This is a genomic window from Microbacterium sp. HJ5 (assembly GCF_054824025.1).
Map to the genome: position 1 here is coordinate 1 of NZ_JSYE01000007.1, position 56,057 is coordinate 56,057.

At 70.7% G+C, this 56,057-nt stretch carries 56 protein-coding genes and 1 tRNA gene (1 of these 57 running past the window's edge); 15 read left to right on the forward strand and 42 right to left on the reverse strand.

Translation table 11 applies throughout. The features are described 5' to 3' along the window. The 12 genes from OB08_RS02945 to OB08_RS03000 all read right to left on the reverse strand — a co-directional run. Window positions 1-583: amino acid ABC transporter ATP-binding protein (locus OB08_RS02945; RefSeq protein ID WP_461471948.1), on the reverse strand; the 583-nt coding region annotated here is incomplete at its 3' end. Further along, complete coding sequence (locus OB08_RS02950; RefSeq protein ID WP_461471950.1) at window positions 570-1,301, reverse strand: amino acid ABC transporter permease; 732 nt, start codon at window positions 1,299-1,301, stop codon at window positions 570-572. The genes OB08_RS02945 and OB08_RS02950, both read right to left, overlap by 14 nt. 71 nt (window positions 1,302-1,372) lie before the next feature. Continuing rightward, on the reverse strand, window positions 1,373-2,179 hold the full coding sequence (locus OB08_RS02955; RefSeq protein WP_461471952.1) for an amino acid ABC transporter substrate-binding protein: 807 nt from the start codon (window positions 2,177-2,179) through the stop codon (window positions 1,373-1,375). Between the two features lie 102 nt (window positions 2,180-2,281). Then, window positions 2,282-3,352, reverse strand: a complete 1,071-nt coding sequence (locus OB08_RS02960) for an NAD(P)H-dependent flavin oxidoreductase (protein WP_461471954.1) — start codon at window positions 3,350-3,352, stop codon at window positions 2,282-2,284. 10 nt (window positions 3,353-3,362) lie between these two features. Further along, window positions 3,363-3,692: a hypothetical protein gene (locus OB08_RS02965; protein ID WP_461471956.1), complete on the reverse strand. Its 330-nt coding sequence runs from the start codon at window positions 3,690-3,692 to the stop codon at window positions 3,363-3,365. 129 nt (window positions 3,693-3,821) lie between these two features. Then, on the reverse strand, window positions 3,822-5,450 hold the full coding sequence (locus OB08_RS02970) for a LuxR C-terminal-related transcriptional regulator (RefSeq protein ID WP_461471958.1): 1,629 nt from the start codon (window positions 5,448-5,450) through the stop codon (window positions 3,822-3,824). 188 nt (window positions 5,451-5,638) lie between these two features. Beyond that, a complete protein-coding gene (rplA, locus tag OB08_RS02975) occupies window positions 5,639-6,328 on the reverse strand; it encodes a 50S ribosomal protein L1 (RefSeq protein ID WP_461471960.1) in 690 nt (229 codons plus the stop codon). Between the two features lie 14 nt (window positions 6,329-6,342). After that, window positions 6,343-6,774, reverse strand: coding sequence for a 50S ribosomal protein L11 (gene rplK, locus OB08_RS02980; RefSeq protein ID WP_056121761.1), 432 nt, complete (start codon window positions 6,772-6,774; stop codon window positions 6,343-6,345). 240 nt (window positions 6,775-7,014) lie between these two features. After that, window positions 7,015-8,046, reverse strand: a complete 1,032-nt coding sequence (nusG, locus tag OB08_RS02985) for a transcription termination/antitermination protein NusG (RefSeq protein WP_461471962.1) — start codon at window positions 8,044-8,046, stop codon at window positions 7,015-7,017. Window positions 8,047-8,127: 81 nt separating this feature from the next. After that, a complete protein-coding gene (secE, locus tag OB08_RS02990; RefSeq protein ID WP_461472082.1) occupies window positions 8,128-8,397 on the reverse strand; it encodes a preprotein translocase subunit SecE in 270 nt (89 codons plus the stop codon). 93 nt (window positions 8,398-8,490) lie between these two features. Next, window positions 8,491-8,563: transfer RNA gene (locus tag OB08_RS02995), tRNA-Trp, on the reverse strand. A 145-nt stretch (window positions 8,564-8,708) separates the two neighbouring features. Further along, entirely contained in the window at window positions 8,709-9,146 is a 438-nt protein-coding gene (locus OB08_RS03000) for a pyridoxamine 5'-phosphate oxidase family protein (RefSeq protein ID WP_461471964.1), read from the reverse strand. A gap of 62 nt (window positions 9,147-9,208) precedes the next feature. On the opposite strand from OB08_RS03000, the gene OB08_RS03005 reads away from it, so the two are divergent. Further along, window positions 9,209-9,823 (forward strand): hypothetical protein, encoded by a 615-nt coding sequence (locus OB08_RS03005; protein ID WP_461471966.1) that lies wholly within the window; start codon window positions 9,209-9,211, stop codon window positions 9,821-9,823. A gap of 106 nt (window positions 9,824-9,929) precedes the next feature. Here the strand turns inward: OB08_RS03005 and OB08_RS03010 are convergent, their stop codons facing one another. The 5 genes from OB08_RS03010 to gabT all read right to left on the reverse strand — a co-directional run bounded on the left by OB08_RS03010 (window position 9,930) and on the right by gabT (window position 16,706). After that, entirely contained in the window at window positions 9,930-11,294 is a 1,365-nt protein-coding gene (locus tag OB08_RS03010; protein ID WP_461471968.1) for an NAD-dependent succinate-semialdehyde dehydrogenase, read from the reverse strand. 42 nt (window positions 11,295-11,336) lie between these two features. Next, entirely contained in the window at window positions 11,337-12,911 is a 1,575-nt protein-coding gene (locus OB08_RS03015; protein WP_461471970.1) for an APC family permease, read from the reverse strand. Then, window positions 12,908-13,786 (reverse strand): universal stress protein, encoded by an 879-nt coding sequence (locus OB08_RS03020; RefSeq protein WP_461471972.1) that lies wholly within the window; start codon window positions 13,784-13,786, stop codon window positions 12,908-12,910. Before OB08_RS03020 ends, OB08_RS03015 begins: the two co-directional genes overlap by 4 nt. Further along, window positions 13,783-15,144 carry a flavin monoamine oxidase family protein gene (locus OB08_RS03025; RefSeq protein ID WP_461471974.1) on the reverse strand — a complete coding sequence of 454 codons (1,362 nt, stop codon included), beginning with the start codon at window positions 15,142-15,144 and terminating at the stop codon, window positions 13,783-13,785. The genes OB08_RS03020 and OB08_RS03025 overlap by 4 nt, the downstream gene beginning before the upstream one ends. A gap of 203 nt (window positions 15,145-15,347) precedes the next feature. After that, window positions 15,348-16,706, reverse strand: a complete 1,359-nt coding sequence (gene gabT, locus OB08_RS03030; protein ID WP_461471976.1) for a 4-aminobutyrate--2-oxoglutarate transaminase — start codon at window positions 16,704-16,706, stop codon at window positions 15,348-15,350. 94 nt (window positions 16,707-16,800) lie between these two features. On the opposite strand from gabT, the gene OB08_RS03035 reads away from it, so the two are divergent. The 6 genes from OB08_RS03035 (at window position 16,801) to OB08_RS03060 (ending at window position 24,558) form a co-directional block, all read left to right on the forward strand. Next, window positions 16,801-18,333, forward strand: coding sequence for a PucR family transcriptional regulator (locus tag OB08_RS03035; protein ID WP_461471978.1), 1,533 nt, complete (start codon window positions 16,801-16,803; stop codon window positions 18,331-18,333). A 138-nt stretch (window positions 18,334-18,471) separates the two neighbouring features. After that, window positions 18,472-19,863 carry an NAD(P)/FAD-dependent oxidoreductase gene (locus tag OB08_RS03040; protein WP_461471980.1) on the forward strand — a complete coding sequence of 464 codons (1,392 nt, stop codon included), beginning with the start codon at window positions 18,472-18,474 and terminating at the stop codon, window positions 19,861-19,863. Window positions 19,864-20,142: 279 nt separating this feature from the next. Further along, window positions 20,143-21,444 (forward strand): sugar ABC transporter substrate-binding protein, encoded by a 1,302-nt coding sequence (locus OB08_RS03045; RefSeq protein WP_461471982.1) that lies wholly within the window; start codon window positions 20,143-20,145, stop codon window positions 21,442-21,444. Window positions 21,445-21,451: 7 nt separating this feature from the next. Next, the gene (locus OB08_RS03050; RefSeq protein WP_461471984.1) at window positions 21,452-22,387 is read left to right on the forward strand and encodes a carbohydrate ABC transporter permease; all 936 of its coding nucleotides are present in this window, start codon (window positions 21,452-21,454) and stop codon (window positions 22,385-22,387) included. Between the two features lie 172 nt (window positions 22,388-22,559). After that, window positions 22,560-23,345 (forward strand): carbohydrate ABC transporter permease, encoded by a 786-nt coding sequence (locus OB08_RS03055; protein ID WP_461472084.1) that lies wholly within the window; start codon window positions 22,560-22,562, stop codon window positions 23,343-23,345. 55 nt (window positions 23,346-23,400) lie between these two features. After that, window positions 23,401-24,558: a glycoside hydrolase family 1 protein gene (locus OB08_RS03060; protein WP_461471986.1), complete on the forward strand. Its 1,158-nt coding sequence runs from the start codon at window positions 23,401-23,403 to the stop codon at window positions 24,556-24,558. Window positions 24,559-24,721: 163 nt separating this feature from the next. Here OB08_RS03060 and OB08_RS03065 read toward each other — a convergent pair whose 3' ends face one another. From OB08_RS03065 to OB08_RS03075, 3 genes are all read right to left on the reverse strand, one after another. Continuing rightward, the gene (locus OB08_RS03065; RefSeq protein WP_461471988.1) at window positions 24,722-25,402 is read right to left on the reverse strand and encodes a TetR/AcrR family transcriptional regulator; all 681 of its coding nucleotides are present in this window, start codon (window positions 25,400-25,402) and stop codon (window positions 24,722-24,724) included. Further along, the gene (locus OB08_RS03070) at window positions 25,399-26,946 is read right to left on the reverse strand and encodes a glucoamylase family protein (protein WP_461471990.1); all 1,548 of its coding nucleotides are present in this window, start codon (window positions 26,944-26,946) and stop codon (window positions 25,399-25,401) included. The genes OB08_RS03065 and OB08_RS03070 overlap by 4 nt, the downstream gene beginning before the upstream one ends. A 129-nt stretch (window positions 26,947-27,075) precedes the next feature. Then, complete coding sequence (locus tag OB08_RS03075) at window positions 27,076-28,554, reverse strand: helix-turn-helix domain-containing protein (protein WP_461471991.1); 1,479 nt, start codon at window positions 28,552-28,554, stop codon at window positions 27,076-27,078. 201 nt (window positions 28,555-28,755) lie between these two features. Here OB08_RS03075 and aceB point away from each other — a divergent pair, with 201 nt between their 5' ends. Both aceB and OB08_RS03085 read left to right on the forward strand, forming a co-directional pair. Next, entirely contained in the window at window positions 28,756-30,420 is a 1,665-nt protein-coding gene (aceB, locus tag OB08_RS03080; RefSeq protein ID WP_461471993.1) for a malate synthase A, read from the forward strand. A 117-nt stretch (window positions 30,421-30,537) separates the two neighbouring features. After that, window positions 30,538-32,133, forward strand: coding sequence for an isocitrate lyase (locus OB08_RS03085; protein ID WP_461471995.1), 1,596 nt, complete (start codon window positions 30,538-30,540; stop codon window positions 32,131-32,133). A 64-nt stretch (window positions 32,134-32,197) separates the two neighbouring features. Here the strand turns inward: OB08_RS03085 and OB08_RS03090 are convergent, their stop codons facing one another. The 5 genes from OB08_RS03090 to OB08_RS03110 form a co-directional block, all read right to left on the reverse strand. Next, window positions 32,198-32,833: a response regulator gene (locus tag OB08_RS03090; protein ID WP_461471997.1), complete on the reverse strand. Its 636-nt coding sequence runs from the start codon at window positions 32,831-32,833 to the stop codon at window positions 32,198-32,200. After that, window positions 32,830-34,041, reverse strand: a complete 1,212-nt coding sequence (locus tag OB08_RS03095) for a sensor histidine kinase (protein ID WP_461471999.1) — start codon at window positions 34,039-34,041, stop codon at window positions 32,830-32,832. Before OB08_RS03095 ends, OB08_RS03090 begins: the two co-directional genes overlap by 4 nt. Before the next feature lie 23 nt (window positions 34,042-34,064). Beyond that, complete coding sequence (locus tag OB08_RS03100; protein WP_461472001.1) at window positions 34,065-34,898, reverse strand: ABC transporter permease; 834 nt, start codon at window positions 34,896-34,898, stop codon at window positions 34,065-34,067. After that, window positions 34,895-35,776 carry an ABC transporter ATP-binding protein gene (locus OB08_RS03105; protein WP_461472003.1) on the reverse strand — a complete coding sequence of 294 codons (882 nt, stop codon included), beginning with the start codon at window positions 35,774-35,776 and terminating at the stop codon, window positions 34,895-34,897. The genes OB08_RS03100 and OB08_RS03105 overlap by 4 nt, the downstream gene beginning before the upstream one ends. A gap of 104 nt (window positions 35,777-35,880) precedes the next feature. After that, window positions 35,881-36,198 carry a hypothetical protein gene (locus OB08_RS03110; RefSeq protein WP_461472005.1) on the reverse strand — a complete coding sequence of 106 codons (318 nt, stop codon included), beginning with the start codon at window positions 36,196-36,198 and terminating at the stop codon, window positions 35,881-35,883. A gap of 118 nt (window positions 36,199-36,316) precedes the next feature. Here OB08_RS03110 and OB08_RS03115 point away from each other — a divergent pair, with 118 nt between their 5' ends. Further along, window positions 36,317-37,519 carry a pyridoxal phosphate-dependent aminotransferase gene (locus OB08_RS03115; protein ID WP_461472007.1) on the forward strand — a complete coding sequence of 401 codons (1,203 nt, stop codon included), beginning with the start codon at window positions 36,317-36,319 and terminating at the stop codon, window positions 37,517-37,519. 9 nt (window positions 37,520-37,528) lie between these two features. On the opposite strand, the gene OB08_RS03120 is transcribed toward OB08_RS03115, so the two are convergent. The 9 genes from OB08_RS03120 to OB08_RS03160 form a co-directional block, all read right to left on the reverse strand. Continuing rightward, window positions 37,529-37,879 (reverse strand): hypothetical protein, encoded by a 351-nt coding sequence (locus tag OB08_RS03120; RefSeq protein ID WP_461472009.1) that lies wholly within the window; start codon window positions 37,877-37,879, stop codon window positions 37,529-37,531. 39 nt (window positions 37,880-37,918) lie between these two features. Beyond that, a complete protein-coding gene (locus OB08_RS03125) occupies window positions 37,919-39,055 on the reverse strand; it encodes a UDP-N-acetylmuramate dehydrogenase (protein WP_461472011.1) in 1,137 nt (378 codons plus the stop codon). Then, window positions 39,052-39,465 carry a MaoC/PaaZ C-terminal domain-containing protein gene (locus OB08_RS03130; protein ID WP_461472013.1) on the reverse strand — a complete coding sequence of 138 codons (414 nt, stop codon included), beginning with the start codon at window positions 39,463-39,465 and terminating at the stop codon, window positions 39,052-39,054. Before OB08_RS03130 ends, OB08_RS03125 begins: the two co-directional genes overlap by 4 nt. Next, on the reverse strand, window positions 39,462-39,911 hold the full coding sequence (locus OB08_RS03135) for an FAS1-like dehydratase domain-containing protein (protein ID WP_461472015.1): 450 nt from the start codon (window positions 39,909-39,911) through the stop codon (window positions 39,462-39,464). The genes OB08_RS03130 and OB08_RS03135 overlap by 4 nt, the downstream gene beginning before the upstream one ends. Before the next feature lie 67 nt (window positions 39,912-39,978). Further along, window positions 39,979-40,773 (reverse strand): sulfite exporter TauE/SafE family protein, encoded by a 795-nt coding sequence (locus OB08_RS03140; RefSeq protein ID WP_461472017.1) that lies wholly within the window; start codon window positions 40,771-40,773, stop codon window positions 39,979-39,981. Window positions 40,774-40,776: 3 nt separating this feature from the next. Continuing rightward, a complete protein-coding gene (locus tag OB08_RS03145) occupies window positions 40,777-41,646 on the reverse strand; it encodes a DUF2510 domain-containing protein (protein ID WP_461472019.1) in 870 nt (289 codons plus the stop codon). A 106-nt stretch (window positions 41,647-41,752) separates the two neighbouring features. Beyond that, complete coding sequence (locus tag OB08_RS03150) at window positions 41,753-42,754, reverse strand: sugar phosphate isomerase/epimerase family protein (RefSeq protein WP_461472021.1); 1,002 nt, start codon at window positions 42,752-42,754, stop codon at window positions 41,753-41,755. Between the two features lie 32 nt (window positions 42,755-42,786). Next, the gene (locus tag OB08_RS03155; RefSeq protein ID WP_461472086.1) at window positions 42,787-43,932 is read right to left on the reverse strand and encodes a Gfo/Idh/MocA family protein; all 1,146 of its coding nucleotides are present in this window, start codon (window positions 43,930-43,932) and stop codon (window positions 42,787-42,789) included. 103 nt (window positions 43,933-44,035) lie between these two features. Beyond that, on the reverse strand, window positions 44,036-45,082 hold the full coding sequence (locus OB08_RS03160) for a substrate-binding domain-containing protein (protein WP_461472023.1): 1,047 nt from the start codon (window positions 45,080-45,082) through the stop codon (window positions 44,036-44,038). A 315-nt stretch (window positions 45,083-45,397) separates the two neighbouring features. Here OB08_RS03160 and OB08_RS03165 point away from each other — a divergent pair, with 315 nt between their 5' ends. From OB08_RS03165 to OB08_RS03175, 3 genes are all read left to right on the forward strand, one after another. Continuing rightward, on the forward strand, window positions 45,398-46,873 hold the full coding sequence (locus tag OB08_RS03165; protein WP_461472025.1) for a sugar ABC transporter ATP-binding protein: 1,476 nt from the start codon (window positions 45,398-45,400) through the stop codon (window positions 46,871-46,873). After that, complete coding sequence (locus OB08_RS03170) at window positions 46,870-47,937, forward strand: ABC transporter permease (protein ID WP_461472027.1); 1,068 nt, start codon at window positions 46,870-46,872, stop codon at window positions 47,935-47,937. The genes OB08_RS03165 and OB08_RS03170 overlap by 4 nt, the downstream gene beginning before the upstream one ends. A 124-nt stretch (window positions 47,938-48,061) precedes the next feature. Continuing rightward, entirely contained in the window at window positions 48,062-49,240 is a 1,179-nt protein-coding gene (locus tag OB08_RS03175) for an ROK family transcriptional regulator (protein WP_461472029.1), read from the forward strand. Here OB08_RS03175 and OB08_RS03180 read toward each other — a convergent pair. Genes OB08_RS03180 through OB08_RS03190 form a run of 3 tightly spaced genes read right to left on the reverse strand, consistent with a single transcriptional unit; the run spans window position 49,218 to window position 51,660 of the window. Then, window positions 49,218-50,231: a cation diffusion facilitator family transporter gene (locus OB08_RS03180; protein ID WP_461472088.1), complete on the reverse strand. Its 1,014-nt coding sequence runs from the start codon at window positions 50,229-50,231 to the stop codon at window positions 49,218-49,220. The genes OB08_RS03175 and OB08_RS03180 overlap by 23 nt on opposite strands. Window positions 50,232-50,236: 5 nt before the next feature. Beyond that, entirely contained in the window at window positions 50,237-50,761 is a 525-nt protein-coding gene (locus OB08_RS03185) for a hypothetical protein (RefSeq protein WP_461472031.1), read from the reverse strand. Continuing rightward, window positions 50,758-51,660, reverse strand: coding sequence for an SDR family oxidoreductase (locus OB08_RS03190; protein ID WP_461472033.1), 903 nt, complete (start codon window positions 51,658-51,660; stop codon window positions 50,758-50,760). The genes OB08_RS03185 and OB08_RS03190 overlap by 4 nt, the downstream gene beginning before the upstream one ends. Window positions 51,661-51,832: 172 nt before the next feature. Here OB08_RS03190 and OB08_RS03195 point away from each other — a divergent pair, with 172 nt between their 5' ends. Then, a complete protein-coding gene (locus OB08_RS03195; protein ID WP_461472035.1) occupies window positions 51,833-51,955 on the forward strand; it encodes a hypothetical protein in 123 nt (40 codons plus the stop codon). A gap of 4 nt (window positions 51,956-51,959) precedes the next feature. Next, the gene (locus tag OB08_RS03200; protein ID WP_461472037.1) at window positions 51,960-52,634 is read left to right on the forward strand and encodes a DUF6766 family protein; all 675 of its coding nucleotides are present in this window, start codon (window positions 51,960-51,962) and stop codon (window positions 52,632-52,634) included. Between the two features lie 35 nt (window positions 52,635-52,669). Here the strand turns inward: OB08_RS03200 and OB08_RS03205 are convergent, their stop codons facing one another. From OB08_RS03205 to OB08_RS03225, 5 genes are all read right to left on the reverse strand, one after another. After that, on the reverse strand, window positions 52,670-52,885 hold the full coding sequence (locus OB08_RS03205; protein WP_461472039.1) for a CDGSH iron-sulfur domain-containing protein: 216 nt from the start codon (window positions 52,883-52,885) through the stop codon (window positions 52,670-52,672). Further along, window positions 52,882-53,856 carry a glycosyltransferase family 2 protein gene (locus OB08_RS03210; RefSeq protein ID WP_461472041.1) on the reverse strand — a complete coding sequence of 325 codons (975 nt, stop codon included), beginning with the start codon at window positions 53,854-53,856 and terminating at the stop codon, window positions 52,882-52,884. Before OB08_RS03210 ends, OB08_RS03205 begins: the two co-directional genes overlap by 4 nt. Beyond that, window positions 53,849-54,898 carry an iron-containing redox enzyme family protein gene (locus OB08_RS03215; RefSeq protein ID WP_461472043.1) on the reverse strand — a complete coding sequence of 350 codons (1,050 nt, stop codon included), beginning with the start codon at window positions 54,896-54,898 and terminating at the stop codon, window positions 53,849-53,851. Before OB08_RS03215 ends, OB08_RS03210 begins: the two co-directional genes overlap by 8 nt. Window positions 54,899-55,009: 111 nt before the next feature. After that, window positions 55,010-55,789 carry a glycosyltransferase family A protein gene (locus tag OB08_RS03220; protein ID WP_461472045.1) on the reverse strand — a complete coding sequence of 260 codons (780 nt, stop codon included), beginning with the start codon at window positions 55,787-55,789 and terminating at the stop codon, window positions 55,010-55,012. A gap of 36 nt (window positions 55,790-55,825) precedes the next feature. Then, window positions 55,826-56,057, reverse strand: partial view of an LLM class F420-dependent oxidoreductase gene (locus OB08_RS03225; RefSeq protein WP_461472090.1) — the end only. It continues 737 nt past the right edge of the window; the window shows 232 of its 969 coding nt (coding positions 738-969); its start codon lies off the right edge, out of view; it ends in the stop codon at window positions 55,826-55,828.

Sequence of the window (56,057 nt, forward strand, 5' to 3'; positions counted from 1 at the left end):
CGAGCGCGCTCGTCGGCTCGTCGAAGAGCAGCAGCGCGGGCTGGAGCGCCAGCGCACGCACGATGCCCACGCGCTGCTGCTGACCCCCGGACAGCTCGAAGGGGTAGGCGTCCCGCTTGTCGGCGAGGCCGACGCGCTCGAGAAGCGCCTCCGCGCGAGCGGTCGCCTCGGCCTTGGCGACCTTGTGCGCGTGGACCGGACCCTCGATGACGTTCTGCAGGACGGTGCGGTGCGGGAAGAGATTGTGGTGCTGGAAGACCATCGCCGAGCGATCGCGAAGGGCGATGCGGTCCGCCTTCGATACGGGGCGGGCGAAGTCGATCGACGGACCGCCCTCGAACGCCACCGTGCCGGCTTCGGGGGTCTCCAGCCCGTTGAGCGATCGCAGCACCGTGGTCTTCCCGGAACCGCTCGGCCCGATGAGGGCGACGACCTCGCCCCGTCGCACCTCGAAGTCGACGCCGTCCAGCACGCGGTTCGATCCGAAGCTCTTGGTCAGGCCCGACACCGTCAGCAGTGGGCGATCGTCGGCAGGGGACGGCGGCGCCAGCGCGTCGGCGCCGGAGACCTCATTTGGCGACATAGCGGTCCAGCCTCCTCTCGAGGGCGTTCTGCCCGGCCGACAGCACGAGACACAACATCCAGTAGATCAGAGCGGCCTCGAGATAGATGACCATGAACTCGTACGTGAACGCGGCGATCTGCTGAGCGCGGCGGAAGAGCTCGGTGACGAGGATCAGCGACGCGAGAGACGTGTCCTTGACGAGCGAGATGAAGGTGTTCGACAGGGGCGGCACCGACACGCGCGCCGCCTGGGGCAGCACGATCCGAGTGAGCGTCTGACCTTGCGAGAAGCCGACGGTGTGCCCGGCCTCCCACTGCCCCTTCGGCACCGACAGGATGGCCGCGCGGATGATCTCGGCCGCGTAGCCTCCGACGTTGAGCGAGAAGGCGATGATGGCCGCCGGCCACGGATCGATGACGAGCCCGATCGACGGGAGGCCGTAGAAGATCACGTACAGCTGCACCAGCAGTGGCGTGCCCCGGATGACGGAGATGTAGAACCGGGCGATCCCGGAGAGCACCGGATTCGACGACAGGCGCAGCAGCGCGATGCCGAGCGCGATCACGAGACCGAGCGCGAACGACGCCAGCGCGAGCGGGATCGTCGCCGTGAGTCCCGCCCACAGCAGGGGCCAGAACGAGTCGGCGACGAGCGTCCAGACGTCGTCGCCCGAGTCGGCGACCCCCGTCCCGATCGAGGACGGCAGGGCACCGATCAGCGACCAGGTGTCATGCATCGATGATCCTTCCGACAGGGCGGCGGCCTGAGCCGCCGCCCGCCCACGCTATGGCGGGCACGTCGGAAGTTCTACTCCGTGACGTCCGCCCCGAAGTACTTCTCACTGATCTCGGCGAGCACTCCCTCTTCGCGGAGCTCGGCGAGCGCCTCGTCGATCGCGGCGACGAGGGCCTCCTTGTCCTGCGTCAGCGCGAAGGCGCTGAGGCTCGGCTCGTCGGTCTCGGCGGCGATCTTCAGGCCGGTCGGGCCGTCGGTCTTCTCGTAGTCGAGGAAGGTGAGGTTGTCGTTGACGGTGGCGTCGACGCGACCCTGCTGAAGGAGGGCGACGGCCTGCGCCCAGCCCTCCACGGCCTCGACAGTCGCACCGCTCGCCTCGGCGAGCTCGTACCAGTTGCTCGTGAGCGACTGCGCGGTCGTCTTGCCGTCGAGATCCTCGAAGCTCGCGATCGCGTCGTCGTCCTCGGGGACGACGATGACGCCGGACGAGACCGTGTACGGCTCGCTGAAGAGGTACTGCTCCTCGCGCTCGGGGTTGATCGACACCTGGTTGGCGATGACGTCGAAGCGGCCCGCGTCGAGGCCGGCGAAGATCGCGTCCCACTGCGTCTCCTGGAAGACGACCTCGAGGCCGAGCTTGTCGGCGACGGCCTCGGCGATCTCGACGTCGAAGCCGACGAGCTCGCCCGTCTCGTCGTGGAAAGTGAACGGCCGGTACGTGCCCTCGGTGGCGACGGTCAGCGTGCCCTCGGTGACGAGCCCGAAGTCGTCACCCTCGGCGGAGCCGGAGGGTGCGGGCGTGCCGGCGGAGCTGCACGCCGAGAGGGCGAGTGCTGCGGTGGCGGCGAGGACGATGGCGGTGAGACTGCGGCGTGGCATGGCGGATTTCCTGGTGTGGATGAATAGGAGAGCCCAGCAGGTCGTCGTGCGTCCCGGGGCTCTTCAAGTAGAACACACCGTTATGAGAACCATTCCACAGCGTTACGCTTCGTTGCCGGTCCACGTCGACGTCGGCAAGCCGGCCGCGAGCTCGGCGAAGACCTCAGCCGCGGCATCCGCTCGGGCAAGCCCTGCGGCTTGACCCGCCCACAGCGAGGCGAGCTCACCGTCGCCCCGCTTCGCCGCCTCCGCCCGGAAGATGCCGGTCAGCCAGTTCTGCGCGGGGAACGGCAGCACGATCCCGCTCGTCTCGAGATCGCGCATCGCACGGTTCGGGATGCCACGTGCCAGCCGGCCGCTCAGGGCACGCGTGAGCACGGTGTCGTTGTCGGCCGCAGACGCGATCGCCGCGCGGTGCGCGTCGGTCGCCGCCGACTCGCGCGTCCGGAGGAACGCGGTGCCCACCTGGACGCCGGCGGCACCGAGCGCGAGTGCCGCGGCGACTCCGCGCCGATCGGCGATGCCTCCCGCGGCGATCACCGGCACGTCCACGGCGTCGGCGACCTGCGGCACGAGGGCGAAGGTGCCGACGAGCGAGTCCTCCGGGCGCCGGAGGAACGAGACGCGGTGCCCGCCCGCCTCCGCTCCCGTCGCGACGACGGCATCGACACCCGCGTCCGCGAGCGCGACCGCCTCGGCGACGCTGGTGGCCGTGCCGATGATCCGGATGCCTCGCCCCCGCGCCGCCGCCACGAGATCCGGGCCCGGCACGCCGAACACCACGCTGAGGGCCGCGGGGCGGGCATCGAGCACGGCCTCGAGCTGCGCGTCGACGTCGGGGAGGAACCGTTCGGGCGCGTCCGGCAGACGTGCCCCCGCTGCTTCGTAGAGCGGCGCCATCGCCGCGATCGCCGGGCCCAGGTCGACGTCGGCGGGCGTCACCTCGTCGCCGGCGGGGAGCCACAGGTTCAGCGCGAAGGGGCGATCCGTCGCCGCCCGCAGCTGCGCTGCGGTGTCGCGGATGCGCTCGGCGCTGTAACCGTAGAGGCCGTACGACCCCAGCCCGCCCATCGCGCTGACGGCGGCGGTGAGCTCGATCGACGACAGACCCCCGAACGGCCCGAGGACGATCGGGGTGTCGATTCCGAGAAGCTGCGGCAGTGTCGGGGCCATACGGTCGACGCTACGCGTCGGACGCCCGGCCCGCACGGACGAGCCGGCGGGCACGCCTGCGGTCCGGCACCACGGCGACCGTGGCGCCCCGCTGCCTCAGGCACAGGGCGAGCATGATCGCGCAGGAGACCACGTAGAACGTGTGAAGGCCCCAGATGGGGCCGAACGGCAGGGTGAAGACGTAGAGCGAGTAGACGGCGTTGGCGGCGTTGATCATGATCATGCTCGGGAGGCTGTAGGAGGACACGTCTCGCGTGCGCAGCGCCTTGCGCAGCATCGGCAGGTTGCTGACCGCGAAGACCACGGTCGCAATCGTGCCGGCGATGAGAGGGATGTCCACGTCTCCGAACGTACGGGCGGGCGCGCCGCGACCGCTTCGGGACTATCGCCCATCTCCCGATCACGGACGCGTGGGCAGGATTATGCAGACGTCCGGTCGTAGGGGGTATGCACGCGCGGGCGCCACCCCTCAGATGAGCCCGTGCTCGTAGGCGTACGCGGTCGCCGCCGACCGCGACGAGAGCCCGAGCTTGGCGAAGATGTTGCTCAGGTGGCGTGCCACCGTCTTCTCGCTCAGGGTGAGGCGACCGGCGATGCCGCGGTTGGTGAGCCCGGTCGAGACCAGCCGGAGGACCTCGATCTCCCGCGGGGTGAGCTCGCCGGCGGTGCGTCGGCCCATGAGCCGGTCGACCTCGGCGAGCGCCGGCCGCGCGCCGAGGTCGGCGAACACCCGGCCGGCAGCCTCGAACTCGGCGATCGCCCCGCTCTCGTCGCCGGTCGCACGCAGCGTCAGTCCGCGCAACGTCCGGCATCGGGCCGCCTCGTACGGCGCATCGAGCGACGACCATGTCGAGAGCGCCGTCGACGCCACCTCGAGCGCACCTGTCGCGTCGGCGTCAGCGAGGCGGATGCGCGCAGCGGCTGTCGCGGCGACCGCGGTGAGGAGCGGCGTCGGGAAGTCGCCTCGAAGCGTCTGGAGGTCGTGCGACGCACGCCGCGCCGCGTCCACATCGCCCGCGGCCAGCTCCACGTCGACGAGCGCGGGAAGGAGCCGCCGGCGCGTGCCCTCGTCGGCTCCCGCGAGTGCGTGTCGCAGCATCGTCTGCCCGCCCGCGGCGTCTTCCTGGGCCGCGCGCAGCAGCGCCCACCCCGGCTGCGGGTCCCAGCCCGTCGCCGCCGCACGTCGGTAGTGCTCGCCGGCGGCACGGTACTCCCCGCGCAGTCGTCGCTGCTCGGCGAGCTGGTAGTTCGCGACATAGCCGGCGGTGAAGTCGCCGGCGCGCAGTCGCTCCTCTGCCACGCCGGCGGCAACCGCCGCGGCTTCCCACTTCCCGCGCACCAGGAGCATCTGCGCGCGATACGCCGCACTCTGCCCGGCATAGGCGACGAGCTCCGGCTGGCCGGCGCACCACTGCTCGAACACCTCCGTCCACCGCTCAGCGCGCCGCAGGTCGAACGACTCGTGTGCGACGTCGAGCATGACGCGGAAGAAGACGCACGTCCACAGCGCCGACACGTCGCCGTCCTGCACCGCCGCGAGCGCGCGGTCGAGGCTCGCGAGTCCCTCTGCCGTGCGACCGATGGTGGTGAGGCACTTGCCCCTTCCGAACGCGGCGTGCGCGGCGAGTTCACGGTCACCCGTCCTCGCGGCGATGGCCGAGATCTCGTCGAACTTGCGCATCGCCTCGTCGAAGTCGCCGACGAAGAGCCCGGTGAGGGCGGCCGGGACCAGCGCGACCCTCCCGCCGACGGCATCCTCGCCTTCCAGCCGCGCCACAAGACGGAGTCCGCGCGCCATCCAGTTCCCGCTCAGCGGCAGGTCGCCGATCTCGAGCAGCTCCAGCGCGAGCCATCCCGCGGTGCGCGCAGCGCCGACGGTGTCCGCGCCCCGCAGGTGGAGGTCGTACGCCGAGGTCATCACGTCCACGGCCTCCGCCGTGCGCCCGCGCAGGAGCGCGGCGGTGGCGAGCAGTTCGAGATCGTGCGGTTCGAGGCCGCCGGGGCTTGTCGCCCGCGCCTCCTCCAGGCGGTCGCGCGCCTCGCGCCACCGCCGCTGCGCGGCGGCGGCGCGTCCGGCCTCGAGTGCCGTCGCGTCCATCGCGCTCCCCCGCGGGCGCCGAGGCCGAGGGCCAGACGGGGTGCGCCCGCATCGGGGGAACCGTAGCGCCGCGCGCGCACCGGCCGCAAGACGCGAGGTCCTCGACGAACGACGAAGGGCCCCACCCGGAGGTGGGGCCCTTCGTGCGAATCAGTCTCGCGGCTGACGCCCCGAGGCGATCACGTCGTTCAGAGGGAGTTGACGTCCAGCGGGATGCCGGGGCCGAACGTGGTCGACACGGCGCCCTTCTGGATGTAGCGGCCCTTCGAGCTCGACGGCTTGAGGCGGATGATCTCCTCGAGCGCAGCGGCGAGGTTCTCGTCGAGCTGCTCGGCCGAGAACGAGGCCTTGCCGACGACGAAGTGCACGTTGGCGTGCTTGTCGACGCGGAACTCGATCTTGCCGCCCTTGATCTCCTCGACGGCCTTGGCCGGGTTGGGGGTCACGGTGCCGGTCTTGGGGTTGGGCATGAGGCCGCGGGGGCCGAGCACCTTACCCAGACGACCGACCTGGCCCATGAGCTCGGGCGTCGAGACGGCCGCGTCGAACGCGGTCCAGCCGCCGGCGACCTTCTCGATGAGCTCGGCGCCACCGACCTCGTCGGCACCCGCGGCGATCGCGGCCTCAGCGGCCGGACCCGTCGCGAACACGATGACGCGGGCGGTCTTGCCGGTGCCGTGCGGGAGGATGACGGTGCCGCGCACCATCTGGTCCGCCTTGCGCGGGTCGACGGCGAGCTTGAGCGCGACCTCGACGGTCGAGTCGAACTTCGCCGAACCGGTCTGCTTCGCGAGGGCGACGGCCTCGGTGGGCGTGTAGAACTTGTCCGCCTCGATCTTGGCGGCAGCGGCCTGGAAGGCCTTGGACTTGGTAGCCATGTTTCCTATCCCCCTCAGTCCTCGACCGTGATGCCCATGGAACGGGCGGTGCCGGCGATGATCTTCGAGGCGGCCTCGATGTCGTTCGCGTTCAGGTCGGGCTGCTTCGTCTCTGCGATCTGGCGCACCTGCTCCTTGGTGAGCTTGCCCACCTTGGTCGTGTGCGGCGTCGGCGAGCCCTTCTGCAGGCCGGCGGCCTTCTTGATGAGCTCCGCGGCCGGCGGGGTCTTCAGAACGAACGTGAAGCTGCGGTCCTCGTAGACGGTGATCTCGACGGGGATGACGTTGCCGCGCTGCGACTCGGTCGCGGCGTTGTACGCCTTGCAGAACTCCATGATGTTGACGCCATGCTGACCGAGCGCGGGGCCGATCGGCGGCGCCGGGTTGGCTGCACCGGCGTTGATCTGAAGCTTGATCAGGCCGGTCACCTTCTTCTTCGGTGCCATTCTTTCTCTCCTTGTCGTGCGCCCGGACGGGCGCGCTTCCACAGCCGGGCTGACCCCGGAGGTGGTGGTGGATCGTCGCGAGACATGCTCGCAACCGTCCAAGTCTACCCGATGCGCTCGTCGGCTCCGCACGCGTGCGGGATCCGCAGGGAGGACGCGTACCGCGCGCGCCCCTGGCCCGCACCCACGCCCGGGAACGACGAAGCGCCCCGCCGAGGGCGGGGCGCTTCGCGGAGAATGCTAGAGCTTGGTGACCTGGTCGAACGACAGCTCGACCGGGGTCTCGCGCTCGAACAGCGAGACGAGGACCGTGAGCTTGCCGCTCTCGGGCTTGATCTCGCTGATCGTGCCGGGAAGACCCGCGAACGAGCCCTCCTTGATCGTGATGGTCTCGCCGACCTCGAAGTCGACCTCGGCCGGGATGACGCGCGTGGCAGCCGCGGCGCCCTTCTTGGCGGCGCCGGCCTTGGCGGGCGCGGTCTCCTTGACCTCGACGAGGCTCTTCAGCATGTTGAAGGCCTCTTCGAAGCGGAGCGGCGTGGGGTTGTGGGCGTTGCCGACGAAGCCGGTGACGCCGGGCGTGTGACGCACGACCGACCACGTGTCCTCGTTGAGGTCCATGCGCACGAGCACGTAGCCCGGGATGCGCACGCGCGTGACCATCTTGCGCTGGCCGTTCTTGATCTCGACGACGTCCTCCATCGGGACCTCGACCTGGAAGATGTCGTCCTCGACCTCGAGCGTCGACTTGCGCTGCTCGATGTTGGCCTTCACCTTGCGCTCGAAGCCGGCGTAGGAGTGGATGACGTACCACTTGCCCGGCAGGGTGCGCAGCTCGGCGCGGAACGCCTCGTAGGGGTCCTCGTCGTCGTCTTCGTCGTCGGAGCCGTCGTCGGACTCGTCCTCGTCGCCGTTCACGTCGGGACCGTCGTAGGGGGTGACCTCCTCGGCGGCCTCGGCCTCGAGTTCGGCGACCTCCTCGGCGATGGAGTCGTTGAGCACCTCGGCCGCAGCCTCGGTCTCAGAGGCCTGGTCGAGGTTCAGGGCGTCGTTCACGATGGCGTCTGCCTCCGGGTCGTCGATGTCGATGTCGTCCAGGTCGGCGTCGTCTTCTGCCGCAGCGTCGTCGACGATGTGGATGGCGACGTGCTCGGCCGCGGTGTTCGCGGCGTCCTCTTCGGCGAGGACGTTGCCCTCCTGGGCTTCGTCGTCCTCGGAGGACTGCTCGGCCGCCGTCGCCCAGTCGGCGTCGTCGAAGAATCTTTCAGACACTGCGTTCTCTTCCGTTTCGTCCGCGGTGGGACTCGACCCCATCCGCGTGGCCCGTTGTGTGGCTCGGGACCTTTAGGCGGCTCAGGCGGCGCCCGGAACTCCGAACACGTACGCCGCGATCCACACGAACAGCACGTCGAGGCCGTAGACGATCGCCATCATGATGACGACGAAGCCCAGCACGACCGCCGTGTACTTCAGCAGCTCCTGGCGCGTCGGCGTGACGACCTTGCGGAGCTCGGCGAAGACCTGACGGATGAACAAAGCGATCCGCGCGAAGACGTTCGGCTTCTTCTCGCGCGGTGCGCCGCCCGCGGGGACGACCTCGCCCGTCGGCTCGTCCTGAACCATCGATGCCACCTGATTACCTTCCGTGCGTCGGCGTGGGCCGACTCACTGTGTTGTCAACCGCCGACGTTGTCTTGCCGGCGTTGCGCTGACGCGCAGGGCGGACAGGAATCGAACCTGCAACCTGCGGTTTTGGAGACCGCTGCTCTGCCAATTGAGCTACCGCCCTAGAGGCCCGGAGGCCTCTGAAGCCCGCGTTCTCCCCCGTCACCTGAGCGATGGAGAGCCTGCCCGGATGACGGGCACGGCGAAAGAATGCAGACTTCAACTGCACGCTCCAGTGTACGGCATGGTCGGAGGCCCCGCGAATCCGCTCAGTACTGCTGGACCCCGTAGCGGTCCGGTTCGGGCGAGCGCTCGAAGGCCCGGCCGGATAGCGAGGTCGCCTCGACGCGGACGTACGTGTACTTGAGCGTGGGGATCCACGGCTTGAGCCCCAGTCCGTCGGCGCGCTGGACCTCGTCGGAGGTGTCGAGAGGATGCGCACGCCCGCGGACGATGACGCTCCACGCGTCGGCATCCGTGTGATCGTCCACCTCGAAGAGCACCTCGTCGTTGACGGTGAGCTCGAACAGCTTGCTGCCCTGCGCGGTGCGGAAGAGCAGCGTCTCACCGTCGACCACGTAGTTCACGGGGAAGATGTCCAGCACGTCGGCGACGTGGGTCACGAGCCTCCCGAGCTCCTGCGTGCGCAGTCGCTCCCAGCACTGATCCTCGGTCAGCGCGACGACGGGGTCCGATGTGTCTGCCATGCCTCCATCCTCTCTCCGCGGCCCTCTGCGCGGTAGCCCGCCGTGCGGGTTACGATGCCGCCATGACCCTCTCGCAGGCGCTGCTGGACGAGCTGTGGGACTTCGGCGATGCGGCCGGATCCGAGGCGCGCCTGCGGGCTGCCGCCGAGGCGGAGACGGATGCCGCGTCCCGCGCCGAGCTCGCCACGCAGGTCGCACGCGCCCTGGGGCTGCAGGAGCGCTTCGACGACGCCGAGATGCTGCTGAGCACCACGCCGATCGTCGCCCCCGAGGTCGCCGTGCGCGTCGCGCTGGAGCGCGGTCGCCTGCGCAACTCCGAGGGGGATCCGGCAGCCGCGGCCGCGCTGTTCGCACAGGCGGCCGAGGCCGCGGCATCCGCTGATCTCACCTTCCTGCGGGTCGACGCGCTGCACATGCTCGCGATCGCCGACCCGGCTCACGCCGCCGAGTGGACCGACCGCGCGATCGAGGTGCTCGACCCGACGACCGATCCCCGGACGCTCCGCTGGCTGGTCTCACTGCACAACAACGCCGGCTGGGCGCACCACGACGCCGGGAGGGTCGACGACGCCGTCGCCGAGTTCGAGAAGGCGAGGGATGCCGCGTCCCGCTGGGGCACGCCGCAGCAGGTGCAGTGGGCCGACGACGCGCTGGCCGAGGTCCGCGGCACGGGCTGACCGGACGCGGGACAGGGGACCTCGCCGAGACGAGGGACGAGGTCCCCGTCTCGAGCGCGATCCCCTGTCTCGGGCGCCCAGCGCCGGGCGCTCGGGGCGCTCGGCGTCAGGCGCCGACGCGGATGAGCTTCTTGTTGACGAACTCGTCGGCGGCCAGGAGACCCATCTCGCGCGAGGTGCCGGAGCGCTTCACTCCGCCGAACGGCAGGCCGGGCTCGTCGGCGAGCACGACGTTGACGTAGACCATGCCGGCGTCGATCTTGTCGGCGATACGCGCGGCCTGGTCCTCGTCGGTCGTGAAGACGTACGACCCGAGGCCGAAGCTGGTGTCGTTGGCGATCTGCACGGCCTCGTCCTCGTCGGCCACCTTGTAGACGACGCCGACGGGTCCGAAGAACTCCTCGCGGTATGCGTCCATGTCGCTCGTGACCCCCGTGAGCACGGTGCCCGGGTAGTAGGCGCCGTCGCGCGTTCCGCCGGCCACGAGCGTCGCACCCTGCTCGACGGCCTTGTCGACCTGCTCTGCCAGGCGCTCGGCCGCCGTGAGCGACGACAGCGGACCGAGGACGGTGTCTTCGGCGAACGGGTCGCCGACCTTGGCCTCGCTCATCTTGGCGGTGAACTTCTCGAGGAACTCGTCGTACAGGCCGTCGACCACGATGAAGCGCTTCGCGGCGTTGCAGGACTGGCCCGTGTTGTCGAGGCGCGCGTCGACCGCGGCCTGCACCGCACCGTCGAGGTCGTCGGTCGACAGCAGGATGAACGGGTCGGATCCGCCGAGCTCGAGCGCGACCTTCTTGAGGTTGCGTCCGGCGACCTCGGCGACCGCGGCGCCGGCGCGCTCGGAGCCGGTCACCGAGACGCCCTGCACACGACGGTCGGCGATGATCGCCGCGGCCTGCTCGTTGGACGCGTACACGTTGGTGTACACGCCGTCGCCGAGACCGGCATCCGCATAGATCTTCTCGATGGCCGCGGCCGACTCGGGGCACTGACCGGCGTGCTTGAGGATGATCGTGTTGCCGATCACGATGTTCGGCGCCGCGAAGCGGGCGACCTGATAGTAGGGGAAGTTCCACGGCATGATGCCCAGGAGCGGGCCCAGCGCCGAGCGGCGGATCACCGCCGTGCCCTCGCCGTCGATGTCGATCGGCTGGTCGCCGGTGATCTTGTCGGCGTGGTCGGCGTAGTACTCGGTGATGTCGGCTGCGAAGTCGACCTCGCCGAGGGCCGCCTCGAGGGGCTTGCCCATCTCGCGCACGATGATCGCGGCGAGCTCGTCACGGCGCTCGCGGTGCAGTTCCGCGACCTTGCGGATGCGCGCCGCGCGGTCGGACACCGGCGCGTGCCGCCACGTGCGGTACGCGGCATCCGCTCCGGCGATGACCGCCTCGAGGGCGTCGTCGGTGATCGTCGGGTACGTGGCCAGGGTCTCGCCCGTGGCGGGGTTGACGACGGCGTACTCACTCATGGTGTTCTCTCTCCGATCGGGTGGGTGGTGACAGTCTGCCGCTCAGCGGCGTGTACGTCGAAGGCTTTCCGGTGCTTCCACACTCAGTGTCTCGCCGCGGAAGAAAGCAGGACGCTTGATCGCCTGCCAGATCATGATCACGATGCCCGCCAGGATGACGGTGACTCCGAGGATGAAGACGAGGCCGACGCCGCCGACGTTGGATCCGCTGCCGTAGTCCGGGTCCATGCTGTCGCGCAGGGTCATGAAGAACAGCGCCGCCAGGATCAGTCCGCCGACGAGCGGGAACAGGAAGGCGAAGAAGAACATCCGCGCGGAGTCGAACCACTGCCTGCGGAAGTACCAGACGCACGCGAAGGCGGTGAGGCCGTAGTAGAAGCAGATCATCATGCCGAGCGCGGTGATCGTGTCCCACAGCACGTTCTCGCTCACGAAGCGCATCACGGCGTAGAACACCGACGCGACGACCGCCGACACGATGGTCGCGAACCCCGGGGTGAAGAACCGCGGGCTCACCCGGGCGAAGCGGTCCGGAAGCGCCTTGTAGTGGCCCATCGCCAGGAGCGTGCGGGCAGGCCCGACGGCCGTCGACTGCAGCGACGCGGCGGAGCTGGTGAGCACGGCCAGCGACACGAGGAAGGCCAGCGGCCCGAGCACCGGGCCGGAGAGATAGAAGAACACGTTGCCCTGGATGTCCTCGTTGCCGAGGCCGAGCTCGCCTCCGCCCACGCCCGCGAAGGCGAGCAGCGAGATCGAGATCAGCAGGTACAGGCCGGCGACGATCAGCACCGTGACGGTGGCGGCACGGCCGGGCGTCTTCTCGGGATTCTTCGTCTCCTCGTTCATCGTGAGCACGACGTCCCAGCCCCAGAAGATGAAGATCGACAGCGACAGGCCCGCGACGGCGGCGCCGAAGGCGTCCAGCGTCTCGGTCGGCTGGATGGCGAACGGGTTGAACCACGACAGCTCGACGGGGCTGGCGTCGAACGCCGTGCCGTTGGCGACGTGCACGAGCGCCGCGATCGAGAAGACGACGAGCACGAGCACCTGGAAGCCGACCAGCACGTACTGCAGCTTCTGCGTCGTCTGCAGGTCGCGATACGAGACCACGGTCGCGCCCGCCATGAACAGCAGGCACACCGCGACGTTGATGAAGGGGTCGAAGGCGAGCTCGGCGATCCACCCGGGACTTCCCGCGAGCTGGTCGATCAGGAGGAAGAGGAACTCGACCGCAATGCCCGCGAGGTTCGACAGCACGAGCACGGTCGCCGCCACGAGGCCCCAGCCCGTCATCCAGCCGATCCAGGGCCCGAAGGCGCGCACGCCCCACGTGAACGACGTTCCGGAGTCCGGCATGACGCGATTGAGCTCGCGATAGCCGAGGGCGACCAGCAGCATCGGGATGAAGCCGAGGATGATGATGGCCGGCACCTGGAACCCGACCTCGGAGACCGTCGGCCCCAGCGACGCCGTGAGCGTGTAGGCCGGGGCGATCGTCGAGATGCCGATGACGACGGCGCCGATCATGCCGACGGTGCCGGCACTGAGCCCCTTCTTGGACAGCGTCCCGGTGACGGGCTCGCCGGTGAACGTCTCGGTGCTGCGCTGATCGCTCACGAGCTCGCCCCCTTCTTCTTGCGCGTGCGGGGCACGACGATCATGGGCACGGGAAGCTCGTGCAGCATCTTCGCCGCCGTGGATCCCAGGAACAGGCGGCGGGGCCGCGCGAGACGGCTCGAGCCGACGACGGCGATCTCGCCCGGCTCCCAGCTCAGGTGCGAGACGGCGTCCTCGATGCTGTCGCCGAGCCCGACGACCGCCTCGGCCTGCACGCCCTTCGGGAGCGCGCTGCGCGCGTGGACGAACACCTCGTCGGCGTGCATGGCGGCCGACTCGTTGGACGTGATCCCGGCGGGCAGGTCGATCGCGACGAGCGACACGAGGCGCAGCTCGGCGCCGGTGGACTCCGCCAGCGCGATGCTCTCCTGGAGCAGCACGTCGGCGCCCGGGCGGAGGCCGATCGCCGCGGTGATGCGCGTGATGCCGCTGGAGGGGTCGATCCGGCGCGCGCCCTCGGGGGCGAGCACGACGGGGACGTCGGCGGAGTGCAGGAGCTCGCTCGCGACGGTGCCGAGGCGGTGGCGTCCGCGGAGGCCGCCGTTGGCGGCGCCGACGACGATGTGCGAGGCGCTCAGGTCGTGAGCGGAGTCGAGCAGCCCCTCGGCGAACGACTCCGCGAAGCGCACGTGCGTGCGGACCCTGATCGCGGCGGGCAGTGCGGCCCCGGCATCCGTCAGCCATCGCTCGGCCTGCTCGCGCAGGTAGCGGTCGTAGCCGGCGTCGGGCGGCGTGATGACGCTGCGCTCCTCGCCGGGGAGCACCACGACGAGATGGAGCGAGGAATCGGATGCCTGTGCCAAGCGGGCGCCGAGCGCGACCGCGTCGCGCCCCGCGTCGGTCGCCGTGTACCCGACGACGATGCGGCGGCTCATGCGCGGGTCTCTTCCACGATGTTCGCCGCGACGAGGCGGCCCATGCGGATCGCGCCGTCGACGTGCTGGTAGCCGGCGCCGGCCATGTCGCTGCACGCGAAGTGGATGGGGCCGACCGGCGTGCGCAGATCGGCGCCGTAGCGGGCGAGGCCGCCCAGGTCGAAGCTCGCGGCGTAGGCGCCGCGGGTCCACTCCTCGGCGCCCCAGTCGCTCTCGAAGTAGACGATCGGGTTCTTGGCCTCTTCGCCGTAGTAGTGCGACAGCGACTCGAGGATGCGCGCCTTGCGCTCTTCGGCCGAGACGCGGAACAGGTCGTCGGCGTTGCGGTCGGAGACGAAGCCCACGAGAGTGCCGCGCTCGTCACCGTGGTTGGTGTTGTCGTACGCCTCGTGCGAGATCTCGTAGGGACTGAAGGCGGTGCCCGACAGGCCCTGCTCGCGCCAGAACGGGCGGTCGTAGACGGCGTGCACCTTGATGACGAAGCCCATCGAGATGTGCTGGTGCATCTGCTGCTTGAGCCGCGGGAGGGGCGGGTCGAAGTCGATCCACGGGTACAGGATCGGGGCGTGGGCGAGGATCACGAAGCGCGCCCGCACGGTGACGTCGCCGTCGGTGACGACCGTCACGCCGTCGTCGTCGGTCTTGACCTCGATCACAGGCTGTCCGAGCAGGACGTCGTCGCCGAGCCGCTCCGCGAGGAGCAGGGGAACCTGCTGCAGGCCACCCACGACGCGCTCGTCGAGGATGTAGTCGGCGTCGACGAGATTCGAGAAGCTGCCGGCGCTCGCGGCCATGAGGAGGGCCTGCAGTGCGGAGAAGGCGTAGGCGGGCTTAGTGAGCATCGCGCCGGCGATGAAGAGCGCGATGTTGTCGCGCGCCTCCTGGTCGTCGGTCTGCTCCTCCAGCCACGCCTCGAACGAGATGCGGTCGAGCGCCTCGGCGTCGGGGTGCTCCCACGGCTTGTCGGGGTCGACCTCGGCCACCATCGCGTCGAGCTTCTCGATCAGCCCGACCATCGCCTTCTCGGTCGCCGGCGGCACGGGGAAGATCTCGCCGGTGAACCGCGTGAGCTCGCCCGCCTCGTTGACGTAGACGGAGTCGCCCTCGCGGTAGCGGCTGTAGGTCTCGAGGCCGAGCTCGGCGATCGTCTCCTTCAGTGCCTCCTGATCGGGCGACACCCACTGGCCGCCGATCTCGAGCATCGCGCCGTCGATGACGTCTGTCCACAGCCGCCCGCCGACGCGGTCGCGCGCCTCGAGCACCACCACCGACAGGCCGGCCTTCTTCAGCTCGTTGGCGGCGGTGAGGCCTGCGGCGCCGGCGCCGACGATGACCACGTCGCGGGTCAGCTGTTGCATGGGGACTCCTTCGTCATGTGCTGCGTCTTCTGGTGCAGCGTCGTCTGGGGCTGCGCCTCTCGCCGGCGCGGCGTGGTGCGCCATTTCACCTGCATGTCCCGATTTCCGTCGTTCCCGCTCCTTCTGGTCGCCGAAATCGGGACATGAAGGGCGGAAAGCGGGACACGGTGGGGCGAGCCGGGCGGCCTCGGGGCTTGGCGGGATCAGTGGGCCGCGAGCGCGGTGGCGACGACGTCGAGGCCCTCGTGGAGCAGGTCGTCAGTGATGGACAGCGGCGGAAGGAAGCGGATCACGTTCCCGTAGGTGCCGCACGTGAGCACGATGACGCCCTCGGCGATGCAGGCCTTCGCGACGGCAGCCGTGAGCGCGGCATCCGGCTCGCCGGTCTCGGCGTCGACGAACTCCGCCGCGATCATCGCGCCGTGGCCCCGCACGTCGCCGACCCGCGGGTCGGCGGCCTGGAGCGCGTTGAGCCGGTCCTTGAGCACGACCTCGATCGCGCGCGCACGCTCGATCATGCCGTCGTTCTCGAAGACGTCGATCGCCGCGAGAGCCGCGGCGCAGGCGATGGGGTTGCCGCCATAGGTGCCGCCGAGCCCGCCGGCGTGCGAGGCGTCCATGATCTCGGCGCGACCCGTCACGGCCGCCAAGGGCAGGCCCCCCGCGATGCCCTTGGCGGTCGTGATGAGGTCCGGCACGATGCCGAACACGTCGCTCGCGAACATCTCCCCCGTGCGGGCGAACCCGGTCTGGATCTCGTCGGCGATGAACACCACGCCGTTCGCTCGACACCAGTCGACGATCGCGGGCAGGAAGCCGTCGGCCGGGACGATGAACCCGCCCTCGCCCTGGATCGGCTCGATGATGACCGCGGCGAGATTGTCGGCGCCGACCTGCTTCTCGATGATCGAGATCGCCTTCTTCGCGGCATCCGCTCCGGTCAGTCCGTCGCGGAACGGGTACGACAGCGGCGCGCGGTAGACCTCCGACGCGAAGGGGCCGAAGCCGCTCTTGTAGGGCATCGACTTGGCGGTGAGCGCCATCGTGAGGTTGGTGCGGCCGTGGTAGCCGTGGTCGAAGGCGACGACGGCCTGCTTGCCGGTGAACTTGCGGGCGATCTTCACGGCGTTCTCGACGGCCTCGGCGCCGGAGTTGAACAGTGCGCTCTTCTTGTCGTGGTCGCCCGGCGTGATGCGGTTGAGGGCTTCGGCGACGCCGACGTACGACTCGTACGGCGCGATCATGAAACAGGTGTGGGTGAACTGCGCGACCTGCTCCTGCACGGCAGTGACGACCTTCGGGTGCGCGTTGCCGATGGTGGTGACGGCGATGCCGGACCCGAGGTCGATGAGCGAGTTGCCGTCGGCGTCGACGATGACTCCGCCGCCCGCGGCGACGGCGTGCACCGGGGCGGTGTGACCCACTCCTGCGGCGACGGCGGAGGCCTTGCGGTCGATCAGCTCCTTCGAGCGCGGACCGGGGATGCTGGTGACCAGGCGCCGCTCCTGCGGCAGGGACGGACCGCCCAGGGGCGTGGTGGCAACGGTGTCGACAGCGCTCATGGACGCGAGCGTAAGCGGTCTCGGAGAACGCCCGCACCCTCCTCGCTGTACATTCTCCCTAGGCCGCTGTACAGGTGGTACACCCCGGAGGACCATGAACGCTCCCGTCGACACCCCGACCCTGCGCGCCCTGCTGACCCGCGGCGACCTTCGCCTGTCGCTCGCCGACGACGAGGGTCTCGACCCCGCGGCGCTCGACCGCGCGGTGCGGTGGGTGCACAGCTCGGACCTCGCCGACCCCACCCCGTTCCTGTCGGAGGGTCTCGTGCTGCTGACGACGGGCACGCAGTTCGAAGGCGAGCCCGACGCCGCCGCGTACCGCGCCTACGTCCACCGCCTCGCCGCACGCGGCGTCGTGGGGCTGGGCTTCGGCACCGAGGTGGTGCGCGCCGGGCTGCCGCCGGCGCTCGCCGCGGCATGCCGGGAAAAGCGGATGCCGCTGTTCGAGGTGCCCTACCGGACGCCGTTCATCGCCGTGGCCCGTGCGAACGCCGAGGCGATCGCCGCCCAGACGTACGCGCGGCGAAGCTGGGCGCTGGCGGCGCAGCGTGCCATCGCCCTCGCCGCGCTGCGCCCCGACGGGCTGGGCGCGACCGTCGCGGAGCTCGCGCGCCAGCTCGACACGTGGGTGGGCATGTTCGACGCGGCCGGCGAGCTGTCGCGCGAGCATCCGCTCGACGGGCTCGACGCGGAGACGGCGGAGGCGCTGCGCCGCGAGGTCACCGGGGTGCTCAACCGCGGAGCGCGAGCCGGGTCGTCGCTGCGCCTCGGCGACACGCCCTTCAGTCTGCAGACGCTCGGACGCGGCGGGCATCTTCGCGGAGTGATCGCGATCGCGGCGGGCGACCTCGACCAGGAGGGGCGCGGCGTGGTGACCGCCGTCATCGCCATGGCCGGCCTCGCGCTCGAGCAGCAGCAGGGCCTCAGCCGTGCGCGCGGTGCGCTGCGCGCGGGGCTCGTGCAGACGCTGCTCTCCGACGACCCCGCCCTGGCGCGGCGCATCGCGCGGGAGCTGTGGGGTCCGCTGCCCGCGGCGCCGATCGAGGTGGCGGTGACGGATGCCGCGGCCTCGCGCACCGACGCGGTGGCCGAGCTGCTCGAGCTCCGCGTCGACGAGCGGCGCGGCTCGCTGTTCTTCGGTCGCGGGGACGACGGTCTCGTCGTGGTGGTGCCCGCCGGCGAGCGCGCCGCGCTCGACGAGGTCGCCGAGCGCTTCGGCCTGCGCATCGGGGTGTCCGAGCCCACCGGCTACGACGGCTTCGCGGTCGCCGTGGGCCAGGCGACCGTGGCGCGCGACCGCGGCGCGGGCCCGGTCACGCCGTTCGCCGAGGTGGCGCGGTCGGGCGTGCTGTCGGCGCTCGGCGAGGAGGCGCGCGCGCTCGCCCGCGCGGAGCTCGCGCCGCTCATGGCGCACGACGCCGACGAGGGCACGCGGCTCGTCGAGACGCTGCAGGCGTGGCTCGACCAGGACTGCTCGCACGAGGCATCCGCTCGCGCCCTCGGCGTGCACCGCCACACGGTGCGCACGCGCCTGGCGCTCGTCGAGCGCGTGCTCGGCCGCGACCTGTCGTCGTTCGCGACGCGCGCGGAGCTGTGGGCCGCGCTGCGCGCGCTCGACCCGGCCTGACCCGGCGGCCCGGCGCGTCCGTCATCGTGCACATCTCCGTCTTCCTGTACGCCCGTCCGGGCGGACCTGCCGGTGCGACGGCCGGTTCGGGACAGATCGCCCGGCCGCCTGCGCGCCGCCCCGCGCCAGGATGGACGCATGAGCGACGCGCGCGTGCCCAACGGAGACGTCTCGTGGTGGTGGCGGCAGCTCGGCGGCACGCCGGCCCCGCGACCTGGGCTCGACGGCCACCTCGACGTCGACGTGGCGATCGTCGGCGGCGGCTACACCGGGCTGTGGACCGCCTACTACCTGAAGACCCTGCAGCCCGACCTGCGGGTGGCCGTCCTCGAGCAGCGCTTCGCCGGCTTCGGCGCGTCGGGTCGCAACGGCGGCTGGCTGACGAACACGATCACCGGAGGCCGCGCGCGGTACGCGGCATCCCACGGTCGTGAGCCCGCCGTCGCGCAGCAGCGCGCCCTCAACGACACGGTCGACGAGGTCATCGCCGTCGCCGCGCGCGAGGGCATCGACGCCGACATCGTCAAGGGCGGCGAGTTCGGCGTCGCGCGCACGCCGTCGCAGCTCGCGCGGCTGCGCGCCGCGGTGGCCGACGAGCGTTCGTGGCCCCACACCGATGTCGAGGAGCTGGATGCCGCGGCCGCGGCATCCCGGATCGCGGTCGACGGCGTATTGGGCGGGGTGTGGCATCCGCACTGCGCGCGCGTGCATCCGGCGAAGCTCGTCGCGGGGCTCGCGGTCGCCGTCGAACGCCTCGGCGTGACGATCCACGAGCAGACGCGCGTGACCGAGATCGCGCCCGGACGCGCCGTGACCGAGCGCGGAACGGTGCGCGCGGCGCACGTGCTGCGCGCGACGGAGGGGTTCACGGCCGACCTGAAGGGCGAGCATCGCACCTGGCTGCCGATGAACTCGTCGATGATCGTGACCGACCCCCTCCCCGCGGAGGCGTGGGCGTCGATCGGGTGGGACGGCCGCGAGACGCTCGGCGACTTCGCCCACGTCTACATGTACGCCCAGCGCACGGCCGACGACCGCATCGCGTTCGGCGGTCGCGGCGTGCCGTACCGCTATGCCTCGCATGTCGACACGGACGGCTCGACCCAGGAGCGCACGATCGCGTCGCTCACCCGGCTGCTGCGCGACTTCTTCCCCGATGCCGCGTCGGTGCCGATCGCGCACGCGTGGGCCGGTGTGCTCGGCGTGCCGCGGGACTGGGCGGCAGCCGTCGTCCATGACCGCGCCACCGGCCTCGGCTGGGCGGGGGGCTACGTCGGCACCGGCGTCACCGCGACGAACCTCGCCGGCCGCACGCTCGCCGACCTCGTGCTGGGGCGCGACACCGACCTCACGCGGCTGCCCTGGGTCGGGCACCGCGCCCGGAACTGGGAGCCGGAGCCCCTGCGCTGGCTGGCCGTGAACGCGATCTACGCGGCCTACCGCACGGCGGACCGCCTCGAGGCCTCCGGGTCCGGCGAGGGCACGGCGTGGCCCGCGCACGTCGCCGACGTGGTGGCGGGCCGGCACTGACGGCTCGCTTCCCGCGGCTCGCGACGCTTCGCTCGGCAGCGGCGAACGGCTGCGCGTCGCGCCTCGGCTAGCACGACGTCGCGTCGCGCGCCAGGTAGTTCGCCACGCGAGCTATCCCGGGGCATCCTGCCTCTCGATGAGGCGTTTCTCATTCGCTAATACCTTTCATGTGTCAGGTTTTTGGCGTACAGTCGGACCGCGGCGCTCCCCCAGCGCCGGAATCACAGCCGAGGCAGGGCCGCCGCGGAGGCGGCGACGACCGATGGAGGCGTCAGACCGATGACCAGAACATTCACACGCAGAACCTCACGCTGGGCGGCCGCAGGAGCGGTCACACTCGTCGGCGCGCTCGTGCTCGCGGGCTGCGGGCGCAGCGACGCGCCCACGGGCGGTGGCGAAGGCGGTGGCGGAGACGCCATCGACGACTCCCCCGCGACCGGCACCGTCGAGGTGTGGGCGATGGGCAACGAGGGCGAGGTGCTCGACGAGCTCGCCGCGCAGTTCGAGGAGGAGAACCCCGACGTCACCATCGAGGTGACAGCGGTGCCGTGGGAGAGCGCCCACGACCGCATCGCGACGTCGATCGCGGGCGGCGAGACGCCGGATGTCACGATGCTCGGCACGACGTGGGTCGGCGAGTTCGCCGCCACCGGCGCGTTCGAGCCGACTCCCGAAGGGCTCGTCGACGAGTCCTCGTTCTTCGAGGGCTCATGGCAGACCGCGGTCGTCGACGAGGTCGCCTACGGCGTGCCGTGGTACGTCGACACGCGCGTGCTCTACTACCGCACCGACCTCGCCGAGCAGGCGGGCCTCGAGCCGCCCGCGACGTGGGAGGAGTACACCGCGTTCACGAAGGGCCTGCAGGAGGCGGGCGCCGAGTGGGGCGTCTCGCTCCCGCCCGGCGGCTTCGACTCGTGGCAGTACGTCACCCCGCTCGCCTGGCAGCAGGGCGGTGACATCCTCAACGAGGACGGCACCGAGTTCACCTTCGACACCCCCGAGTGGGAAGAGGCCTTCGCGTTCTACACGAGCTTCTTCGAGGACGGCATCGCCGAGCCCCGGCGCATGGAGGGCGGCGAGATCGAGCAGGCCTTCATCGGCGGTGAGGTCGGCGCGTTCTACAGCGGCCCGTACCACGTGAGCCTCCTGCTCGACCAGGGCGGCGAGGAGTTCGCCGACCAGTTCGGCGTCGCTATGGTGCCCGGCGCCGACAGCCGCACGAGCTTCACCGGCGGCGGGAACCTCGCGGTCTTCGAGGACACCGAGAATCGCGACGCGTCGTGGAAGTTCGTGCGCTGGCTGAGCCAGCCCGAGACGCAGCTCTCGTGGTACGAGATCTCCACGGACCTGCCCAGCGTGCAGTCCGCGTGGGACGACCCGACGTTCGCCGACGACCCGTACCTCAGCGTGTTCGGCGAGCAGCTGCAGGACTCGAAGGCGCCCCCGGCGATCCCGACATGGGCTCAGGTGTCGGCCGTCATCGACCAGGAGCTCGAGAAGGCGACGCGTGGCGAGACCACGCCGGCCGACGCGATCGCCACGATCCAGCAGCAGGCCACGTCGATCGGCACGGGCCAGTAGGCATCCGATGACCTCTCTTGCCCAGGCGGCTCTGCCGCGGCGCCCCGCACCTCGTGCGAAGGCGTCGCGGCGGGAACGCCGCATGACGCGCACCGCGTGGCTGTTCGCCGCGCCGTTCGTGATCCTGTTCGTCGTGTTCATGGCCGGCCCGATCGTGGGCTCCCTCGCCATGAGCTTCACCGACATGACCACGCGCGACCTGCAGACGCCGTTCCAGGTGAACTTCATCGGCTTCGACAACTATGCGCGGCTGTTCCAGGACCCGCGCTTCCTGCGGTCGCTCCTCAACACCTTCACGTTCGTCGTGGTCGCCGTGCCCCTCACGATCGCGCTCGCCCTCGCCGTGGCGCTCGCCCTCGACAAGGGCATCCGCCGCTTCCGCACCGTGTACCGCGTCGGCTATTACGCGCCCGTGGTGACCAGCATCGTCGCCATCGCGATCGTGTGGCGCTTCATCCTGCAGCCCGACGGACTGCTCAACGGGTTCCTCGCGATCTTCGGCATCCAGGGACCGGACTGGCTGCAGTCCACCACGTGGGCACTGCCGTCGCTCATCATGATGGCCGTCTGGCGCAACATCGGAACCCTCATGGTGATCTTCCTCGCCGCGCTCCAGGGAGTGCCGCGCGAGCACCACGAGGCGGCCATGGTCGACGGGGCGAATGCGTGGCAGCGCTTCTGGCACATCACCATCCCGGCGATGCGCCCCGCCATCCTGTTCGCGACGGTCATCACCGGCATCGGCTTCCTGCAGTTCTTCGAGGAGCCGTACGTCATGACCCAGGGCGGCCCGCTCGACGCGACGCTGTCGACGGCGATGTACACCTACGACCAGTTCGGGTTCGGCAACTACGCGTACGCGTCGGCGGCGAGCTACGTGCTGTTCCTCGCGATCGTCGCGCTGTCGCTCGTGCAGTTCCGCCTCATCGGAAGGAAGGACTGACGTGATCCCCACGCCCTCCGCGTCCACCGCGGACGAGCCGCGCGACCTCCCCGGTCGCCTGGGCCCCGTCCCCGCCGCGTCGTCGGTCACCGACACCGACGCCGTCGGCCCCGAGTCGCACCCCGCAGGTCGCCGCCGCCGGGGCGAGCCCACCCGATGGTGGCTCTATGTCATCCTCACGCTCGGCCTGATCGCGATGATCATGCCGTTCGTGTGGATGATCCTCGGCTCGTTCAAGACGGATGCCGAGATCCGCAGCAACCCGACGGGCTTCCTGCCGCAGAACCCGACCGTCGAGAACTACGAGACGTTGTTCGGACGCCTCGACTTCACGACGTTCTTCATCAACAGCGTCGTCGTGGCGGTGTTCGTGACGCTCGGCAACATCGTGTTCTGCTCGATGATCGGCTATGCCCTGGCGAAGCTGCAGTTCCGTGGGAAGAAGCTGCTCTTCGCAGTGGTGATCGGCACCCTCATGGTGCCCGGCGTCGTCACCTTCGTGCCGCTGTTCGTGCTCATCGCCAACATGGGCCTGGTCAACTCCTACCCGGGGCTGATCCTGCCGTTCCTGATCTCGCCGCTCGGCGTCTTCCTCATGCGTCAGTTCATGCTGAGCCTGCCCGACGAGCTGATCGAGGCGGCGCGCATCGACGGCGCGAGCGAGTGGCGCATCTTCCTGCGCGTCATCATGCCGATGTGCGGCCCGGCGATCGCGACGCTCACGATCCTCTCGTTCCTTTCGAGCTGGAACAACTTCCTGTGGCCGCTGGTCGTCGCCACGAAGGAGGACATGTACACCCTCCCCGTCGCGCTCGCCCTGTACTCGGTGAGCCAGAACGCCGCCCGGTACGGGCTCATGATGGCCGGCGCCGTCGTGGTCGTCGTGCCGATCCTGATCGTGTTCGTCTTCCTGCAGCGCTACTTCGTGCAGGGCATCGCGCTGACCGGCATCAAGTGACAGCGAGCGGATGCCGCGCGGCATCCGCTCATCGAAACGAAAGGACGATCTGCCTATGCAGTTCCCCGAAGGCTTCCTGTGGGGCGCGTCGACCGCGGCGCACCAGATCGAGGGCGGCAACGTCAACTCCGACTGGTGGCAGCGCGAGTGGGGGCACCTGCCCGGGGCGCCGGTCGAGACGCCGTCCGGCGACGCGGCCGACAGCTACCACCGCTACCCCGAGGACATGGCGCTGCTCGCCGGCGCGGGCCTGGGCACCTACCGGTTCAGCATCGAGTGGGCGCGCATCGAGCCCGAGGACGGCTGGGTGTCGCGCGCGGCGATCGACCACTACCGCCGCATGGTCGACACGGCGCGGTCGCTCGGCCTCGAGCCGATGATCACGCTGCACCACTTCACGAATCCGGTCTGGTTCGCGCGCGAGGGCGGATGGCACGCGGATGCCGCGGCCGACCGCTTCGCTCGCTACGTCGAGGCCGCGCTGCCCGTGGTCGACGGCCTCGACCTGGTGTGCACGATCAACGAGCCGAACATGGTGTCGGTGCTGGCCGATCCCGAGGTGGGCTTCCCGTCGATCGGGCTCCCCCCGGGCGTGCCCGCGGTGACGGACCGCCTGATCGACGCGCACAAGCGGGCCGTCGAGCTCGTCCGCGGGGCGGGCGGGCGGGCCGGCTGGTCGGTGGCGACGCAGGCGTACCAGCCGGAGCGAGGGGCCGAGGACGTCGCGGCCGACTACGGGCGGTCGCGCGAGGACGTCTTCCTCGACGCCGCGCGCGGCGACGACTGGGTCGGCGTGCAGGCCTACACACGCACCAAGATCGGCGCCGACGGCCCGCTCCCGATCCCCGACGACGCCGAGCGCACGCTCACCGGCTGGGAGTACTTCCCGCCCGCCGTCGGCGACGGCATCCGCAACGCGTGGGCGCGCGCCGGCGTACCGGTCTACGTCACCGAGAACGGCATGGCGACGGCCGACGATGCGCGACGCATCGACTACACGCGCGGGGCGCTCGAGGCCGTCCACGGCTGCATCGCCGACGGTGTCGACGTGCGCGGGTACCTCCACTGGAGCCTGCTCGACAACTACGAGTGGGGCAGCTTCCGGCCGACGTTCGGCCTCATCGCGTGGGACCCCGAGACCTTCGAGCGCCGGCCGAAGCCGAGCCTCGGGTGGCTGGGCGAGGTCGCACGGGCGAACGCGCTGCCTGCCTGACCCCGACGCGCGGCGCGAGGACGTGTCGCGGGACGAGGGCGGATCGTGCCGATCCGCCCTCGTCCCGCGTTTCGTCCTCGACTCCCGGGGCCCGGTGCGCGACGCGCGAGAGCGACGGATGCCTCGACCCGCGCGACCTCTCGACGGCCGGGGTTCGAGCGGGTCAGACCTCGCGCGGCAGCAGGTAGCCGCGGACGAACTCCGCGAAGAGGGCGTTCATGTCGACGCTGTCGTCGAGGAGCCACTGCTGCTGGATGCCGTCCATGACGGCGCTGATCAGCCGTGCGGCGAGCGCGGGATCGATGTCGGAGCGCACCTCCCCGTCGGCCTGCGCCGCAACCAGCAGCGGCGTCGCACCCTCGGCTCCCTCGCGATAGCGGCGCGCGAACTCCTCGTGCGCCGGATGCTCCGAGTCCGTCGCCTCGGCCGAGACGGTGGCGTACAGCGAGGTGAGGCCGCGCGACTCCTGGTTGTAGGCGACGACCTTCGTCGCCTGCTGGATGAGCGTGTGCTCGGCGGGGTCCCCCGCGGCGGCGCGGATCTTCTCGTCGCGCTGGCGGAGCACCTCGGTGAACAGCTCCTCCTTGTTCGCGAAGTGGTGCATGAGCCCCGTGGGCGTGAGCCCGACGCGCTTGGCGATCTCGCGCAGCGATCCGCTGTGGAAACCGCTGCGCCCGAAGACCACGAGGGCCTCGTCGACGATCGCCTGGCGGCGGGCCTGCCCCTTCGGGTAGCTTCCGCGCGGGGCGCGCGGAGCGCTCGGCGCGCGCGGAGCGCGCGCGCCGCTGACCGGAGCACCCGATGCGGGTGCTCCGGTCGCGGTCTCGGCGGCTTCTTCGCTCACTCGCGCGCTTTCTCCTCGGAGCTGAAGACCTGCGCCGCCATGGCGGGCCGCAGGCGCTTCTCCATCTCCTTGTCGACGAAGTAACGCTTCAGCGTATCGCCGGTGAGCTCGTTGCCGATCGCGGCCATGATCATCGACTGGTCGAGCGACAGGTAGCGCTCGGCGACGGTGCCGCTGCCGACGGCCACCGCGTCGTAGAAGCCGCCGGCGCCGTAGGCTCCCAGATCGGCCTCGAGGTGCGCGAGATTCTCGAGCACGCCCTTGCGGTCGTACGGCAGCGCGAGGAACGCGGCGTGAGGCGTCACGACGCCGTCACCGAACTCGGGATCCGGGTTCGTGCCCTCGGTGCAGCCGGGTCGGTCGATGTCGACGTCGGTCTTCTCGACGTCGGAGGTGTAGCCGTCCGAGCGCATCCCCGCGAGGTCGACGCCGTATTCGGCGTAGCCGCCGAGCGGGTTGCTCGCCGGCGAGAAGCCCCACGCGCCGTAGTCCGCGTCGACGAGGCCGTGGTGCTTCTGCACCGCAACGGTGATGGGGTGGTTGATGCGCCACGACCGCGCGCCCCACTGCGTCTCGGGCACGAGCAGGTCGGGCATGAGCGCCTCGAACATGCTGCCGCCCCAGCTGGGCACAAAGCTCATTCCGGCGTAGGTGTAGACGCCCTCCCACACCTCGAAGCCGTCGTATGTGCGGTACTGCCCGGTCGGCAGCTGCTCCTGCCAGGCCCAGTCGCAGCCGGGGGGCATCGTGCGGTGCGTGCCGTACAGCGCCGTCGCCGGGATCTCGCCGTTGGCGATGCCGAGGTAGGTCGCGATTCGGCTCTCGCTCACGGTCGTGTCGTAGTGGTGGCAGGTGTAGAACGCCGTCTCGCCCGATCCGTTGTACATGGGCGCCTCGACGCTGCAGCCGGGAGGCGCGACCTCCCAGAAGCCGCCGCGGTTCGTGCCTGCCGGCAGTCCGGGAGCGCCCTCGGGATTGAAGTACGCCGAGAAGTCCATCGAGTCGTACAGCGCGTCCGCCTGCGCGGCGAGCGCCGGGTCCGCTTCGCGGACGATGCGGAGGGATGCCGCGAGCCAGCCGTTGTCGACCGTGCTGAGGAACGGGTGCACGGGGTCGCCCGAGTCGGGCCACGTGGTGAGCTTGGCGCCCGTCGCCGGGTCGTACCAGTTGTAGTACATGCCGCTCGCGTCGTTGCGCTCGAGGACCTCGAGGGTGTCGAGCGTGGTCGCCATGCGCTCGTGCGCCTCGGCGTCGTCGATGATCCCGAGGTCGCGAGCGGTGACCGTGGACCACAGGTAGCCGCCGATGTTCGTCGGCGAGGTGTAGGCGCCGACGGTCTCGAGGTCTCCCGTGACGTTGTCGGACGGCAGCCCCGTGGCCTCATCGGTCATGGCGTCGATCGACGTCCACGTGTCCTGCGCGTAGCGGTACAGGGTGTCGCTGCCCGGTTTGCCGTTCGCCTCGGCGGCGGTCGCCGGCGCCGCCGTCACCAGTCCGGTGGCGAGCAGTCCCGCCACGGTCGCTGTGCTGAGCCATCGCTTCATTCGCGCTCTCCTCGTCGAAAGCGGCTCCGTCGGGCGGAACCGTCGGTCCGGAAAACCTAACACCCGACAGGTATTGGCGGAACCCCGGCATCCGCTCTCTCACCGCTCTCTCACGAGAGGCACCGGGGCTCAGCGCGGGGCGTGGGCCTCGAGGAATTCGTAGACGTCCGTCGTGTCGACGCCGGGGAACGCCCCGGTCGGCAGCGTGGCGAGGAGCGTGCGCGGGGTGCGGACGTTCGGCCAGGAGTTCTCGCGCCAGGATGCCTCGAGCTCGGCCGGCGCGCGTCGGCAGCACGCTTCGACGGAGTGGGTCGAGACGCCGCGGTTCGGGGTGTCGCGTCCGAGGAACCACTTCGTGTCGTCGAACCGCACACCGACCGAAACCGAGTGCGCGCCCTCGCTGGACTGCTCGACGCGCGCCGTGCACCAGTAGGTGCCGTTGCCGGTGTCGGTGTACTGGTAGTACGGGTTGAAGTGGTCGTCGATCTCGAAGACGGTGCGCGAGGTCCACTTGCGGCAGCACATCTGCCCCTCGATCGACCCGAGGCGGTCGGTCGGGAAGTTGACGTCGTCGTTCTCGTACGCCTTCGTGATCGTGCCGGACTCGTGCACCTTGAGGAAGTGCACCGGGATGCCCAGGTGCACGGTGGCCAGGTTCGTGAACCGATGCGCAGCCGTCTCGTACGACACCGAATAGGCGTCGCGGAGGTCTTCGATCGAGATCGCGCGGTCCTTCTTCGCCTCCTGCAGGAACGGGACGACGTGCTGCTCGGGCATGAGCAGCGCGCCCGTCAGGTAGTTCGTCTCGACGCGCTGGCGCAGGAAGGCGGCGTACGACGTCGGCTCGCGGTGACCGAGGATGCGGCTCGAGAGCGCCTGCAGCACGGCGGTGCGCGGGTCGCCCTTCGCGGTGAGCCTGCTCGACAGGTAGAGCCGGCCGTTCTTGATGTCGGCGACGCTCCGCGTCGTCTGGGGCAGGTCGGGGACGTAGTGGAGGGTGAACCCGAGGTGCGCGGCGATGTCGGACGCGGTGCGCTGCGTGAGCGGACCGCCGGGGTGGTCGACGGCGTCGAGCACCGCGCGCGCGTGCTCCTCGAGGTCGACGAAGTAGTTGTTCTGCGTGCGCATGAGGCGGCGCAGCGCCACGTTCGCGCGGCGGGCCTCCTCCGGTGTCGCCGCGCGCTCGTCGCGCAGCCGCTCGATCTCACCCTGGAGCGCGAGCATCGCCTTGAGCGCTTCGCTCGGCACGGTCTTGCCGATGCGGAACGGCGGGATGCCGAGCGCCTGGAACGTCTGCCCGCGCATCGCCCGCTCGAGCGAGATCTCGAGCGTCGCCCGCTCGTCGAGCGGCTCGGACTCGAGGATCGCCTCAAGCGACGAGCCGAGCGCCCGCGCGATCGCCTGCAGCAGCGTGAGCTTCGGTTCGCGTCGGCCGTTCTCGATCATCGAGAGCTGGCTGGGCGCGCGGTCGACCGCCGCCGCGAGCTCTTCGAGCGTCATGCCGCGGTCGGTGCGCAGCTGCCGGATGCGCCGGCCGATCGTGAGGGAGTCCACCTCTTCATGGTCGGCGACTTCCGCGAGCGGATCACGGGTGGAGGACGTCGTCATGGCCCGATTCTGTCACGAAAGCAGAAATATGTGGAAAATTTACACCTGAATCGGTCGGGGACAGGCCCGAACTTCACCCCAGAGTGGTCTCACGACGCAACTCCGATCGACCCAGAACGTGGATCACCGGATGCCTCCTCCCGGCGCACACGCCGGACCGGGGCATCCCACCCGCAGCACTCGACACAGGAAGGCAGGGACATGACACCTGCGACCGCCACCCCGATGCGCACGCGCACCGGCCCCATCCCCACCCCGACCCACGAGCCCCGCGTCGAGATCGCCGGGCGTCTCGGCCCCCGGTACGACGAGATCCTCACGCCCGAAGCGATCGCGTTCCTCACCGAACTGCACCACCGCTTCGGCGCTCGACGTCACGACCGTCTCGCAGACCGCCTGCGCCGCCGGTTCGAGATCGGCAACGGTCACGACCCCCAGTTCCGTGACGACACCCGGCATATCCGCGAGGACGCCGACTGGCGAGTGGCCGGCGCCGGCCCGGGACTCCACGACCGCCGCGTCGAGATCACCGGGCCCACCGATCCGAAGATGACGATCAACGCCCTCAACTCAGGCGCCAAGGTGTGGCTGGCCGACCAGGAGGACGCCACCAGCCCCACGTGGAGGAACGTCATCGAGGGCCAGCTGAGCCTGCGCGACGCGATCCGCGGCGAGCTGTCGTTCACCAGCCCGGAGGGGAAGCGCTACGAGGTCACGGCGACCGAGACACCGACGATCGTGATGCGCCCTCGCGGGTGGCACCTGCCCGAGCAGCACGTCTCGTTCACCGACCGCACCGGTCGCACGATGGCCGCGTCGGGATCGCTCGTCGACTTCGGGCTGTACTTCTTCCACAACGCGAAGCAGCTGATCGCCAACGGCCGCGGCCCGTACTTCTACATCGCCAAGCTCGAGTCGAGCGAAGAGGCGAAGCTGTGGGACGACGTCTTCACCTTCAGTGAGCAGTACATCGGCATCGCTCACGGCACGATCCGTGCGACCGTGCTGATCGAGACGCTGCCGGCCGCGTTCGAGATGGAGGAGATCCTCTTCGAGCTGCGCGACCACTGCGCGGGCCTCAACGCCGGCCGCTGGGACTACATCTTCTCGATCATCAAGAACTACCGCGGCCGCGGCGCCCGCTTCGTGCTCCCCGACCGCAGCGAGGTCACGATGACCGTGCCGTTCATGCGCTCGTACACCGAGCTGCTCGTGAAGACGTGCCACAGCCGCGGAGCCTTCGCGATCGGCGGCATGAGCGCGTTCATCCCGAACCGTCGCGACCCCGAGGTGACCGAGCGCGCGTTCGAGAAGGTCGCCGCCGACAAGAAGCGCGAGGCCGGCGACGGCTTCGACGGCACGTGGGTGGCGCACCCCGACCTGATCCCCGTCGCGCGCGCCGAGTTCGACGCGGTGCTCGGCGACCGGCCGAACCAGCTGGACCGTCAGCGTCCCGAGGTCGAGGTGCAGGCCGCCGACCTGATCGACGTGCACATCGGGCGTCCGGTCACGGCGGCGGGCGTGCACGGCAACGTGTCGGTGGCGATCCGCTACATCGAGGCGTGGCTGCGGGGCCTCGGCGCCGTCGCGATCGACAACCTCATGGAGGACGCCGCGACCGCCGAGATCAGCCGCTCGCAGGTGTGGCAGTGGATCCACCAGGACCAGGCCACCGAAGACGGCACGCGGATCACCCGCGAGTACATCGAGGACCTCATCGCCCGGGTGCTGGGCGAGGTGGAACGGCGGGAGGGCGACCGCTTCGACGACGCGGCGGAGGTCTTCCGCGACGTCGCCCTCGGTCAGGAGTTCCCCGCCTTCCTGACCCTCCCCGCCTACTCGCGCTTCCTGACGGAGACCGACTGACGAGGCATCCCTCATCGATGTCCCGATTTCCACCGCAAGCGGCCCGCTGAACGGTGGAGATCGGGACATGAGGACCACTTTTCGGGACACGAACGCCCCCATCACGAAGGACACGACATGACCCCCTACCAGCACGACATCGACGCCGTCCGGGCGCTCAAGCAGGAGAACGGCTCCGGCTGGGACGCCATCGACCCGGAGTCCGCCGCCCGCATGCGGGCGCAGAACCGGTTCCGCACGGGCCTCGAGATCGCCCAGTACACCGCCGACATCATGCGCCGCGACATGGCCGAGTACGACGCCGACTCGTCGGTCTACACGCAGTCGCTCGGGGTGTGGCACGGCTTCATCGGACAGCAGAAGCTCATTTCGATCAAGAAGCACCTCAAGAGCACGAACAAGCGCTACCTGTACCTGTCGGGCTGGATGGTCGCCGCGCTCCGCTCGGAGTTCGGCCCGCTCCCCGACCAGTCCATGCACGAGAAGACCTCGGTGCCGGCGCTCATCGAGGAGCTGTACACGTTCCTGCGGCAGGCCGATGCGCGTGAGCTGGATCTGCTGTTCACGCAGCTCGACACGGCGCGTGCCGCCGGCGACGACACGGCGGTGGAGTTCATCCAGTCGCAGATCGACAACCACGAGACCCACGTGGTGCCGATCATCGCCGACATCGACGCGGGCTTCGGCAACCCCGAGGCGACGTACCTGCTCGCCAAGAAGATGATCGAGGCCGGCGCCTGCGCGATCCAGATCGAGAACCAGGTCTCCGATGAGAAGCAGTGCGGCCACCAGGACGGCAAGGTCACCGTCCCGCACGAGGACTTCCTCGCGAAGATCAACGCCGTCCGCTACGCCTTCCTCGAACTGGGTATCGAGAACGGCATCATCGTGGCCCGTACCGACTCGCTCGGCGCGGGGCTCACGCAGAAGCTCGCCGTCTCGCGCGAGCCGGGCGACCTGGGCGACCAGTACAACGCGTTCCTCGACGTCGAGGAGATCGCCGGGGCCGACCTGAGCGACGGCGACGTGGTCATCCGTCGCGAGGGGAGGCTGCTGCGCCCCAAGCGCCTCGCCAGCAACCTGTACCAGTTCCGGCCGGGCACGGGCGAGGACCGGGTCGTGCTCGACTGCATCACGTCGCTCCGCGGCGGCGCCGACCTGCTGTGGATCGAGACCGAGAAGCCCCACGTCGCGCAGATCGCGGGCATGGTCGACCGCATCCGGGAGGTCGTGCCGGACGCGAAGCTCGTCTACAACAACAGCCCGTCCTTCAACTGGACGCTCAACTTCCGCCAGCAGGCGTACGACCTGCTCGAGGCGCAGGGCGCAGACGTGTCGGCGTACGACCGGGCGAGCCTCATGAGCGTCGAGTACGACGACACCGAGCTCGCGCGCCTGGCCGACGAGAATATCCGCTCATTCCAGCGCGACGGATCGGCGCGCGCGGGCATCTTCCACCACCTCATCACGCTGCCGACGTACCACACGGCCGCACTCTCCACCGATGACCTCGCGAAGGGGTACTTCGGCGACCAGGGCATGCTCGCGTACGTGAAGGGCGTCCAGCGTCGCGAGATCCGCGAGGGCATCGCCACCGTCAAGCACCAGAACATGGCGGGCAGCGACATCGGCGACAACCACAAGGAGTACTTCGCGGGCGAAGCGGCCCTCAAGGCCGGCGGCGCGCACAACACGATGAACCAGTTCGGCTGATCGTTCGAGATGACGGATGCCTCGGCCCCGCCCGCACGCGGGGCCGAGGCATCCGCTCACGGCGTCAGGGCAGGAGCCCGCGCTCCATCGCGAGGGTCACGGCGCGCGTGCGGTCGGCGACGCCGAGCTTGTCGAACACCTTGAGCAGGTGGGTCTTCACCGTCGACTCGCCGATCCCGAGGGCTACCGCCACCTGCTTGTTGCTGTGACCGGTCGCGACCAGCCGCAGCACGTCGAGCTCGCGGGCCGTGAGCGCCACCGCATCGGGGTCGGGCCGGCGCATGCGCTCGACCAGGCGGACGGCGACCTGCGGCGAGAGCGCCGACTGCCCGGCGGCGACGGAGCGGATGCCCGCCACGATCTCGGCCTGCGGCGCGGCCTTGAGCAGATACCCCGAGGCCCCCGCCTCGATCGCCGCCAGGATCTGATCGTCCGACTCGTACGTCGTGAGGATCAGCACGCGCGGCGGCGGTTCACCGGCCTCGCCGCCGACGATGCGCCCGGTCGCCGTGACGCCGTCGACCCGGGGCATGCGCAGATCCATGAGCACGACGTCGGGACGCGTCGCGGCCGCCAGTGCGACAGCCTCGTCGCCGTCGGATGCCTCGGCCACGACCTCGAAGCCGGGTTCATCCGACAGGAGCCCGGCGAGACCCGCGCGCACGACCGGGTGGTCGTCGGCGATGAGCAGACGGATCACGGTGCGACCTCCGACCGGGAGTCTGCGGCCGGTCGGGGCGCGCCGGGTCCGTCGAGGGGCAGACGCACCCGCACCGTCGTGCCGGCCCCGGGCGCGCTGTCGACCTCGAATGTGCCCCCGGCGAGCGCGACGCGGTCTCCCATGCCGTCGATGCCGAAGCCCGCGCCGGTCGCCGCGGGAGCGAAACCCCGCCCGTCGTCGGTGATCTCCAGCGTCACGACTCCCTCGCCGCCGCGCACCGCGACGGTGACGCTCTCCGCCTGCGCATGCCGGGCGACGTTCGACAGCCCCTCCTGCGCGCAGCGGAGCAGGACCACCTGGCGGTCACGGTCCATCGCCTCGGCCGCGGCGTCGACGCTGACCGCGATCGCGGCCCCGGCCTGTGCCCGGAAACGCTCGGCCAGACGCTCGATCGCCGCGCCGAGCGCCGCTTCGTCGGGAACCGCCGCAGTACGGGCGACGAGCGCGCGGGCTTCGGCGAGCGCCTCGCGCGCCACCTGCTCGACCGTCGCGATCGTGTCGCCCGCGGCGTCCGATTCGCCCTCGCGCGACTGCCGCCCCGCGCGCTCGGCGAGGATCACGAGGCCGGTGAGGCTCTGTGCGAGCGTGTCGTGGATGTCTCGGGCCAGGCGCTCCCGCTCTTCCGAGGCGCCGCGCTCACGGCTGAGGGCGCGCACCTCGGACTGCGCGGCGGTCAGCTCGTCGAGCAGCCGGCCCCGTTCCTCGCCTGCTTCGGCGATGCCGGTGATCCACAGGCCGAGCGCCGTCGCGAAGACGAACGAGAATCCGGTCGTCGCCAGCCCCGCCAGCGTCGCGCCGACGGTGAACCCGCCGCCGATCATGTAGCCGGCGAGGACGGAGACGGCGATCACGCCGGATCCGATCACGCCGCGACGCCGCGTATCGCCCAGCACCCACGTCATCGGATACGCGAGAGCCTGCAGGATCGCGAGGAACCCGGAGGCCGCCGTGCCGATGACGAGGACGACGGCGACCGCCGCCAGGAACACCGCGAAGCGGGCGGGAGAGGCCGCCCTGCCGATCGTCGGGCGGGCGATGACGAGGTAGGTCAGCGCGAAGGCCAGGATCGCGCCGTAGGCGACAGCACCCTCCACCGCTTCCACCGGCACGAGACCGAACGCGATGGCGGCCGCGGTCGCCGCGCACCCCGCGACGACCGCGACATCCCACCACCGCTTCTGCAGCATCGGTCTCCCGTCCCTCCGTGAGGCTACGCGTTGCGGCGGATCCACCGGAAGGTGACGAGCGAGAGGACGAGGCCCACGAGCAGCCAGATCAGCAGGGCGGCGGCCACACCGCCCAGGTTCCACTCGCCGCCGGGCTCGAGCACCGCGTACTCCTCGGGCAGGAACACCGCCCTCATCCCCTGCGCCATCCACTTGAGGGGGAACAGGGACGCGACATTCTGCAGCCACTCGGGCAGCTGCCAGAACATCAGGTAGACGCCGGAGATGAACTGCAGCACGAGCGCGACAGGAATCACCACCGCCGTCGCACTCTTCGCCGTCCGCGGCACGCTCGACAGCGCGATCCCGAGCAGCGCCGAGGTGGCGATGCCGAGCACGAAGACCCACGCGAACGTCAGCCACTGCGCCGGCTCGGTGGGCAGGGGAACCCCGAGCGCGAGCGCTGCGACGGCGAGCAGCAGGGTCGCCTGCAGGGCGCCGGTCACCAGCACCTGCACGAACTTCCCGAGGAAGTAGCTCACGGGCGACAGCGGGGACCCGCCCAGGCGCTTGAGGGTGCCGTCGGCGCGCTCGAGCGCGATGTCGATTGCGAGGTTCTGGAACCCCGACAGCAGGAGCCCCGCTGCCATCATCCCGGGAAGGTACAGCTGCGCCATCGGGAGGGCGGGCACCCCCGGTGCCATCTGGACGTCGCCGTCGGCGCCGAATGCGACGCTGAACAGCCCCAGCATGAACACCGGGAAGAGGAACGTGAAGAACAGCGTGTCGCCCGAGCGGAAGTACTGCTTCAGCTCGAACCGTCCACGCCACAGCCCTGCGGGGACGACCCCGGGCACCCTGATCGCGGTCGTGCTCATCGCACCGTCTCCTTCGTCTGCATCGCCGCTGCGACGGGCGCGCTCGCGACGAGTTCCAGGTAGATGTCCTCGAGGCTCGGACGGACGATCTCGAGTCGCTCCGGCTCGGCGCCCAGCCTCGCGCTGAGCGCGCCGGCGAAGGCGAGCGGCTCGGCCGAGCGATGCTCGCGCCGCACCCCGTCCTCCCACCAGCGCACGACCGGCACCCGGGCGTCGGGGCCGCCGAACGTGTCGACCGGCCCGAGCGCCTGCAGCCGGCCGCCGGCGATCACCGCCACGCGGTCGGCGAGCTGCGCCGCCTCGTCGAGGTAGTGGGTCGTGAGGAGGATCGTCGTTCCCTCCGCCTTGAGTCCGCGGATGAGCTCCCAGAACTCGCGCCGCGCCTCGGGGTCGAAGCCGGTCGTCGGCTCGTCGAGGAACAGCACCTCGGGCCTGCCGATGATGCCCATCGCCACGTCGACGCGACGCTGCTGACCACCCGACAGCTTCGAGCTGCGCATCTTCGCCTGCGCCTCGAGGCCGACGGCCGCGATCACCTCGTCGACGTCGCGCGCGTCCGGGTAGAAGCCGGCGAACTGACGCAGCTGCTCGCGCACGGTGAGCAGTCCGCTCTGACCGCACGTCTGGAGCACGATGCCCAGGCGCGACTTCCATTCGAGTCCGCCCGCCTCGGGGTCGACTCCGAGCACGGTGACCTCGCCTGCGCTGCGGCGACGGTAGCCCTCGAGGATCTCGACGGTCGTCGACTTGCCGGCGCCGTTGGGTCCCAGGAGCGCGAACGTCTCACCGGCGGTGATGTCGAAGCTGACGTCGTCGACGACCGTGCGCCCGTCGTACGTCTTGCGCAGGTTCCGCACCTGCACGGCTGGTGTTGTCATGTCCTCAGCCTCGCGGCGCGCGGGGCCGTCGCCCAGCCGTCATCCGCAGGAGGAGGCATCCCCCATTCGGTGGAGGCGGGCGTCCACCCCGCGCCCGCGCGACGTCAGGCGCGCGAGGTGCTGCGTTCCGCACGCGACGCGACCGCCTCCGCGCGCGCGAGACGCTGCCCCCGGATGCCGCCGGCCAGCGCCCACCCCAGCAGCCACGCACCCGAGCCGATCGTCAGCAGGGCGGCGATCCGCAGCGACGCGTCCGTGTCGAGGAGCACGGCGAGGCACACGAGCGACACCACCCCGCCCGTCACGGCGCCGACCGCGCCGACCATGGTGAGCTTGCAGCCCCGGGCCAGCCACCAGGCGATCCCGCCGGCGGTCACGAGCACGAGAGCGAGCACGACCGCACCCCAGACCCAGACACCCACGCGTCACACCGTACTCCCCCGGCGGACGCCGCGGCAGTGCCCGAGCGTGCCACGAACTGTCGTGCGGCCCGGCGCAATCCGGACACAGCTCCGTACTGTGTCGGACTACGCTCGAAGCGTGACAGAACGCGCCCCGCTCTCCCGCAAGCTCTCCGCCATCGCCGAGTCCGCGACCCTCAAGGTCGATGCGAAGGCGAAGGCGCTGCAGGCCGCAGGCCGGCCCGTGATCTCGTACGCCGCGGGCGAGCCGGACTTCGCCACCCCCCAGTTCGTGGTCGACGCGGCCGCTGCGGCCCTCACCGACCCGTCGAACTTCCGCTATACGCCCGCCGTCGGACTCCCGGTGCTGCGCGAGGCGATCGCGGCGAAGACGCTCCGCGACTCCGGCCTCGACGTCGACCCGTCGCAGATCATCGTCACCAACGGCGGCAAGCAGGCCGTGTACCAGGCCTTCCAGGCGGTGGTGAACCCCGGAGACGAGGTGCTGCTGCCCGCCCCGTACTGGACCACGTATCCCGAGGCGATCGCCCTCGCCGACGGCGTGCCGGTCGAGGTCTTCGCCGGCGCCGAGCAGGACTACAAGGTGACCGTCGACCAGCTGGAGGCCGCGCGCACCGAGCGCACGACCGCAATGGTCTTCGTCTCGCCGTCGAACCCGACCGGCGCGGTCTACACGCCGGAGGAGACGAAGGCGATCGGCGAGTGGGCCGTCGAGCACGGCATCTGGATCATCTCGGACGAGATCTACCAGAACCTCGTCTACGAGGGCGTGCGCGCGGTCTCGATCGTCGAGGCGGTGCCGGATGCCGCGGCCCAGACCATCCTGGTCAACGGCGTCGCGAAGACCTATGCCATGACGGGCTGGCGCCTGGGCTGGATGGTCGGCCCGAAGGACGCGATCAAGGTGGCCGCGAACCTCCAGTCCCATCTCTGCAGCAACGTGAACAACATCGCGCAGCGGGCGGCGCTCGCCGCACTGTCGGGCTCGCAGCACGAGGCCGAGGAGATGCGTCTCGCCTTCGACCGTCGCCGGCGCACGATCGTCGCCGAGCTGTCGAAGATCGAGGGCGTCACGGTGCCCAACCCGCTCGGCGCGTTCTACGTGTACCCCGACGTGCGCGGACTGCTCGGCCGCGAGTGGGCCGGCAAGACGCCGACCACGACGCTCGAGCTCGCCGACCTGATCCTCGAAGAGGCCGAGGTCGCGGTCGTGCCCGGCGAGGCGTTCGGTCCGTCCGGATACCTGCGCCTGTCGTACGCGCTCGGCGACGACGCTCTGCTGGAGGGCGTCCAGCGCCTGCAGCGCCTCTTCGCCTCGTAAGGCGCGCGACTAGTGCCCGGAGCGCCAGCGGCGATCGCGCTCCGCCAGCTGCGCGCGATGCCTCTTCAGCTCATCGCGGCTGAGGCGGACGACCTTCCCCGTCGCGCAGCGGTACAGGTAGCCGGCGCATCCCCAGACCAATCCGACGCCGCCGGCGACCGCGAAGACCGCGGTGATGACCGCCATCCACAACGGGGCGGGTCGTGCGATGCCGACCGTCTCGAACGGGCTCATGCCGCTCGTGAGCCACTCGACGAGCAGAAACCCGCCGAGCAGGGCGGTGGCGACGCCGAACAGACCGATGACGGCGTTGGCGATGACGGCGCTCACCGTGAAGTACTCGTTGCGGGGTCGCGGCATCCGCCGCCTGGCGCGCGTGCGCGGTCGAGCCATGGCGTGCTACAGCTCGACGTTCACCAGCACGGGCTCCGGCTGGAGGACGAGCCCGAACTCGGCCTGCACGCGGCCCTGGATGTAGCGGGCGAGCTCCGCCAGCTCCGCCGCCGTCGCGCTTCCGCGATTGGTCAGCGCGAGCGCGTGCTTGGACGACAGCGCCGCACGCGAGCGGGGAAGCTTGAATCCCTTGCGCACGCCGCTGTGCTCGATGAGCCACGCGGCGCTGACCTTGACGTCGGACTCCACAGACGCCGGCGGCGGCACGTAGCCGTCGAACGCGGAGAGCGGGATCACGAGCACCGGGTCGAGGTCGGGCGCGACCGGCCAGCGCGGGCACGCGTCGGGAAGAGTGCGGGCGAAGGATGCCGACACCACGGCGTTCTGGAAGAACGAACCCGCGCTGTACGTGTCGGGATCGTCGGCGTCGAGAACCATGCCCTTGCGTGCGCGCGTGGTCAGCACGTGGTCGCGGACCCACGCAACCGAGACCGTGTCGTCGGGTGAGAGGCCGAGTGCGGTGCGCAGCTGCTCCCCGGAGATCGTGCGCTCTTCGTGGCCGACCTCGGCGAGCTCGAGGGTCACGGAGAGGATGACCGCGCGCCGGGCCGGGACCGAGCCGTGGTGATGCTTGAGGACCGAGGTGCGGAAGCCGAGCCCGAGATCGGCGGCCGGCACGGTCGAGATCTCGCCGGTCGACTCGTCGATCAGCTCGACCTCGACGAGGGTCTGCACGATCTCCTGGCCGTATGCGCCGATGTTCTGTACGGGCGCCGCCCCGACCGTGCCCGGGATGCCGGACATCGCCTCGATGCCCGCCAGCCCCTCGCCGACCGCGTAGGCCACCAGGGCGTCCCAGTCGTGGCCGGCCTGGATGCGCAGCCGGACGAAGCCGGGCCGGGCAGCCGGCATCCGCTCGATTCCCTGAGTGAGCACCCGCACGACCGTGCCGTCGAAGGGCTCGTCGCCGACGAACAGGTTCGACCCGCCGCCGAGCACGAACCAGGGCTCGCCGTCCGCCCAGACCTCGCGCAGGGTCGCGACGAGCTCATCCGTCGTGGATGCCTCGAGCATGCGCGCCGGCGCGCCGCCGGTGCGCAGCGTCGTGAGCTCGGCGAGCGGGACGGGGGTGACCTCGGTCATGCGGTGCGGACGCGCACCTGCGCCTTGCCGAGCACGGTGGTGCCGCCGAACGTGACGGTCAGGTCGATGCGCGCGGCGTCGTCCTCGACGGCACCGATCTTGGCGACGACGCTCACCTCGGCCCCCACCTCGGGGTCGACGACCACGGGACGGGTGAACCGCACGCCGTAGTCGATGATGCGGCCGGCGTCGCCGAGCCACGGGACGACCGTCTCGACGGCCAGCCCCATCGTCAGCATGCCGTGGGCGAGGACGCCCGGCAGGCCGACGGCGGCGGCGACGTCGTCGCGGTAGTGGATGGGGTTGAAGTCGCCGGATGCGCCGGCGTAGCGCACCAGCGACTCGCGGGTGAGGTGCACGGTGCGCTCCGCGACGACATCGCCCACGGCGCCGATCTCGAGCGCGCTCACTGGTCGCCCTCCCCCACCAGCAGGACCGAGGTCGCGGTGACGACGTGACCGCCCTCGGCGTCGGTGATCTCGGCGTCGCTTGTCACCATCGCGTTGCCGCCGAGGGTGCGGATGCCGGTGACCGAGAGTCGCGCGGTGAGCTGATCGCCGGCGACGATGGGCCGCGTGTACCGGAAGCGCTGCTCGGCATGGAGCACGTTCTGCAGCACGATGCCGGAGTCGGGCTCGGCGAGCAATTGCTGCAGGGTGAAGTCCTGCACGACCATCGCGAAGGTGGGGGGCGCCACCACGTCGGCGTAGCCGAGGGCCTGCGCCGCTTCCGGGTCGGTGTGCTGAGGGTCGGTGGCGAAGACGGCCCGAGCGAACTCGCGCACCTTCTCCCGCCCGACGAGGTAGGGGGCCGTCGGGGGGAAGGCCCGGCCGACGATCTCGGGGTTCACTGGCACCCGGCCATCCTACCGAGCGGCCTCGCGGCCCCGGCGCCGCTCGGGTCGGCGGCGGCGCCCGCTCGGATCAGCCCCGGCGTCCGCGGATGGCGCGCAGCGCCATCTGGACTGCGATCACCACCAGGAAGGCGGCGAACAGGATGTTGCCCGCCAGCGGGTCGACGAGGGTGGCGATCCATGCTCCGAGGGCGGTGGTGGTGCAGGCGGCGACGCCGATGATCGCCGCCGCGACGAGGTCGACGTTCGACCGGCGCACGTTGCCGATCGTGCCGGAGACGGCGGTGGGGATCATCATGAGCAGCGACGTGCCCTTGGCGATGAGATCGCTCGTGCCGAACAGCATCATGAGCGCGGGGACGACGATGATCCCGCCGCCGACTCCGATCAGCCCCGCCGTGATGCCCGTCACGACGCCGAGGACGACGAGTCCGGCGCCGCTGAGCAGTGTGAGCTCGAGCTCGGCGTCGCGCGACGGCACGACGATGAACAGACTCACGATGACCACGACGAGGAACCCGACGAAGGCCCAGCGCAGCACCGTCTGCGACAGCCTCGGCAGGAGCCACGTGCCGACCTGCGCACCGACCACGGCGCCTGCCGCGAGCAGCAGCGCGGGGATCCACGCCACCGAGTCATGCAGCGCGTACGAGATGACGCCGACCGTCGCGGTCGGCACGATGGCCGCGAGCGAGGTACCGGCGGCCAGCCTCTGGTCGAAGCCGAGCACGAGGACGAGGAGCGGCACGATCACCGTGCCGCCGCCGACGCCGAAGAGGCCCGAGAGCAGCCCTGCCAGGAGGCCGATCCCGATGCAGGTGAGGACGAAGCGCGCGTCCCTCGGCCGCGCGGTGGTGCCCGGCACGGCTCAGTTCACGAGGTCGTCGATGACCCAGCCGCCGTCGACGGCGATCAGCGTGTACTCGTAGTCGACGGCTTCGGGCTGCGGCGGGTCGAGCTCGCTGCCCTCCTCGTCGAACAGGGCGGCGTAGGTCTCGGTCGTGGAGACCAGGATCGACTCGCCGTCGCTCTCGATGCCGGTCACCGTGACGACGTAGTCCTCGACGCTGGAGGCGAAGTCGGACGCGCTGGCCTCGAACGACGGGCAGTCCGGCAGCTGCGAGACCTCGCGGAAGGATTCGGTGGTGGATTCGGTGTAGGCGTCGCAATCGGCGTTCTGCCACGCCTCGTCGTACAGCTCGACGGCGGCGACGGCGGCCTGCTCGTCGGCACCGGATGGATCGACCGAGGAGCCGGACGAGCCGCTCGTCGACAGGCCGAGGAAGATGAGCGGGATCACGATGGCTGCGGCGATGACGATGCCGAGCATCACGACGCCGAGCACCACCCACAGGATCCAGAGGTTCGACTTGCGGGGCTGCGTCGCGGCCGAGAAAGCCCCGACCGCACCCTCGGCGCCGGCGTACCCGCCGGGATAGGCACCCTGCGGGTGATCCGGGTGCGTGGCGGCGGCCGGGTATTCGGGCGAGGCCCCGACCGGCGGCACCCCGAAGCCCAGCGCGGTGGCGGCGTCGACCTCCGCGCCGACGCGCTGCGACTCCGCCCTGGCCCCGGCCTCGGCCTCGGAGGCGGCGACGATCTCGGCCTCCGTCGGCACGTCACCGGCCTCGGCGCCCTCGGGGTCGGGGGCCGCGACGTGCTCCGTCCAGTTGGTGCCGTCCCACCAGCGCAGCGCGCCGTGACCGTCGTCGTACCAGCCGGGAGGTGTCGTCGCCATGATGTGAACCCTACCCCCGGGCCGCCGCGGCCCGGGGCGGGCGAGCGGCGCGCACGACGGAGCGACAGGATGCCCCGGGACGGGGCATCCTGTCGCCTCGTGCGCGTCAGCGGCTGCTGAAGGCCGCGTCGAAGGCCGCCTCGGGAGCGGCGAAGGCGTTGCGCTTGACGAACTCGAGGGCCTCGGGTGCGCCGACGAGGCGATCCATGCCGGCGTCCTCCCACTCGACCGAGATCGGGCCGTCGTAGCCGATGCTGTTGAGCGCACGGAACGACGCCTCCCACGGCACGTCGCCGCGGCCCGTCGACACGAAGTCCCAGCCGCGGCGCAGGTCGGCCCACGCCAGGTGCGAGCCGAGCCGGCCGTTGCGGCCGTTGCCGAGATTCAGCTTCACGTCCTTGCAGTCGACGTGGTAGATGCGGTCCGAGAACTCGAGGATGAAGTCCACGGGGTTCAGCTGCTGCCAGATGAAGTGCGACGGGTCCCAGTTGAGGCCGAACGCCTCGCGGTGCCCGATCGCCTCGAGCGTGCGCACCGTCGTCCAGTAGTCGTACGCGATCTCGGACGGGTGCACCTCGTGGGCGAACCGCACGCCGACCTCGTCGAAGACGTCGAGGATCGGATTCCAGCGGTCGGCGAAGTCCTGGTAGCCGGCGTCGACGGCCTCCTGCGAGACCGGCGGGAACATGGCGACGTACTTCCAGATGGAGGAGCCCGTGAAGCCCACGACGGTCTTCACGCCGAGCTTCGCAGCGAGGCGCGCCGTGTTCTTCATCTCCTCGGCCGCGCGCTGCCGCACACCCTCGGGGTCACCGTCGCCCCACACGCGGTCAGACAGGATGTCTCGGTGGCGCTGGTCGATCGGGTCGTCGCAGACGGCCTGCCCCTTGAGGTGGTTGGAGATGGCCCACACCTTCAGTCCGTTGCGCTCGAGGATGTCGAGGCGCGACTGCACGTAGGCGTCGTCGTCCCAGCGCCAGGGGTCGAGGTGGTCGCCCCAGCACGCGACCTCGAGGCCGTCGTAGCCCCATTCGCCCGCGAGGCGCGCCACCTCCTCGAACGGCAGATCGGCCCACTGCCCGGTGAACAATGTGATCGGTCGCGACATTGCGGTTCCCTTCGGTTCTCTCGTGGAGGGTTTCAGGCGTCGGTGCGCACCCAGGCGCTGCCGGACGCGGAGCTGCGCTCGACGGCGTCGAGCACGCGCTGGACGTGCAGTCCGTCGTCGAAGGAGGGACGCGGCTGCGCGCCCTCGCCGATCGCGGTGACGAAGTCGAACACCTGGTGCGAGAAGCCGTGCTCGTAGCCGAGCATATGACCGGTGGGCCACCAGGGCGCCAGGTACGGGTGGTCGTGCTCGGTGACGAGGATGCGCTGGAACCCCAGGCCCGTCTCGGGCAGGGTCGCGTCGTAGAACTCGAGCTCGTTCAGGCGCTCGAGGTCGAACGCGATCGCCCCCTTCGACCCGGAGATCTCGATGCGCAGGGCGTTCTTGCGCCCGGTGCGGAAGCGCGTCGCCTCGAATGACGCCAGGGCGCCGGACTCGAGGCGCCCGGTGAACAGGGCGAGGTCGTCGACGGTGACCTCGCCGCGCTCGGCGGACGCGGTGCCCGAGAGGCCGACCCCCTCTCCGAGCAGCGGGCGCTCGGAGACGATCGTCTCGATGATGCCGGAGACCGTGGTGACCTTATGGCCGGTGATGTACTCGGTGAGGTCGATGGCGTGCGCTCCGATGTCGCCGAGCGCGCCCGAGCCCGCCAGCTCCTTCTTCATGCGCCACGTGAGCGGCGCCTCGGCGTCCATCAGCCAGTCCTGCAGGTACTCGGCTCGCACCTGGCGGATCTCGCCGATGCGCCCGGCGGCGACGAGATCGCGCGCGAAGGTGGTCGCCGGCACCCGGCGATAGGTGAAGCCGACCATCGAGCGGATGCCGCGCCCCGCGGCGGCGGCAGCGGCGGCCGCCATGCGCTCGGCCTCGGCGACGCTGTTGGCCAGGGGCTTCTCGCACAGGACGTGCTTGCCCGCCTCGAGCGCCGCGATGGCGATCTCGGCGTGGGTGTCGCCCGGGGTGACGATGTCGACGACGTCGATGTCGTCGCGCGCGATGACCTCGCGCCAGTCGGTGGCCGTCTCGGCCCAGCCCCATTTGCGGGCGGATGCCTCGACGGTGGCCTGGTTGCGGCCGACGACGACGGTCATCTCGGGCTCGAGCGGAAGATCGAAGAAGCGGGGGGCGACACGCCAGCCCTGCGAGTGTGCGGCGCCCATGAAGCCGTGGCCGATCATGGCGATGCGGAGCGTCTCGGTCAACGCGGTGTCCCCTCTCTCGGGAGGTGAGGCGCGGGGCGCCCGCCTGTGCGGCGGACGCCCCGCGGATCTGTCGTCGGGCTTACTCGAAGGAGAGGTCGATGAACTGGTCGACGTTGTCCTTCGTGACGACGGGCGCGTCGAGCACGATGCGGTTCGGGATGCTGGGCGTGATCAGGTCGCCCATGGTCTTCGCCTGGGCGACGAGGCGCGCGAGCGCCACGCCGTCGGCGGCCTGCGTCGACGGGTAGATGACCGTCGCCTTCAGCACGGTGTCGTCCGCCTCGATGGCCTCCATCGCGCTGCGGCTGCCGGCGCCGCCGACCATGAAGAACTCGTCGCGTCCGGCCGAGTCGATGGCCGCGAGCACGCCGACGCCCTGGTCGTCGTCGTGGTTCCAGAGCGCATCGATCTGCGGGTTGGCCGACAGCAGCTGCGAAGCTGCCGCCTCGCCGCCGGCGACCGTGAAGTCGGCGGCCACGCGAGCCGAGACCTCGAGACCGCAGTCCTCGAGTGCGTCGGCGAAGCCCGCCGAGCGGTCCTGCGTCAGCGGCAGCGAGTCGATGCCGGCGATCTCTGCGACGACGGCATCGGTGTTGCCGTCGAGCTGCTCGCAGATGTAGGTGCCGGCGCTGACGCCCATGCCGTAGTTGTCGCCGAGGATCGTGGCGCGCGCCGCGAACGGGCTCGAGAACTCGCGGTCGACGTTGATGACCGGCACGCCGGCCTCCATCGCCGCGATCGCCGCCTCGGTGAGCGCGGCACCGTCGGTCGGCAGGAGCACGATGGCGTCCACGCCGTCGGTGACGAACGTCTCGACGGCCGCGATCTGGGCGATCGGGTCGTTCGTGCCCTCGGCGACGCGCAGCTCGACATCGTCGAAGCTGTCGGCCGCGGCCTGGGCGCCCGAGTTGATGGCACCGAGCCAGCCGTGGTCGGCCGCGGGGCCCGAGAAGCCGATGACGACGGTGTCGCCCGACTCGGCGTTCTCCTCGGTGGTGGTCCCCTGGTCGACGACACTCTCCTCGTCAGCCCCACCGCCGGTGCAGCCGGCGAGCAGTCCGATGGCGGCCACGAGTGCGGTGCCGGTGAGCACCAGGCGGGTCCGCGCCTTCAGGTGTGAGCGCATGTGTTTCCTCCTTGAATGTGATGCAGCTTCGACAGCGTGGGCCGAGGGGGAAGCTGCCCGCACTCGAAGGGGTCCACGCTGACGAAACTCACCGTAGCAGAAGTGCACGCAAGAGTGGCATCTTTTGTTTTTCACCCGTCAGAAGTGGGTGAATCCCGCTTGATCGGCAGAAGATCAGGGATGACGGGCTCGCGGCACCCAACCGACGAGCGGCGGCCGGTGCGCGATTGGGTCTCGGCAAGCGACGGCAAGACGTGTTATGTTCAGCGAGTGATCAAAGTTGACCATGAATCGGCATTACTCGACGTCAGAGGCGTGACGAAGGCCTTCGCCGGCGTTCGGGCGCTGCGCGGCGTGGATCTGCAGGTGCTCGCGGGCGAGGTGCACTGCGTGCTCGGCCAGAACGGTGCCGGCAAGTCCACGCTCATCAAGACCCTCGCGGGCGTGCACCGCCCGGACGAGGGCGAGATCTCGTGGCTCGGCGAGCCCGTCGTGATCCCCAACCCCGAGTCGGCCATCGACCTGGGCATCGCGACGATGTACCAGGAGCTCGATGTCGTCGACGGTCTCACGATCGCCGAGAACATCTTCCTCGGCCACGAACTGTCGCGCGGCGGCTTCTCCAAGCGATCCGAGGCGGCGAAGCAGACGCGCGAGCTGCTGCGACGGCTCGGACATCCGGGCCTCTCCCCTCATACCGAGGTGGGCACCCTGAGCGCGGCCAACAAGCAGATCGTCAGCATGGCGCGGGCCCTGTCGCACGACATCAAGCTCATCATCATGGACGAGCCGTCGGCCGTGCTCGACACCCACGAGGTCAAGAACCTCTTCCACGTCGTCAAGGAGCTCACCTCCGAGGGCATCGCCGTCGTCTACATCACGCACCGCCTCGAGGAGATCCGCCAGATCGGCGACCGCATCACGGTCCTGAAGGACGGCCGCACCACCGCGGTCGGGCTCCCCGTGGCGGACACTCCGACCTCGGAGCTCATCCGGCTCATGACCGGCCGCGACGTCGCGAACGTCTTCCCGCCGCCCGTCGCCGTGCCGGCCGACGCGCCCACGGTGCTCGAGGTGGAGGGCCTCGCGCTCGCGGGCGAGTTCGCCGACGTGTCGTTCTCGGTGCGGGCCGGCGAGATCGTCGGCCTCGCAGGACTCGTGGGCTCCGGTCGCTCCGAGATCCTCGAAACCGTGTACGGGGCGCGTCGCGCCACCGCCGGCACCGTCAAGGTCGCCGGCAAGACGGTGCGCCGCGGCTCGGTCGTGCACGCCGTGCGCGCGGGTGTCGGCCTCTCCCCCGAGGAGCGCAAGAGCCAGGGCCTCGTGCTCGACGAGCCGATCTTCGTGAACGTCACCCTGTCGTCGATGTCGCGCTTCGCGAAGGCGGGCTTCCTCGACGAGCGGACCGAGCGCAAGATCGCCCGCGAGCAGATCGATGCCCTCGAGCTGCGTCCCGCAGACCCCGATCGGCCGGCGATGACGCTCTCGGGCGGCAACCAGCAGAAGATCCTCCTGGCACGCTGGCTCGTCCACGGCACCCGGGTGCTGCTGCTCGACGAGCCCACCCGCGGCGTCGACGTCGGCGCGCGCGCCGAGATCTACGCCCTCATCCGCCGCCTCGCCGCAGCGGGCAACGCCGTCGTGATCGTCTCGAGCGAGATCGAGGAGGTGCTCGGCCTCGCCGACACCGTCCTCGTCGTCGCCGACGGTCGCGTGCTCCAGACCCTTCCCGCCTCACAGATCGACGAGCACGGTGTGCTCGATCTCGTCATGAAAGGAACCGCCGCGTGAGCGAGCAGACCAACACCGGGACGGCAGGCGTCCCGACCGCCAGCGAGGCACCGCCGCCCGCAGGCACGCCCGACACCGACCACCGGAGGTCCGCCTTCCAGCGCTTCATGTCGGGCTCCGTCGGCCGCAACCTCGGCCTCGTCGCCGCCCTGCTGGTGCTGGTGATCGTCGGAGCGGTGACAGCACCCGACACCTTCACGAGCGTCAGCAACATCCTCACGATCCTCCGCCAGGCGTCGATCATCGGCGTCGTGAGCATCGGCATGACCCTCGTGATCATCGCCGGCGGCATCGACCTGTCCGTCGGATCGGTGATCGGCCTGGCGTCCGTCGTCGCGACCATCGCCGCCGTGCAGGACCTGGCCGACCAGATGCACTGGGCCGTGATGATCGTCTTCGCACTGCTGGTCGGCTTCGGCGCCGGCCTCATCAACGGCGTCATCATCGCCTACGGCAAGGTCGTGGCGTTCATGGCGACCCTCGCCATGCTCGTCGCGGCGCGAGGTCTCGCCGAGATCCTCGCCGAGCGTCGCACGCTGCAGGTCGGCAACCGCGACTTCATCGAGTTCCTGAACCTCGACATCATCGGCGTCGACATCCTGATCTGGATCTTCGCGATCGTCGCCGCGCTCGGCTGGGTGGTCCTCAACCGCACGACGTTCGGCCGCCGGACCGTCGCCATCGGCGGCAACCGCGAGGCCGCGCGCCTCGCCGGCATCAACGTCAAGCGCCACACCATGTGGCTGTACGCGATCTCGGGCCTGTGCGCCGGCATCGCCGCGGTCATGTACCTCGGTCGCACGACGGCGGGCACCTCGACCCACGGCACACTGCTCGAGCTCGACGCGATCGCCTCGGTGGTCGTCGGCGGCACGCTCCTCATCGGCGGACGCGGCACGATCACCGGCACCGTCTTCGGTGTGCTGATCTTCGCCACGCTCAGCAACGTGTTCGTTCAGAACAACCTCAACTCGTCGGTGCAGGCGGTCGTGAAGGGCATCATCATCGTGGTCGCCGTGCTGCTGCAGCAGCGGTTCGCGAAGCCGACCGGTCGAGCGACCTGAGCGGATGCCCCGGCCCGGCGCGCGAGGACTAATGAACGGTCCTGAGCGCCGGGCCGCGGCATCCCGTCGGAAGTCATGGAACTTCGGCGCACCCACGTCGCCGATAAACTGAAATGTGGCGAGAATGAGCATCGAATCGACGACGAACGTGTCGGGAGTGAGTCAGCTTTTCCAGCTTCTGCGTGACGGGGTGCCCCGCACCCGCGCGGAGCTCGCGAAGTCGACCGGACTCGCCCGCTCGACGATCGCCGCCCGCGTCGACGAGCTCATGCGGATGGGGCTCATCACTCCGATCGCCGAGACCGTCTCGACCGGCGGGCGCCCACCGTCGCAGTTCGCCCTCAACCCGAGCGCCCGCCTCGTGCTCGCCGCCGACATCGGCGCCTCGCACGCCACGATCGCCGTCACCGATCTCGCGGGCAGCATCGTCGCCGAGCACGGCGAGCCGCTCGATGTGACGCTCGGCCCCGAGCCCGTGCTCACGTGGATGGTCGAGAACGCCGTCGCCCTGCTCGGGCGCATCGGCCGCTCGACCGACGACCTCGCCGCGATCGGGATGGGCATCCCCGGTCCCGTCGAGCACTCGACCGGTCAGCCCGTCAACCCGCCCATCATGCCCGGGTGGGACCGCTTCGACGTTCCCGGCTGGGTGCAGCAGCACCTCGATGTGCCGGTGCTGGTCGACAACGACGTGAACATCATGGCGCTCGGCGAGCGCGCGGCCGCATACCCCGGCGTCGAGCACCTCATGTTCGTGAAGGTCGCCACCGGCATCGGCGCCGGCGTCATCTCGGGCGGATCGCTCCAGCGCGGCGCCCAGGGCATCGCCGGCGACATCGGCCACGTGCGCGTGGCGCGCGGCGCGGGCGTGCCGTGCCACTGCGGCAACCAGGGGTGCCTCGAGGCGCTCGCCTCGGGCCCGGCGATCGCGCGTGCGCTGCGTGCGCAGGGCGTCGCGGCCGAGAACGGCAACGACGTCGTCGACCTCGTCAAGCGCGGCAACATCGACGCGATCCAGGCGGTGCGCCAGGCCGGCCGCGACATCGGCGAGGTGCTGACCACGTGCGTGAGCCTGGTCAATCCGTCCGTCATCGCGATCGGCGGATCGATGGCGCGCGTGGGCGAGCACCTCATCGCCGGCGTGCGCGAGGTGGTCTACACGCGCTCGATCCCCCTCGCCACGGAGCACCTGTCGATCGTGCAGTCGGCGGCGGCGCACAACGCCGCGGTCCTCGGCGCCAGCATGCTCGCGATCGAGCACGCCCTGTCGCCGGAGACGCTCACGTCTCTCGTCTCGGCCTGACCGGCGGCGGAGAGGTCGGCGTCTTCGCCTCCTCCGCGTCGCCGCGCGCGGCTTCGCCGGGAAGCTCGCGCACCGGGATCACCACGACGTCCTGCATCTTCCAGTCGAGGGCGGCGAGCGCCTGACGCGCCGCCTCGATGCGATCCAGCGACACCTTCGCGCGGTCCGGCACGACGAACGCCTCCACGTGGAACACCTGTCCCATGTCGCGGATGCGCACCCCCGACTCGCGCACCCACGGCTGCGCGTCGAGCGCCGCCACGATGCGGCCGTGGAGCGGATGCCGCGCCTCGTCGTCGTGCGTGCGGGCGCGCTGGTCGATGAGGTCGAGCACCGCCGAACGCGAGTTGCGGATGCCGTCCCACACGATTCCGACCGAGATGAACAGCGCGGCCGCGCCGTCGAGCCACCACCAGCCGATGCCGATGCCGAGAACGCCGACGATGGACGCGACGGTGGTCGTCCAGTCGGCCTTCGCCATGTCGGCGTCGGTGTAGAGCACCTTGTTGTGGAGCACCGGCGCGAGCTTGGCCTTCGCCGGCCCGTAGATGAAGGGGCCGACGGTGACGAGGCTCATGACGCCGACCATGAACCAGCCGAGCCACACGGTGTAGCCGAAGACCTGGACGGTGCCGATGGCCGGATGCTCCGCGCGGAGCAGCCCGAGCACGGCCTCGACCGCGAGGTTGCCGCCGACGACGAGCAGCGCGACGCCGGCGACGAGGTGTCCGACGCCCATCGCCCGGTGGAGGCCGTACGGATACTTGCGGCTCGGACGACGGCGGATGACGAGCAGCGCTACGAGGAAGGAGATCTGCGGGATGAGAGACAGCATGTCCTCGATCCACGCCGTCTTCATCGCCTGCGAGCCGCCGACGACGAGGGCGATGAGGGCGATGGTGACGATCGTGTAGCCGATCGTGAACCATTCCCAGCGGATGGCCTTGCGCAGCGCCTGCTGCTGCTCCTCCGGGAGATCGGTCCGGCCCATGGACCTCACGGCGACACCTCCCGGTCGAGGTAGGCCTCGAGGGCCGACTGGAGCGCGTTCTCGCCGAGGGGAAGGAGCACCGCGACGTCGGCGCCGCGGGACTCGGCGATGCCCGGGTAGCCCCGCGTGACCGACACGCGAGCCGACCACGGCGTCGCGGCCGTCATGCCGCCGATCGCCAGGTCGAGCTCGCCCTTCTCGAGATCGTCGACGAGATCCTCCTCGCTGTCGACGGTCCATTCGACCGTCGCGCCGCGCTCCTGCGCGAACCCCTCGACCAGGTCGGCGAGCGGGCCGTCGACGTCGCCGCCGTCCACGACGACGAGCTCGCCGCTCGGCGACGCCCCCACCCTCAGCTCGCCGCCGGTGATGCGGTCGAGCGAACCGTCGGGGTCGGTGGGAATCTGGAGCCCGCAGCCCACCAGCACCGCGGCGCAGCCGACGACGATCGCGGCGAGGGCCGTGCGCACCGCCCCGGACCGGCCCGGCGCGATGCGCCGAGCCGGTCCGGACCGGGCGCGGGCGATCACAGCGGCTTGCCTCCGGTGACCGGCAGCACGGCGCCCGAGACATACGACGCCGCCTCCGACGCGAGGTAGACGTACGCGCCTGCCAACTCGGCCGGCTGGCCCGGGCGACCGAGCGGTGTGTCGGTGCCGAACGTGGCGATGCGCTCGGCATCCCAGCCCGTCGCCGGGATGAGCGGCGTCCAGATCGGGCCCGGCGCCACGGCGTTCACGCGGATGCCCTTCTCGCCGAGCTGCTCGGCGAGCGCCTTCACGAAGGCGACCTGCGCGGCCTTCGTCATGGCGTAGTCGATGAGTCCGGGCGATGGATTGAACGCCTGCACCGACGAGGTGACGATGAGCGAGCTTCCTGGGGCGAGGTGAGGCACGGCGGCGCGCGCGCTCCACAGCATCCCGTAGAGGTTCGTCTTGAAGACGCGGTCGAACTCGTCGGTCTCGAGGGTCTCGAGGCTCTCGCGGTCCTTCTGGTACGCGGCGTTGAGCACCACGATGTCCAGACCACCCAGCGCTTCGACGGTGTCGTCGACGACGGACGTTGCGAAGCCCTCGTCGCGCACATCGCCCGCGAACGCGACGCCGGTGCGCCCGGCATCCGTCACCAGCGCCACCGTCGAGTCGGCGTCCTCCTGCTCTTCAGGCATGTGGACGATCGCCACATCGGCGCCCTCCCGCGCGAAGGCGATCGCCACCGCGCGGCCGATGCCGGAGTCCCCGCCTGTGATGAGCGCTCTGCGTCCCTCGAGTCGACCGGCGCCGACGTACGAGTCCTCACCATGGTCCGGCTCGGGACGGGTCTCGTCGGTCAGTCCGGGCTGCTCCTGCTCCTGGTCGGGGAAGCCTCCTTCGGGGTGCTTGTCACGGGGGTCGGTCTTGGTGTCGGTCATCGCGTCGTTCCTCTCCATCGCTTCGACGGTATGAACGTCGGACGCCCATCAGAAGGGGCTTGACGCGCCATGCGCCGAGGGACAGGTCGCGGGAATCCCCTCCGGCGACATTGTCAAGGCCGTTCCGCGGCGTCGGGTTCGGCGGTCGGATCACCTCAGGGCGTTCCGCACCCCGCGGGAGGAGAGCGACATGGACTTCACACCCGAAGAGGAGGGCGCGCGCCGCGGTGAGGCCGCCGTCTTCTGGACCTGGATCGCCGTGCTGGCGGTCGGGCTCGCGTACATGATCGCGATCCCCTTGAGCGGGAGGTGACGCCGTGCGACCTGTGCGAGACAACGCCCTGAGTCTGCTGTTCGGCGCCCTGTTCGTCGTCGCCCTGTGCGGGCAGTCCGTCGCCGGGTGGCTCGAGAACAACGACAAGCTGGCGCAGCACGGGCAGCCGGCTGAGGACTTCGTCGCCTTCCTCACGTCGTCCGACTTCGTCGTCGACGTCGCCGAGAACTGGCAATCCGAGTTCCTGCAGTTCTTCCTCTTCATCGCCGCGACGATCTGGCTCGTTCAGCGCGGCTCCCCCGAGTCGAAGAAGCCCGGCGACGAGGGCGTCGGCAGCGACGAGGAGCAGCTGGTCGGCGACCACGCACGGCCGGACTCGCCGTCATGGGCGCGGGCGCGCGGCATCCGCCAGACGATCTTCTCGAACTCGCTCCTGATCGTGATGGGCACGGTCTTCGTGCTGTCGTGGCTCGCGCAGTCCCTCGCGGGGCTCGTCGTGATCAACGAGGAGAACGCCCAGCACGGCGAGCCGCTCATCACCTGGGTGGAATACGTCGGTTCGCCCGACTTCTGGAACCGCACACTGCAGAACTGGCAGTCCGAGTTCCTGGCCGTCGGCGCGATGATCGCGCTGTCGATCTTCCTGCGCCAGCGCGGTTCGAGCGAGTCCAAGCCGGTGGGCGCGCCTCACCACGCGACCGCGGTCGAGGGCGAGTGATCGAGCGGATGCCGCGGCCGGCGGCATCCGCTCAGTCACGCGCCTTCGGGCGGCGGCTCGGTCGAGAACCTCGTCAGCTTGTGGGTGCCGTCGCACCACGGCTTGATCGCCGAGGCGCCGCACCGGCAGAGGGCGACGGTGCGCCGCGGGTTGCGCAGCGGGTCGCCGTCGTCGCCGACGATCTCGACGTCGCCGCGCACGAGCAGGGGTCCGTTCGGGCACACGGTGACGCTCGGGATGCGGTGGGTCATGCGACTCCTTCCGGTGAGAGGCGCGAGCGCAGCAGCCCCGCGGGAGTGGCCGCCGAGAAGATGCGGCTTCCGGCATACGGCACGCCGCCTCGCAGGCGGTGGACCACGGCGACCCACACCGCGATGGCGCGCTCCGCCGCCCATGCGGGCGCCCACAGCGCGGCGGACGCCGAGAGGGCGCTGCGCGTGGCGCCGGCGCGCCGGCCGGTCTCGGCCAGGGCGACGGCGGCGAGTGCGATCAGGACGATCACTCCCCGCGCACGCGCCAGCAGCGCGGCGACGAGGACGGGGAGGAGCGACAGCTCGACGACCAGCCGGCCGGGCTGCGCGAAGTCGTCGTACGCCTGGCGCACCCGCTGCCGCGCGAAGTGCGCGAGTGTCGGAGGGATGCGCGGAACGAGCACGTCACGGGCGACGAGCACCCGGCCACCGGCGAAGCGGACGGTGCGCTCGAGTTCGAGGTTCTCGAAGAGGACGTCGGTGCTGTAGCCCCCGGCGCGCTCGAGCGCCGAGCGGCGCAGGGCGACGGTTCCGCCGAAATCGCCGCCGAAGGCCCGGCCGACGAGGACGCGGGCGGTGTCCCAGCGGACGAACCAGGGCTGCGCAGTGTAGACGTTCTGCAGCCGCACGAAGTCGGCCTCCGCCAGAAGCGCGACCGCGGATGCGAGCGAACGGTCGCCGTAGCGCACGTCGTCGTCGGCGACGATGACGCAGTCGTGGCGGGCCAGACGGATGCCCGTCAGCGCGCCGCGCGCCTTGCCGTTGAGGCCTGGAGCGATCGGAGCGACGTGACGCACGCCTTCGGGCAGCCGCGCCGCCAGCGCGTCGAACAGCGCCGCCGACGAACCGTCCACGACGGTGACGTCGACCCGCTCGATGAGCCGGCCGAGATACCGCACCAGCCCGGCTTCGCCTGCGCGATCGTGACGCCGGAGCGGCAGGATGTACTCGACGGCCGCGCGCTCAGGCATTTCCGGGTCTCAGTGACGAGCGCCCCGCCTCGAAGGCCGCGCGCATGTGGTCGGCGCTGCGGTCGTCGACGGCGAGGCACGCCGCCGCGCCGAACATGATGTCGGGCAGCAGCTCGGGCCGCTCCTCACCGAGGGATCCGGCGAGGTCGCGAGCGGCGATCTGCTCATGCACGGCATCCGCCTCGACGTGCTCGTCGAAGTAGTCCGTCACGTCCGGCCCGAAGCCCAGGCGCCGGAAGGCGTCGCCGTACGAGCGGTTGGGCAGCGACGAGGTCATCTCGAAGGCGGCCAGGTGGCCGACGATCGCCCCGAGGAGCCGGCGGTTGAGCCCGAACATCGACATCGCGTTCAGCGACGCGAGAGTCACCGCGGGCACGACGTCGACGTACGCGCCGTACGTCGCGTCGAGTCCGGCCCCGCGCATCGTGCGCGCGAAGATCTCGGCGTGCACGCGGTCGGGGTTCCCGCCGCCGTACTCGTCGGACTGGATCTCGACGAGGGCCGCCTTCGCGCGCCCGGTGAGCCGCGGGATGGCCCACGAGTGCGGGTCGGCTTCGCGAAGCGTGTAGATGCTGCGCTGGATGAGGAACTCCCGCGCCTGCTCGAGGGTCGCCTCTTTGGCGAGGAACCGCGACAGCGACGGTCCCGGCGATGGCGCGGTCAGATCGAACAGCGCCTGCGCGATGGCGGCGGAGCGAGGTTCAGGCACGTCAGGGACGTCGACGCTGCGGCGCAGAGACGCCTCGAACGCGGACTCGAGGATGCCGCGTGCCTCGATGAGCGCGGGATGCCACTCCCATTCGGGGTCGATCCACTCGAGGGATCCGTACGAGCACGCGTACAGCAGGAAGAGAGTGAACTGGATGTCCTCATCCGTCGCGGGGTCGTCGCTCGCGAGCACGGCATCGCGGCTGGCCCCGACCATCGCGTCTCGGCGATGGGCGACGTCGTCGTTCATCAGGACGGCGAGCGTGGTCGCGCTGAGGGGTCCTCGTGGTGCGAAGGCGTGAAGCGTGCTCGGGTCGAGGTCGGCGATCGTCATGGGTTCTCCTCGTCGGCGGGCGCGAGCTCCGCGGGCGGGCGCGGCGATCGGTACGAGACTCTCAAGACGGGCCGCGGGCGTCCGGGGGCTTGACGCCGGGCGGCGTCCCGGCTACCCGTGAGGGGCGGGTGAGCCCGGCACCCTGCTTGTCGGCCGCTCCGCCCGGCGGCGCCGCGCCAGCCGCACCCAGCGCAGTGGCGGGAAGTCCCGCGGCCAGTGGACGACGACCGAGCGCCACCCGCGGGCCATCCTGGTCCCGAACGACGACGGATCGGTGAACGGGCGCATCGACATGCCCATCGCGAGCCCACGCCGGTAGCGGATCACGTGTCGCTCCCCCATATGGAAGGCGAGGTCGAGGTCATCGTGGAGATTCGCGTCGTGCCGGTGCACGCTCGTACGCACGTCGTCCCACGCGCTCCGCCGCAGCCCGAGATTCGACCCGAACAGGGGCACGTGGCCGAGCGCCGGCGACGTCGCCGCGACGTACGCGCCGAGGTACAGCGCCGCCAGCGGCACGCGCAACGGCCCGGGGCCGTCGACGAAGGTCGCTCCGCCGGTGACGGCGCCGACGTGAGGCGAGGCCTCGAACGCGGCGACCATGTACTCGACCCACCGCTCCGACGGGACGCAATCGGCGTCGAGGCGGAGCACGATATCGCCCGTCGCGCTGTCGTACCCCGTGGCCGCCGCGGCCGGGATTCCCGGTTCCTCGCAGCGGACGACGCGCGCACCCGCCGCTGCCGCCACCCGCGCGGTGCCGTCGTGGGACCCGTTGTCGACGACGACCACCTCGTCGGGCACCCGGGTCTGCGCCGTGATCCTGCGCAGGCACCTCGCGAGCAGCTCCGCGTCGTCCTTCGCCGGGATGACCACCGACACGATCACCATCCGCAGCCCTCTTTCCCGCGCTCCGCGGACCGCGGCTCAGTCAAGCGCCCGCAGGCGCTCCAGCAGGGGCTCGGCGACCTCGCTGAGGAAGCGCTCCTGCTGCTCGTCGCCGATCTGCACGATCGCGACGTCGGTGAAGCCGGCGTCGAGGAACGGCCGCACGCTCTCGGCCAGCTCGTCGAGGTCGGGACCGCACGCGATGGCCTCGGCGACGTCGTCGGTGCGCACGAACTGACTGGCCGCGGCGAACCCGGCCGGAGTCGGCAGA

What these genes read in the sequence shown, in the direction of transcription:
- OB08_RS03040 (WP_461471980.1), top strand. Translation starts at nt 18,472, where the DNA reads ATGAGCGACGCGCGCGTGCCCAACGGAGACGTCTCGTGGTGGTGGCGG.
- OB08_RS03025 (WP_461471974.1), bottom strand. Translation starts at nt 15,144, where the DNA reads ATGCAACAGCTGACCCGCGACGTGGTCATCGTCGGCGCCGGCGCCGCA.
- OB08_RS02960 (WP_461471954.1), bottom strand. Translation starts at nt 3,352, where the DNA reads ATGGCCCCGACACTGCCGCAGCTTCTCGGAATCGACACCCCGATCGTC.
- OB08_RS03005 (WP_461471966.1), top strand. Translation starts at nt 9,209, where the DNA reads ATGACCCTCTCGCAGGCGCTGCTGGACGAGCTGTGGGACTTCGGCGAT.
- OB08_RS03095 (WP_461471999.1), bottom strand. Translation starts at nt 34,041, where the DNA reads ATGCTGCAGAAGCGGTGGTGGGATGTCGCGGTCGTCGCGGGGTGCGCG.
- OB08_RS03180 (WP_461472088.1), bottom strand. Translation starts at nt 50,231, where the DNA reads ATGGGCCGGACCGATCTCCCGGAGGAGCAGCAGCAGGCGCTGCGCAAG.
- OB08_RS03195 (WP_461472035.1), top strand. Translation starts at nt 51,833, where the DNA reads ATGGACTTCACACCCGAAGAGGAGGGCGCGCGCCGCGGTGAGGCCGCC.
- OB08_RS03150 (WP_461472021.1), bottom strand. Translation starts at nt 42,754, where the DNA reads ATGTCGCGACCGATCACATTGTTCACCGGGCAGTGGGCCGATCTGCCG.
- rplA (WP_461471960.1), bottom strand. Translation starts at nt 6,328, where the DNA reads ATGGCTACCAAGTCCAAGGCCTTCCAGGCCGCTGCCGCCAAGATCGAG.
- OB08_RS03125 (WP_461472011.1), bottom strand. Translation starts at nt 39,055, where the DNA reads ATGACCGAGGTCACCCCCGTCCCGCTCGCCGAGCTCACGACGCTGCGC.
- OB08_RS03215 (WP_461472043.1), bottom strand. Translation starts at nt 54,898, where the DNA reads ATGACGATCGCCGACCTCGACCCGAGCACGCTTCACGCCTTCGCACCA.
- OB08_RS02970 (WP_461471958.1), bottom strand. Translation starts at nt 5,450, where the DNA reads ATGGACGCGACGGCACTCGAGGCCGGACGCGCCGCCGCCGCGCAGCGG.
- OB08_RS03210 (WP_461472041.1), bottom strand. Translation starts at nt 53,856, where the DNA reads ATGCCTGAGCGCGCGGCCGTCGAGTACATCCTGCCGCTCCGGCGTCAC.
- gabT (WP_461471976.1), bottom strand. Translation starts at nt 16,706, where the DNA reads ATGAGCGCTGTCGACACCGTTGCCACCACGCCCCTGGGCGGTCCGTCC.
- OB08_RS03120 (WP_461472009.1), bottom strand. Translation starts at nt 37,879, where the DNA reads ATGCCGCGACCCCGCAACGAGTACTTCACGGTGAGCGCCGTCATCGCC.
- OB08_RS03045 (WP_461471982.1), top strand. Translation starts at nt 20,143, where the DNA reads ATGACCAGAACATTCACACGCAGAACCTCACGCTGGGCGGCCGCAGGA.
- OB08_RS03100 (WP_461472001.1), bottom strand. Translation starts at nt 34,898, where the DNA reads ATGAGCACGACCGCGATCAGGGTGCCCGGGGTCGTCCCCGCAGGGCTG.
- OB08_RS03060 (WP_461471986.1), top strand. Translation starts at nt 23,401, where the DNA reads ATGCAGTTCCCCGAAGGCTTCCTGTGGGGCGCGTCGACCGCGGCGCAC.
- OB08_RS03175 (WP_461472029.1), top strand. Translation starts at nt 48,062, where the DNA reads ATGAGCATCGAATCGACGACGAACGTGTCGGGAGTGAGTCAGCTTTTC.
- OB08_RS03105 (WP_461472003.1), bottom strand. Translation starts at nt 35,776, where the DNA reads ATGACAACACCAGCCGTGCAGGTGCGGAACCTGCGCAAGACGTACGAC.
- rplK (WP_056121761.1), bottom strand. Translation starts at nt 6,774, where the DNA reads ATGGCACCGAAGAAGAAGGTGACCGGCCTGATCAAGCTTCAGATCAAC.
- OB08_RS03155 (WP_461472086.1), bottom strand. Translation starts at nt 43,932, where the DNA reads ATGATCGGCCACGGCTTCATGGGCGCCGCACACTCGCAGGGCTGGCGT.
- OB08_RS03220 (WP_461472045.1), bottom strand. Translation starts at nt 55,789, where the DNA reads ATGGTGATCGTGTCGGTGGTCATCCCGGCGAAGGACGACGCGGAGCTG.
- OB08_RS03190 (WP_461472033.1), bottom strand. Translation starts at nt 51,660, where the DNA reads ATGGAGAGGAACGACGCGATGACCGACACCAAGACCGACCCCCGTGAC.
- OB08_RS03070 (WP_461471990.1), bottom strand. Translation starts at nt 26,946, where the DNA reads ATGAAGCGATGGCTCAGCACAGCGACCGTGGCGGGACTGCTCGCCACC.
- OB08_RS03010 (WP_461471968.1), bottom strand. Translation starts at nt 11,294, where the DNA reads ATGAGTGAGTACGCCGTCGTCAACCCCGCCACGGGCGAGACCCTGGCC.
- OB08_RS03020 (WP_461471972.1), bottom strand. Translation starts at nt 13,786, where the DNA reads ATGAGCCGCCGCATCGTCGTCGGGTACACGGCGACCGACGCGGGGCGC.
- OB08_RS02955 (WP_461471952.1), bottom strand. Translation starts at nt 2,179, where the DNA reads ATGCCACGCCGCAGTCTCACCGCCATCGTCCTCGCCGCCACCGCAGCA.
- OB08_RS03035 (WP_461471978.1), top strand. Translation starts at nt 16,801, where the DNA reads ATGAACGCTCCCGTCGACACCCCGACCCTGCGCGCCCTGCTGACCCGC.
- OB08_RS03075 (WP_461471991.1), bottom strand. Translation starts at nt 28,554, where the DNA reads ATGACGACGTCCTCCACCCGTGATCCGCTCGCGGAAGTCGCCGACCAT.
- OB08_RS02950 (WP_461471950.1), bottom strand. Translation starts at nt 1,301, where the DNA reads ATGCATGACACCTGGTCGCTGATCGGTGCCCTGCCGTCCTCGATCGGG.
- OB08_RS03085 (WP_461471995.1), top strand. Translation starts at nt 30,538, where the DNA reads ATGACCCCCTACCAGCACGACATCGACGCCGTCCGGGCGCTCAAGCAG.
- secE (WP_461472082.1), bottom strand. Translation starts at nt 8,397, where the DNA reads ATGGTTCAGGACGAGCCGACGGGCGAGGTCGTCCCCGCGGGCGGCGCA.
- OB08_RS03160 (WP_461472023.1), bottom strand. Translation starts at nt 45,082, where the DNA reads ATGCGCTCACACCTGAAGGCGCGGACCCGCCTGGTGCTCACCGGCACC.
- OB08_RS03000 (WP_461471964.1), bottom strand. Translation starts at nt 9,146, where the DNA reads ATGGCAGACACATCGGACCCCGTCGTCGCGCTGACCGAGGATCAGTGC.
- OB08_RS03050 (WP_461471984.1), top strand. Translation starts at nt 21,452, where the DNA reads ATGACCTCTCTTGCCCAGGCGGCTCTGCCGCGGCGCCCCGCACCTCGT.
- aceB (WP_461471993.1), top strand. Translation starts at nt 28,756, where the DNA reads ATGACACCTGCGACCGCCACCCCGATGCGCACGCGCACCGGCCCCATC.
- OB08_RS03145 (WP_461472019.1), bottom strand. Translation starts at nt 41,646, where the DNA reads ATGGCGACGACACCTCCCGGCTGGTACGACGACGGTCACGGCGCGCTG.
- OB08_RS03205 (WP_461472039.1), bottom strand. Translation starts at nt 52,885, where the DNA reads ATGACCCACCGCATCCCGAGCGTCACCGTGTGCCCGAACGGACCCCTG.